The following is a 55,678-nucleotide window of genomic DNA, read 5'->3' as shown; positions in this document are numbered from 1 at the left end:
ACCTGTTCTCCAGCTTCAACACCACCAACGGGTTCCTGGCGGCAGTGGCCATCTTCTCCACCGCGGCCTGGGGCCTGGGCTACTTCGGCCAGCCGCACATCATCGTGCGCTTCATGGCCCTGCGCTCCCCGTCCGAGGCCAAGACCGCCCGCCGCATCGGCATCGGCTGGATGGTGCTCACCGCGATCGGCGCCATCGTCACCGCACTGGTCGGCATCGCCTACTTCGCAGACAGCCCGGAGAAGGAAATCACCGACCCGGAGACCGTCTTCCTGCTGCTGAGCCAGATCTTCTTCCACCCCTTCGTCGCCGGCCTGGTGCTGGCGGCGGTGCTCGCTGCCATCATGTCCACCATGTCCTCGCAGCTGATCGTGTGCTCCTCGGCCCTGGTCGAGGACCTGTACAACATTGCGGGCAAGAAGCTGAGCCCCCAGCGCGAGGTCATGCTCGGCCGCTCCGGCGTGCTCGTCGTGGCAATCGTCGCCGCGGCGCTGGCCCTGAACCGGGACTCCAGCATCCTGGATCTGGTGTCCTTCGCCTGGGCAGGCTTCGGCGCCGCCTTCGGCCCGATCGTGCTGCTGAGCCTCTACTGGCGCAAGCTCACCTCCACCGGCGCGCTTGCGGGCATGCTCACCGGTGCCGTCACGGTCTTCGTCTGGGGCAACATCGATGTGCTCTCCTCGGCAATGTACGAAATCGTTCCGGGCTTCGTGCTGAACCTCGTCGTCGCCGTGCTGGTTTCGCGTGCCACCTACAAGCACAACGCGACCATCGAGGAAGAGTTCACCGCAATGGAAAATGAAATTGAGGAAAACGCTCCCTACGTCGTTTCCTAGCCATCGCCAAACTGCGACACGGACCCCCTTCACCTGTTTCGGTGCGGGGGGTTCCTTGTGTTTGACTGGGAACGACAGATCATCAATCGCATGTACAAAGAGAGGGAGCCTCAACCCGTGAAGGCACTTTTTGATTTCAACTTCAACAGCTTTGTCACCCCGAAGCTCGTCAAGATCGTCTACATCCTGATCACCATCGGCCTGGGCATCATGTACCTGGGCTTCGTGATCGCCGCCTTCGCCACCGAGCAGCTTGCCGCGGGCTTCTTCGTGATGATCATCGTGGGCCCGCTGGTGGTCCTGATCTACCTGGCCCTGGCACGCATGGGCCTGGAATCGCTGATCGCCACGATCCGCACCGCCGAAAACACCGGTGAACTGGTCCGCCTCTCCGGCGGCAACGCACCGGGGGCCGCACCGCAGGCCGGCGGCGCCTACCCGGGCGGCCCGGCCGCTCCCCCGGCAAACCCGTACGGGAACGGCCCGCAGGCCTAGATTCGGGCAAACCACCTCGCCCAGGGGCGGTGGATCGGGAGGGCGCTCAGGCGCCGGCCGATCCACCGCCCTTGTCTTGCCCCGTGCACCAACGCCCATCCCGGCCACGGCCGCCCGGGACACACTGCAAAACGACGGTCCTTCGGCGGTAGGATCTTGGCATGCCTGAAGCTTCCGCAACCTCCCCTGCCGCGCCCGAAACCACGCCCAAGCCCGAGGTGGTGGACGACTTTGTCACCCGGAGCCACCGCACCGCCTCCGGCCTGCGCTACACCAGCACCACCGGCCGCATGGTGCTGCGCCGGGAAGAGGACGCCGAGGGGAAGACCAACGGATTCAACGCCAAGGCCGAGATCTTCCTGGTCTCCTACACCGCCGACACCGAGGAGGCCCCCGCCGCCGGGCAGGTCGCCAAGTCACGCGCCAAGAAGCCTGCCGGCCCCGTCGCGGCCAACCGCCGCCCGGTGGTGTTCGCCTTCAACGGCGGCCCCGGCTCCGCCAGCCTGTGGCTGCACATGGGGTTGCTCGGTCCGCGCATTGTCGATTCCGGGGACGTGGGAAACATGGCCGCGGCGCCCTACGGCGTCATCGACAACCCCGAGTCGCTGCTCGAACACGCTGACGTCGTGATGATCGACCCGGTGAACACCGGGTTCTCCCGCGTGGTGGCAGGCGGCACCACCGACGAGTTCCACGCCTTCGAGGCCGACCGCGACCTGGTCGCCGAGGTCATCCGGCTCTGGATCACCCGCAACCAGCGCTGGCTCTCCCCCAAGTACCTCGTCGGCGAGTCCTACGGGACCATGCGCGCGGTGGCGGTGGCCAGGCGCCTGCAGGAGGCACACGGGCTGGCCGTGAACGGGCTGGGCCTGATTTCCACGGTGCTGAACCTCTCCACCCTGGATTTCGCCCCGGGCAACGACACCCCCTACGCGCTGCACCTGCCCACCTATGCGGCGATCGCGCACTACCACGGGCGCCACGGCAACCGCCCGCTTGAGGAGGTCGTGCGCGACGCCGAGGACTACGCCTCGGGCGACTACGTGGTGGCGCTGCACCTGGGCAACCGGCTCTCCAAGCGCAAGTTCGACTCCGTGGTCAAGCACCTGGCCGAGCTCACCACGCTCTCCGAGTCCTTCATCCGGCGCACCAACCTGCGCTGGGAGTACATGGAATTCGCCACCGAGCTGCTGCGCGAAAACGGCCTGATGGTCGGGCGCATCGACGGGCGCTTCACCGGCGTCCCGCCGCGCCTGCAGGAATCGCACACCTGGGACGACCCGTCGCTGCGCGCCATCACCCCGGCCTACGCCGCGGCCATCAACCACTATGTGCGCGCGGAGCTGGGCTACGAATCCGACCTGCCCTACGAGGTGCTCACCGGCCGGGTGCACCCCTGGAGCTACGGCGGGTTCGAGGGCAGGCCGATCGACGTGACCCGGGACCTGGAGCGCCTGCTCATCGACATCCCCGACCTGCGCGTGCACGTCGACTACGGCTACCACGACGGGGCCACCCCGCACTTCGCCGCCGAGTACGTGTGGGCGCACCTGGAGGTCCCGGCCGCGGCCCGGACCCGCTTCACGCACCACTACCACGCGGCCGGGCACATGATGTACCTGGACCCGGCCGTGCGTTCCACCCAGCTCGCAGCCCTGGCCGAGTTCGTCGCCAAGGCCTAGCCGAGCGGCCCGCGGCCCCGCAAGGGGGCCTCGGGCCGCGCCGACCTTCTAGGACAGGACTGCCTGCTGCTGCACGATCTGCGGCACGTGGCGCACCGCGCCCTTGTCCGCCGACTGCGCGAAGGCCGCGTAGGCCCGCAGCGCCGGGGAGACCACGCGGTCGCGGTCCCGCGGCTGGTAGCCGATGGTGGATTCCAGCACCGCGCGGCGCCGGGCCAGCTCGTCCTCGGTGACCTCCAGGGTGATGGAGCGGGCCGGGATGTCGATGGAGATGGTGTCGCCGTTCTCCACCAGCGCGATCGCGCCGCCCGCGGCGGCCTCGGGCGAAACGTGCCCGATCGAGAGTCCCGAGGTGCCGCCGGAGAAGCGCCCGTCGGTGATCAGCGCGCACTTGGCGCCGAGGCCCAGGCCCTTGAGGAACGAGGTGGGGTAGAGCATTTCCTGCATGCCCGGTCCCCCGCGCGGACCCTCGTAGCGGATCACCACGACATCGCCGGCGACCACGGTCTTGCTCAGGATCGCGGTGACGGCATCGTCCTGGGATTCGAAGACCACCGCGGGGCCGGTGAACTTGAAGATCGACTCGTCCACGCCGGCGGTCTTCACCACGCACCCGTCCAGCGAGATGTTCCCGCGCAGCACGGCCAGGCCGCCCTCGACGGAGTGGGCGTGCTCCATCGAGTGGATGCAGCCGTTCTTGGCGTCCAGGTCAAGGGTGTCCCAGCGCTCGGACTGGGAGAAGGCCTCGGCGGAGCGCACGCAGCCGGGGGCCGCGTGGAAGAGCTCGGTGGCGGTCTCGGTGGCCTTGCCTCCGCGGATGTCCCAGTCGTCGAGCCAGGAGCGCAGGTCGGTGCTGTGCACGGAGCGGACGTTGTGGTTCAGCCGCCCGCCGCGGTCCAGCTCGCCCAGGATGGCGGGGATGCCGCCGGCGCGGTGGACGTCCTCCACCAGGTATTCGCCGTTGGGAGCGACCTTGGTCAGGCAGGGGGTGCGGCGGGAGATCTCGTCGATGTCATCGAGGGTGAAGTCCAGCTCCGCCTCCTGCGCAGCGGCCAGCAGGTGCAGGATCGTGTTGGAGGACCCGCCCATGGCGATGTCCATGGTCATGGCGTTCTCGAACGCCTCGCGGCCGGCGATGGCGCGCGGCAGCACCGACTCGTCGCCGTCGAAGTAGTAGGCCTTCGTGATCTCCACGATGGCGCGGCCGGCGTCCTCGTACAGGTCCTTGCGGGCGGTGTGCGTGGCCAGCGTGGTGCCGTTGCCCGGCAGCGCCAGGCCCAGGGCCTCGGTGAGGCAGTTCATCGAGTTGGCGGTGAACATCCCCGAGCAGGAACCACAGGTGGGGCACGCGGCCTCCTCGATGCTCAGCAGGTCCTCGTCGGAGACCGAGTCGTTCACGGCGTCCGCGATGGCGGAAATCAGGTTCAGGCGCTTGCGCACGGTGCCGTCGACCAGCACCGCGGTGCCGCCCTCCATGGGCCCGCCGGAAACAAACACGACGGGGATGTTCAGGCGCATCGCGGCCATCATCATGCCGGGGGTGATCTTGTCGCAGTTGGAGATGCAGATCAGCGCGTCGGCGCAGTGCGCGTTGACCATGTATTCGACGGAGTCGGCGATGAGGTCGCGCGAGGGCAGCGAGTAGAGCATGCCGCCGTGGCCCATGGCGATCCCGTCGTCCACGGCGATGGTGTTGAACTCGCGCGGGATTCCGCCGGCCTCGATGATCGCGTCGGAGACGATGCGCCCCACCGGCTGCAGGTGGGTGTGGCCGGGGACGAATTCGGTGAAGCTGTTGGCGACGGCAATGATCGGCTTGCCGAAGTCGGAGCCCTTGACTCCGGCGGCGCGGAGCAGGGCGCGGGCGCCGACCATGTTGCGGCCGTGGGTGACTGTTCGTGAACGTAATTCAGGCATTGGACCAGTCAACCAGCAACCCGGGCGGGGCGGAAGACGGTGCCAATACTAGTAGTGGCAGTGATAGATTTATGACAATGAGCGATGAACGCAGACGGGAATTGGGGCAGTTCCTGCGCGATCGGCGCGGCAACCTGGTCCGCGCGGAACTCGGGCTGCCGCCGATCGGACGCAACCGCACGCTGGGACTGCGCCGGGAGGAGATCGCGGCCTTCGCCGCGGTGAGCATCACCTGGTACACCTGGCTTGAGCAGGGCAGGGACATCAACGCCTCCCGGCAGGTGCTTGAATCCATCGCCCGCGTGCTCGGCCTGACCACGGCGGAGAAGTCCTACCTGCTGGCCATGGGCGGCTACACCCCCGTGCCGGCGACCGAGGTCACCCGCATCGAACAGGCGCCGGACCACCTGCAGCGCCTGCTCGACACCTTCGACTTCCCGGCCTTCGCCGTCGCCCCCGACTGGGGCATTGCGGGCTGGAACCGCGCCTACGCGGGCCTCTACGCGCGGATCGCGGACGTCGACCCGGCCGAGCGGAACCTGCTTTGGCTGATCTTCACCGACCCCCACCTGCGCCAGATGCTGCCCGACTGGGAAGAGACCTCGCGGCACTTCGTGGCCGAGTTCCGCGCCGAGGCCGGCGCCCGGCTGGGCTCCGCCGCCCACACGACGCTCCTGCAGCGGCTGGGCGAGGCCAGCGGGCAATTCGCCAAGCTCTGGGCGGACCGCGGCGTGGAGCGGTTCGCCTCCCGGCAGCGCGTCTTCCTGCACCCGCTCGCCGGCGAACTGGTCTTTGAGCAGCACCGGCTGGTGCCCTCGGATGCCCCGGAGCTTCACCTGGTGATGTACGCGCCGGTGGCCGACACCCCGACCCGGGAACGGATGCGCAAGCTGATGGCCGGGGCACCGGGCGCATAGCTTCCCGCCCCGCCCGGGCGCAGCACCCCGGTGGCCACGAGGCGTGCGTGGCGGGACAATGGGCCGCACCGCGCGGGGTGGCTAAGCTGGGACCATGGCATGGCAGCGCACGCAAACCCATTTCCTCGCACTTCCCCCCGCGACCGTGTGGGAGGTGTTGCGCGATCCGGCCCGGGCTCCCGAGTGGCACGGTTCCATCGCACGCCTGCGCCCCCACGCGGTGCCCGCACGCGCAGGGACCTTGCTGGACCTGCTGCCCGCCGGGAACATCATGGGCAGGATCCACGGTGCCACCGCGCCTCCCGCCGTGGTCACGGACGTCGAGGAAGGCACCGCCATCGGCTGGCGCCAGCCCCAGCCCGGCGGCCACCTGGAGGTTCGCTGGTCGCTGCGCGAGGTGGAGGGCGGAACCGAGCTCACCCAACGGGTGTCTGTCGCCGGATCGGCATCCGCGGTTTTCGCGCGCTTCGGCGGCCGGCCGATCGCCGAGAACTTCGCCGAAAATTGCGTCCGGCTCTATGCGCTGGCGGGCGGCGGCGTCACCCGGCAGTTGCGCGTCGTGATAACCGGGGGCCACGGGTTCCTGGGTTCCCGGGCAGCGGCGGACCTGGTGTGCCGCGGGCACGAGGTCGTGGTCCTCACCCGGGGCATTCGCGCCGGCAGCCCGTTCACCCAGGTCCTGTGGGACGGGAAGAACCAGGGCCCCTGGTCCACGACCCTGTACCGCGCCGGGCGCGAGACCGCGGTGCTGAAACCTGGCCGGGGAATTGGTGGACCTGCCTCCCACCGCGGCCAACATCGCCCGCCTGCGCAGCTCCCGCGTCGATTCCACGCGCGCGCTGGTGGATGCCTCCCGTGCCGCGCCCGCCCCGCTGGCGGCATTTCTGCAGGCCAGCACCACCGCGATTTTCGCCGATGCCGGGGAACGCCGGATCACCGAGGATTCCGCGCTGCCAACCGGCGCCGCGGCACTGCCCCAGATGACGGGCGTGGCCAGGCCATGGGAGGAGGCAGCCGCGGGCGCCAACACCGAACGGCTGAACATCCTGCGCACCTCACTGGTCTTCGAACAGGAAAGCCCCCTGGTTGACCGGCTGTCACTGCTGGCCGGCGTCGGTCTGGGCGGCCCTGTGGCCGGCGGGGAACAGTGGGTCAGCTGGATCCACCTCGCAGACTGGCTGCGCATCGTCCGCGCGGCCCTGGGCCTGGAGGGGGAATTGTCCCTCCCCGGCGGCGTGATCCACCTGGCGGCACCGCACCCGGTGCGCAACCGGGAGATGATGGCGGCATTGCGGGAGAAGATCGCACCGGGTCCCCTGCGCAGATTTTCCTTGCCGACACCCAGGCCCGTGCTGGCCGCCGGTGCCGTGGTGCTGCACACCGACCCGGCGCTGGGCACCTCCGGCCGGCACGTGACCTCCAAGGTGCTGGCGGAGGCCGGGTTCGAGTTCGAGTTCCCCGACTTCGAGGACGCATTGGGGCGGATCCTTGGCTAGCGGGCGCGTGTTGCGCCATGCAGTGATGGACTCCCCCGTCGGCCAGCTGCGAATCGTGGCCTCAGGGCACGGGATCGCCGGGATCTACATGGAAAACCACGCCCACCCGCTGGCCCCCGAGGTCCTGGGCGAGCCTCTGGCCGCGGTGGAGGCCGACCCGTTCATTGCCCAATGCGCCGCCGAGCTTGCCGAGTACTTTGCCGGGACCAGGACGTCATTTGGTGTGCCGTGCGACGCGCAGGGAACCGCGTTCCAGCAGCGGGTGTGGGCCCAACTGGCCCGGATCCCCTTTGGTGAATCCCGCAGCTACGGCCAGCTGGCCCTGGAGCTGGGAGACGAAAAGCTGACCCGGGCCGTGGGCACGGCCAACGGGCGCAACCCGATTGCGATCGTGGTTCCGTGCCACCGGGTCATTGGCGCGGACGGCGCTTTGACCGGCTACGCCGGAGGGCTGGGCGCCAAGGAATTCCTGCTGCGCCACGAGGGCATCCTGCCAGAGGCCGAGGCAACCCTCTTCTAAGGAGGGACCCGCAGGCCCGGCTCAGGCGAGGATCAGCGTGTCCAGGGACTGGCGCAGGATTTCCTGGGCCTCGGCATCCAGCCGGGGTCCGGTGATCAGCGCATCGACCTGGGAGAGCGGGACGATCTGGCACAGCCCCGTCACTCCCCACTTGGTGTGGTCGGCCACGATGACCTGCCGTGCCGCAGCCTTGATGAAGGCCTGGTTGGTCTGCGCCTCGAGCATGTTCGGCGTGGTGAACCCGTCCTCGACAGTCATGCCGTGAACGCCCAGAAAGAGCAGGTCCACGTGCAGTTGGCCCAGGGCAGAGAGGGCCAGCGGTCCCACCAGGGCATCGGAAACTGTCCGGGTCCCGCCGGTCAGGATGATGTTTTGGGTCGGGTTCGCCGCGGCGTGGAAGACCTCGGCGATCCGCGGCGAATTGGTCACCACGGTCAGGTCCTTGATGCCGGTGCATTGGGCGGCCAGCGCAAAGGTGGTGGTGCCGGAGTTCAGCGCAATGGACATGCCGGGCTTGATGAGGCCGGCCGCGGCGCGGGCAATGGCCTGTTTTTCCCCTGACTCCAGCGACAACTTGTGCGTGAATCCCGGCTCGTTGCTCGTCGGGGCGGCATCCAGCGTGGCACCTCCGTGCACCTTGACCAGCGCGCCGCGGGCGGCCAGGGCATTGAGGTCGCGGCGCACCGTCATTTCCGAGACGCCCAGCTCCGATGCCAGGGAGGTGACGCGAACCTGCTCGCGTTCGCGCAGGGCATCAAGGATGCGCTGCTGCCGGGCACCGGCCAGCATCTCTGTCATGGCGATCCGTTCGTTCGGGCGTCTGTTCGCCCTCCATGGTAGCGAAAAACGAACACATTTCGGGGAGATTTGTTCGAAGTTGCGCGAAATATGTCCCGCCGACCGTCCGCGGGCTTCCCTGGCGACCGACGGTTGAGTTGAAGGCTGACCAGCACGGATCGCCAACGGCGGAACGATCGGGCCTTTCGCGCGACGCCACTCTCCGATAGAATGTGATCGAATTTGTTTGAATTTGACTCTTTTCGCACATCACCCAGGAGACGCCGTGGAACAGAAGACTAGTCCTGCGAGCCCCGTACGCGCCGAGCTTGCCGACGGGCGTGAGCTCCTCTACTTCTTCGACGGCGGTCACGCTCCCGCCGGCTTCCTGGCCCCCCTGGACACCCGTGAGCTGCCGGACCGCCCGGCGACATCGCAGCTGCGCTACGACGCCCTGAGCGGTGAATGGATTTCCTTTGCCGCACACCGCCAAACCCGCACTCACCTGCCCGCGGCGAGCCAATGCCCGCTGTGTCCCACGCGCCCGGAAATGGCCAGTGAAATCCCGGCCGGCTCCTACGACGTCGTGGTCTTTGAAAACCGATTCCCGTCCTTCGGGCCCGAACAGCATGCAGTGGACGCCCCGGTCGAGCTCGGCGCGGCGCGCCCCTCCCACGGCCGCTGCGAGGTCATCTCCTTCGGGCCCGGGCACACCGATTCGCTGGCCTCCCTCGGAGCCCAGCGCATCCGCACCGTGATCGAGGCATGGGCCCACCGCACGCGGGAGCTGGGCCGGCTCGAGGGTGTCGCACAGGTCTTCCCCTTTGAAAACCGCGGTGCCGACATCGGCGTGACCCTGCACCATCCGCACGGGCAGCTCTACGCCTACCCCTACGTCACCCCGCGCACCGAAAACCACCTGGCGCGGGCTGCCGCACACCGAACACGCACGGGGCGCAACCTCATGGCCGACGTCCTGGACTTCGAGGTCGCCGACGGCCGTCGCGTCCTTGAACGCGGCACCCATTTCACCACCTTCGTCCCCTATGCCTCCCGCATGCCGGTCGAGATCCATCTGGTGCCGCACCGCCAGGTGGCCGACCTCGGGGAGCTCACCGGGGCCGAACGCGACGAACTCGCATCGATGTACCACCGGCTGCTCTCCAGCGTGGATGCTCTCTACCCCACACCCACGCCCTACATCGCCGGCTGGTTCCAGGCACCGAGGCACCACGAGCAGCGGGCCGAGGCGTGGCTGCACCTGCAGTTGACCTCCCCGCGGCGGGCCGAAAACAAGCTCAAGTACCTGGCCGGGTCCGAGGCCGCCATGGGGGCCTTCATCGGGGACGTCACGCCCGAAGCCACCGCCGAGTCCCTGCGCGAGGCCGCCGCCCGCCTCGAATCCCACGCCCCAGCCCTGTGAAGGACCGCGCAATGACCACCTTGGCCGACGCATTCACCGCCCTTTACGGAAACGCCCCCGAGGCCTGCTTCGCCGCGCCGGGACGGGTGAACCTCATTGGCGAGCACACCGACTACAACGAGGGGTTCGTGTTGCCCTTCGCCATCGACAAGGTGGCAGGCATCGGGCTGAGGATCCGTCCCAGGGAGTCCGGGCGGCTGCTGCGCATCGCCTCGACCCGCGGCGGACAGGTGGTCGAGGCCCAGGCCAACGGGTTGGTTCCCTCGATGGTGGCCCCCTGGGCCCGCTACGTCGCCGGGGTCTTCTGGGCGATGGAACAGCGCGGCTTCGCGCTGCCCGGCGCCGACATCCTGCTGGATTCGACGGTGCCGGTCGGTGCCGGCCTCTCGTCCTCGGCCGCCATCGAATGCGCAGTGGCGTTGGGCCTGAACGAACACCTGGGGTTGGGCCTGTCGCGCGAGGAACTCGTGCTGATCTGCCAGTTGGCGGAAAACGAGTTCGTCGGGGCGCCCACCGGCATCCTTGACCAGTCGGCGTCGCTGCTGAGCACCCCCGACCATGCCCTGTTCCTGGACTGCCGCACCCGGGATGCCCGCCAGGTCGATCTGCCGCTGGCGGCCAGCGGCCTCCAGGTCTTGGTCATTGACACCAGGGTCAGCCATTCACACGATTCGGGCGGCTACCGGGAACTGGTGCTCGCCTGCACGCGGGGTGCCCGGGAACTGGGCGTCGCCGCCCTGCGCGATGTCGGGACCGAGCGCCTGGACGAGGCCCGGGAAACGCTGGCACCGGAGATCTATCGCAGGGTCAAGCACATCGTCACCGAGAACCAGCGGGTGCTGGACACCGTCGAACTGCTCGAGAGCCGTGGACCTGCCGCCATCGGCGGGCTCCTGCTGGCCAGCCACGCCTCGATGCGCGACGACTTCGGAATCTCCTGCGTCGAATTGGACCTGGCCGTTGACACGTCCATGGCCGCGGGCGCCATCGGCGCACGCATGACCGGCGGCGGATTCGGCGGATCCGCGATCGCGCTGATCGAGGCATCGCATGCGGAGGGCGTTTCGGCAGCGGTGCGGCGCGCCTTTGCCGAGGCCGGATACATCACCCCGGAAATCTTCTCCGTGGTCCCCGGCCCCGGGGCACGGCGCCTGTGATGCCGCACCCCGCATCAGGCTCCGGGTGCCCGCTCTAGCAAGGCAGCGAGGAGGGCAGCAGGACCGGGGTCCTGGCCACCGCCCCGGCTCCGTCGGACCCGTGGTAGGCGCGGCAGACCCCGACGCCGCGGTTGGCCAGGTTGGCCTTGATCTGCCGGAGCGAGTCCGGCGCAAAGCCCTGCCACTGCATGTGCATCAGGACGGTGTCCCCCGGCCTGGCCGCCGATGCGCGGGCCACCGTGATGGACTTGGACTTCGTGCTCCAGTCCAGGGTGTCGCGCGACCAAGTCCAGATCGCCATGCCGACCCGGTCGTAGGCGCACCGCACACTCGCATCAATGGCGCCATAGGGCGGGCGTCCGAAGTTGGTGTGCACCCCGGATCCGCCAAGTTCGGCGGCGGCGGCCGAGCAGCTCAGCGGACGCAAGTCGGGATGGCTCACCGAATGGTTGATGACCCATTGCCCCTTGGCGCGGGCCAGTGAAGCCAGATCCACGCCATAACGTGACCGGAAGGATGAGAGGCAATTGCCCGTGGGGGCGAGCACCAGGCCCATGTTGTGGTCCGCGGCGTACTTGATCGTGGAGGTGAAGGAGCTGAGCGTGCGCGGACAGTCGTCAAAGGTCAATACCACCCGCGAGGTGCGGTTTGGGCCCGTGGACTGCGGCGCCGAGGGTGCCGATGTACCGGTACTGGTGGTGACGTAGGCGTTGCTGACCCATCCGGTGAGTCCCGCATAGCTGACTTTGTACCAGCCATTGGCTGCGCGGGCCAACACCTTCACGGTGGTGCCCTGTGGAATGGTCGCCAGGATCCAGTAGGCGGTGCTTGGGCCCGTGCGCAGGTTGAGGTTGGCGGTTGTTCTCACCGTGGCAGGCAGCGTGCTCGGTGTCGATGAACTCACGATGCTCACGTAGCTGTTGCTGACCCAGCCGATGTATCCGGCGTAGCTGACCTTGTACCAACCGGTGGACGCCTGGGCCAATACGTTGACCGTGGTCCCCTGCGGGATGGTCACCAGGATCCGATACGCCGTGCTCGGCCCCGTCCGCAGGTTCAGGTTCGCGGTGGTCTTGACCTTGGACGGCAACGCGGTAGCCACCATCACCGAAGTCGAAGCTGCGCCCTGTACCTGAATCACGCCCGGGGATCCGGGCGCATGAGGCGCTCCGGTTTCCGCTATCGACCCCGCTGAAATGACCAGTCCTGCTGCCAAGAAAATTCCGCAGGCGCCCCAAGCAAGATTGCTTTGTCCCCAATGCCACAGCATCTCTATTCACCCTCAATTTGCTTCCCCAAGAAGACTCTTGCGGCAAGTATGCGGCCAGCGGGCCGCCCGCGCAATCGATGTGCCAATTCGTTCCCAAATCGTGCAGAACGCCGCGTCTGCACCGACGAACGGTTACGGCTTGGCCATGCGTGCAGGCAATGGTTTCCCAGCCATTTCACGGCTTTTGGGCCTAGCGTGAAGTGGGATGGTCCGCGGGCATTCGACCCGGAGCATGCATTTGTCGCAGGGATGAGGGATTCACATGGATCGCGTTGCAATCGTCTATTACCAGCGTGATGCACTGGCCAGGCAGCGGGCCGCCGAACTGGCGGAAAAACTGCACACCCACGAGCTGCACAGCGAAATTCTCGAGGTCGCCAGCTCCTCTGCCCACGAGCTGGTGTACTTTGACGCAACGGTCCTGGTCGGTCCGCTGCGCTTTTCCCGCATGCATGGGCTGGCGTTGGCCAATGCCGTCTTCGGATTCCGGCCCGTTGCACTGCTTCTGACCGGAACCGGCGACACCGACCGCATTCTTCGCCAGCTGCCCAGGCGCATGCGCGGCGAGGTCCCGGTCTTTACCGTCGGGGATGATGGCCGTCCGCACACCGGGATCGATCCCCTGGTGACGTGGCTCCGGGCCATGATTGGCTACTCCGGATACCGGGCGGTCGGCTGAGCCGCCCGACTCGGACAACGCAAAAAGTCCCAGACGCAATGTCTGGGACCTTTTGTATTTCGTGGAGGTAAGGGGATTCGAACCCCTGACCTTCTGCATGCCATGCAGACGCGCTACCAACTGCGCCATACCCCCGAAAAGGATTGGTTTCAGGCTTTCCCGAAGGGCTGCCGAACCGAGATAATAATCTACAGCACGATGGCACCCCAACGCCAATCGATCGCGGGCCGCTGGCATTTCTCACGGCCGAAATCCCATCCGGGAACGTACCCGAAGGGCTAAAACGCGCGGAAAAATCACCCGCCCGCCATCGTAACATGACGTCAATCACAGCCCGCCGCGCAGTGCCTGGAGCCGCGGATATGCCGACATCTCGGTGAGGCGAGGGCGGCGGGGCGATGCCTGCCGCGTCGTCCTGTGCCTCCGGAACGAGGACGATTTCCGGGTGCCCCACCCCGAGTGCCGGGGAATGGATTTCGCCGAGTCTTTACAGGTCAGGCCCCGCACCAAATACCGACGCATGACAGGTTAGTAAGAAATGGCCCAGAATCTCGCTACTCTAGCAACATGGCAATACGTGGATCATACGCAAAGGGCATCGCTAAGCGCGCCGAGATTCTAGACGTCGCACTGGAGGTGTTCGCCGTCGAGGGTTACCGGGGAACATCGCTGCGCAAGGTCGCAAGCCTTTGCGACCTGTCCCTGGCCGGGGTGATGCACTACTTCGAATCCAAGGAAGACCTTCTCGTACAGATCCTGCGCGAGCGCGACGCCCGCAACGAGATCGACGGCACCATCGAGGAGCAGGAGGGGCGCCTGGCCGATGTCCTGGGGCAGGGGCACAGCGAGCCCGGCCTGATTGCACTCTTTGTCACCATGGCCGCCGCCGCCGCGGACCCGGAGCATCCCGCCGCTGCATACTTCCAGGAGCGAAATGCCCGGCTGATGCAGATTTCCGAGGAGTCCTACTACCGCGACAAGCCGCGGCCCTCGGAAGAAGAGCTCGAGTACTTCCGTGCGATGACCCGGATGGTCCTGGCGACGGCGGACGGGCTGCAGCAGCAGTGGCTGGTGGATCGATCCCTCGATGTCGTTGGCACCATGAAGCTGCTGATGGAACAGACCCACGAAGCGATGGATCGCAAGCTGGCGTCCATCCGGGCCACGCCGGGCAACGCATAGCCCGGCAACTACTGCGAGGCTACTTCCCTGCCGCCGCAAGTCGCTTGGCACGCCAGCCCGTGGCCAGGGCCAGCAGCAGGCCGACCAAGGCGAGGCCGGCGCCCAGGAACGAGGGTGCCCGATACCCCAAGCCGGCGGTGATCACGGCGGCACCCAGCCCGGCACCCAGGGCGTTTGCCACGTTCAGTGCAGAGTGGTTCAGCGACGCGGCCAGGGATTGGGCGTGCGGCGCGGAGTCCATGAGCAGCGCCTGGAGGGCGGGCACCAGAAGCGACCCGGTGCCACCGAGGATGAAGACCAGGATGAGAGCGGGGACCGCGTGGGTGGAGACCAGGCCGAACAAGGTCATGAAGACGACCATGGCGGTGGTCGCAACGTAAATGGCACCGAGGACCGACCAGTCGGCCAGGCGCCCGCCGATCAATGAACCGACGACCATGCCGATTCCGTAAAGTCCCAACACCAGCGGCACGGCCGAGATTGGCAGCCCCGTGACGTCGGTCAGGATTGGGCTGATGTAGGAATACACGGCGAAGAACCCGCCAAAGCCGACAATGCCGGTCAGCATGGCCATCCAGACCTGTCCGCTGCGCAGGGCCGAAAGTTCCCTGCGGATGCTTGCGCCGGCGTGAGCAGGGGAAAACGGCACAAACACGCGGATGGCGACCCAGGTCAACGCACCCACTATCCCGACCACCGCGAACATCCAGCGCCAGCCAAGGCTCTGGCCCAGGAAGGTCACCAGTGGTACGCCAATGACGTTGGCGACTGCGAGGCCCAGCATCACCCACGCGATGGCACGGCCGCGCATCGATGCCGGCACCAGGGTGCCCGCCAGGATGGCCGCGATGCCGAAGTACGCTCCGTGCGGGAGACCCGCCAGGAACCGGGAGACGAGCATCCATTCATAGTTCGCGGCGAAGAGCGAACTGAGGTTGGCAAGCGTGAAGAACGCCATGAGCCACAGCACCATGGTCTTGCGGGCGACCTTGGCACCCAACGCGGTCAGGATCGGGGCGCCGACGACCACGCCAAGCGCGTAGGCGGAGATCAGCAGGCCCATCCGGGCATTGCTGACGCCCAGGTCCGCGGCACCTTCCTGGAGCAGTCCCATGATGGAGAATTCCGTGGTGCCAATCCCGAACCCGCCCATGGCAAGTGCCACCACCGCCAGGAACAGTGCCCTTCCGGATAGTTGGGTGCTGTGGGCCTGCTTGCTGTTGCCCAGGACAGTTGCGTCGGAATTCACGGGTACCTTTTCAATGGTTCAGCGGTGGGTAGGCGGCAGGGTGAAGTGCATCTGGCCTCGTCGCCGCCACCTCAAGCCTACGTGGCCACCGGTGTTGGCAGGAACGATCGTGAGCACGCCCACGGCCCCGACCGTCACATCGAATCCGGCACTGGCCATGCCGAGCAGGCCGGCTTCCTGAATGCCGGACCCGGCACGCCCTCGCATGGCGCTACAGCGCCGTCAATTCGTTGTCGGAGTCCTGCAGCGTGGAGACGGGGATGTTCTTGCCGATCATGCTGCGCAGGTGGTCGTTGACGTCCCAGATGTTCACGTTCATGGCTGCGGTGATCACGCCATGGCGCAGCCAGAAGATGATGAACTCCCCCGCGGACATGTCGCCGCGCACGACCACTTCGTCGTCTGCGGCCCGGTCACCCACGTATTCCATGCCCAAATCAAATTGGTCGGTAAAGAAGTATGGCAACCAGTCGTAGGATTCGTCGCGTCCCAGGATGGTGGCCGCGGCGAGCTTGCCCTGTCGGATGGCGTTGTCCCAGTGTTCGACGCGCATGGCCCGGCCCAAGGTGGTGTTGTATGCCTCTGCGATGTCGCCGATGGCCAGGATATTCGGGTCGCTGCTGCGCAGGTGTTCATCGACAACGACGCCGGTGCCGATTTCAAGTCCGGCGGCTTCGGCCAGTTCGTTGTTGGGCACCGCACCGATGGCCAACAAGACGAAATCCGCGGGGACGTCCCCGGTTGGCGTCTGCACCACCAAACCCTTCCGGGGGTCCGAGCCGATCCCGCTGACTGCGGTCCCGAAGCGGCACTTGACTCCGTTGGCAACGTGCAGCTGCGCTACGTGGGCACCGAATTCGGTGCCCATGGCAGTCGCGAGTGGGACCCCGTCGGGGGTGATAACGGTGACTTCCACTCCGGCCGCGCGCGCCGAGGCGGCGACCTCCATGCCAATCCACCCTGCGCCGATGATGACCAGATTCTTGCCGGAAACCAATTGCTCCTTGAGCTTCCTGGAGTCCTCCAGCGACCTCAACGTGTAGACGCCGGGCAGGTCCCATCCGTCCATGTTGGCGTTGCGACCGCCCAGCCGCGAACGGCAACCGGTGGCGATGACGAGATTTTCGTAGCCCACGGTTGCCGAGCCGCGCAGCGTGACCTGCCGGGCGGCGACGTCGATGGATTCGGCCGTTGTGCCCAAGCGCAGCTCGACACCGGCGTCGGCATACCAGCCGGCGGGGAAGGGTTCGAGTTCCTGCGCGGGCTTGTTGCCCTGGAGGAACTCCTTGGACAACGGGGGCCGCTCATAGGGGACTTCGTTCTCGGAGGCGATGAGCGTAATGGGCTTGGCATAGCCGCCCTCACGCAGTGCGTGGACGCAGTGGGCCGCGGCAAGTCCGCCGCCAATCACCACGGTCCCCAATTCTTCTTGGGCTGCCGGTTCCTTCGTCGCCGATTCGCTCATGGTGTTCGTTTCCCGTCAGAATGGTGCCACCGAACAATCCGGCCAGGTCCGGAGAGTCCTTGTAGCGGTTAATATTCCTAGTTTTAGAATCTCACCTTGCACCGCCAGAGTCGAGGGAAGATGGGCAGCCGCCCACCGGCACGCGCCGGCCGATTCCAAACCCTTCCGGGTTGCACACTGGCAATCCATGGCGGAATCACAGCCGCGGTTCATGTGCCGCTCAGGACAGTGTGCGACCCTAGGTAGCGATGTCTGTATATTCTGCCCGGTCTCACGCTGCGAAAAATCCGCCGCGCCGGCGAGCGCGCGCCCACCGCTTCCTGCGTTTCCTGGTGCTTATCGGGTCTCTGGCCGGTGCCCTTCTGATGGCATTCCACTCAAGGGTTCCCGATGTCCTGGGTCTTGGCTTGCTCCTGGACAATGCCGCGCCGTGGCTGGGTTTGGTGGTTCCGGCGCTGCTCCTGCTGGCCTTGGCGTCGCGGAGCCGAACCTCCTTGGTGGTGCTGCTGGTCCCGACGTTGACGTGGCTTTTCATCTTCGGCCCGGCCATTGTCCCGTTGTCTTGGTCGGCGCCCCAACGCAGTGCCCACACGATGGTGCTCAGCAGCCAGAACATCAAGGCGGGTACCGGGGCCGCCGCGCAATCGGCGCTTGAGCTGGCCGCCGGCGGAAGCGACGTCATTGCCCTGCAGGAACTCGACGCCGGCAGCGCCCAGCGCGTCACCGCCGCCCTGGAGGAGCGTTATCCCCATCATTTCGTGGTGGGCACGGTGGGGGTTTGGAGCAAGTATCCACTCATGAATTCCCAGCCGCTCGAGCTCGGACTCGGCTGGAAGCGTGCACTGTCCACGGACGTCGACACAGACTCCGGACGTGTCCGGCTTTATGTCATCCATGCTGCCTCGGCCCGTCCGAACGACCACGTCGATCGTGACGAAATGCTGGCCCAGTTGGCAGCCGCGGTGCGAACCGATCCCCATGAAAACATGGTTGCCGTGGGTGACTTCAATGCAACCAGCACCGACCGCGCCTTCAAGAAGATCTCAACGATCCTTGAAGAACCCAACCAGGATGGCGGCTTACTTGGCTTCACCTGGCCGCGGTCGCCTTTTACCATGATGCGCCTTGACCATGTTTTGGTGCGCGGCCTGGAGGTCACCTCGAACACCAATGTCGAAGCCGGGATCAGCGACCATTTTGCCGTTCGGGCAGAGTTGAACCTTCCCGGGAAATAGGCAGGATGTTGACGGGCCCGCTCAGTCGGCCAGGCCCGTAACACGCATGGTGATGTTGATTCGTCCCGTTTCGAGCCCGCAATCGGCGGGTGCCGTTCCGGGAAGGACCTTGGTGACCCCGTGGAAGGCAAGACGAGCAGGTCCCCCGAACACGAACAGGTCCCCCGAGGCCAGCAGGATGTCCTCGTAGGGCTTGTTGCGGTTCTGCGTATTGCCGAACCGGAATTGGCAGGTGTCCCCGATGGAGATCGAGACCACCGGGGCGACCGACCGTTCGTCGCGGTCTTGGTGCATGCCCATCCTGGATTCCGCCCCGTAGTAGTTCACCAGGGCCGTGTCCGGGGTGTAGCTTTCGGCGGCTGCCGCGTCCTGGGTGGCGGCGAAGAGTGCCTTGCGGCCAAGCCGCACCATCCACTCGGGGAAGTCCAGGACGCGGTTGCCGTTGACATCGATGGCCGCGCGCGAATAGGCGTAGGGACGCCAGTGCCACCCCAGGCAGACGGTCTGGACCGACATTTCGTGGCCGCCAATCTTCGCCGCACGTGGTGGCACCGGGCCCCGTCCCCATTCTCGGAACCGCGCAACCAACCAGCGTTGTTCCTCCGGGTCCAGCCAGTCGGGAACCCAATGGGCACCGGGCGCAAGTTCCCGTCTGGGCCGGCCCAGAAAGCTCTCGGAGAAGAGGGTGCCCATGTCATCGCCTCCCGTTGCCATGGCGGCGGTGCGGGAACTTCCCGCCGCATGGTTACCGCTGCTGCCGCGTTCCCGAACCTGCTCCGGGAATCAGCTCTATGCCATCTTATGCGGGTATTCCGCAGACCTGTTTTGGAACTCCAGGATGGCCGGGTTCTGGATGACGCCGTCACGTATCTCGATGGCCCGGGCAATCGTTTCGTTTTTTTCCCAGGCCGTCGGTCCGTCCATGACCGAATTCAGGAACGGCAACAGGCCTTCGCTTATTTCCCAGCTTGCGGAATTCCACAAATAAGAGGGGCTGTGATCAACCGCGTAGTAGTTGATGTTCCGGCCAACGGTGAACATCGGCTGGGCGAAGGTCGTGGGCTTGGCCCATTCAAAACCCATTCCCTCGTCACACGAAACATCGATGATCAGGCTGCCCGGATAAAACGCCGCAAGGTCCTCGGTCTGCAGATACATCAACGGGGCGTTCGGGTCCTGCAGCGTGCAGTTCACCACGATGTCGCTTTCGGCCAGGAACGGCGCCAGCGGCAATCGTCCCTCGTCAGTGATGACCTCGCTCAGATTCGGTCCGCCGTCGTGGTCGAACTGCACCATCTGGACCGAGTGGATGGGTGAAGCGACCGCGGCGACGGAGCGACCCGTGAGGACACGCACGTCGTGGATCCCGTGGGCGCGCAAGGCCGTGACCGCTCCACGGGCGGTGGCTCCAAACCCAATGACGGTTGCCGATAGCCTGCGCCCATAGTCACCCGTCATGCCGCAGAGCTGTAGGGCGTGGATGACGGACGAGTAGCCTGCCAGCTCATTGTTCTTGTGGAACACATGAAGCCCGAAGCTGCCGTCCGTGCCCCAGTGGTTCATGGCCTCGAAGGCAATCACGTTCAGTTTCTTGTCAATGGCCAGCTGCGTCAGCGCAGTGTCCTGGACACAGTGCGGCCAGCCCCACAGCGTCTGCCCCTCATGCATTTCCATCAGATCCGAGACCTGGGGCTTGGGCAAAAGTACGATGTCACTACCGGCGATTACTTCCTGGCGGGTGGCAAATTTTGAGACGAAGGGCGCAAGCTCTTCATCGTCAATTCCGCAGGCACGCCCATAGCCGGATTCGACCGTGATACGGCTGCGGAAGCGCTCGTCAATACGTTCAAAGTGCGAAGGATGGATCGGCAAACGCCGCTCGTCAACCTTGTTGGAAGTGGCAATGACACCAAGTGTAAGTTCGTTCGTAAAGCCCATGCGTCTTGTTCTCTTCCTAGGTGGAGCAGGCCAAAATGGCCCGCCCCATAGGGCTCACGGTACACGGGATGGCTTCTCCGCAGTCCGAAAAGTCCTTGCACCGGGCCCCTGCGCCTCCGCATCGTTGGGCGTCGTCTCCATCGATGAGGGGGAAATTCCCGCGGCCGACATGGCCGTGAGTGGACTGCCGGGTTCCTGCCGTCGGCGCCCCGCCACGTCCCTATGTGACTCGGCAAGGCGCGTGGCCATGTCCGGCGACATGAAGCCCGTCGGCGCCAGTCGAGGTCGAAGATGATGGGCTCCGCCTGCCCGCACGTCGCACGAGTATCCTTCGGCAGATCGGTAGTTCATTGGTGACAGATCCACACGTGTCAGCGTCGAGGGGGCATCCGAACCGCGAGTCGGCTCGGATAGGCTCCATGGCATGGGACGACACGAAAAAACAACGATCGGCACCGCTTGGATCGTCGCCGGGGCAGGAATTGGCTGGCTGTTCAGCGGCGCGCTGAGCGGCTTGACGCTCGCCCACCAGGTCCGCCTCCCGACCCAATTCACCCGCATGTTGTTTCCCGAGACAATTTCAATGCGAACCTGGCAATCGGCCCAGCCGTGGCCGATCCTGCTTTCCCTCTTTTCAGTCCTGGCAGTGATGGCGTTTACGCTCCTGCTGCTGCGGGGAGCTGGCTTGCGTGCCGGTCGGCAACCTCTCGGATTCCTTGCCACGTGGATGGCCATCGTCCTTGCCGGCTTCGCCACGGCGACCGTGTCCTCCCTTGGCTACGTCGTTGCCTCTTGGCCTCCGGCGCGCCTTGCCTGGTTGCTGGACGGTATCCAGCCCGCTTTGCTGGCGGCCGGTTACTGGGGAATCGTCTGGGGCTGGCTGCCGGCTTTGGCGGGAGCCCTCGCCATGAAATCCGCCAAGCCGCTAGCCGACCCGAAGACCGTGCGGCGACCCGCCGATGCCATGCCGCTGCTGATCGCAGGGCTCCTCGCGGTGATACTGGTCGTCACGATCCCCGCCGCCTACACCTACACCGAAGAAACCCAGGCCCCGCAGGCTGCGCCGCCGCCGCAGGCCACTCCCTCGCCGACACCATACGGCTGGCCGAACCGGTCGGACGCCTTTCAGCCGGCCAAGGACAACTGGTGCCGGGGCGAAGACGTGTCGATCTCTTGGCACGAACCCGAGGGTGCGACGGGGCACCGAGGCATGGGTTTTGACCTGACGAATACCGGGACCGGGCCTTGCGTCGTGGAGTCCTACCCCGACATCGCCTTCAACAACGCCGACGGATGGGCCATAGAGGTGTTGGTGGTCCATGGCGGATCCTTCATGACCGACGACCCCGGGGTCTCGGCCATCACCCTACCGCCCGGCAAGAGCGCACGGGCATATCTGGGCTGGAACGCGATGGCGGCGGCCGGGGATATCCGCACCGGAACCATGCTGGTTGCACCCTATGCAGGATCGTTGCGCCACAGTTCGCCGGTGGACCTGGACATCATTGACGGCGGTGCCGTATCGGTCACCGCATGGGAGCCCGTCCCGGAACCAGCCGGTCCAAACAAGAGCACCCGCCCGAAACCGTAAGGTTCCTGCGGGTGCCATTTGTGGAGCATAGCGGAATCGAACCGCTGACCTCTTCGATGCGAACGAAGCGCTCTACCAACTGAGCTAATGCCCCGTTTTGCGGCTTGGAGCCGCAATGTTGTTAGCCTAAACCCGTGGTGGGCCACACGCAAAATCGGCGCACCACCGAGTATCTAGTCTTCGTCGCCGTCGGCGGCCCCGGCTTCGATGGATTCCCGCGCCGCCGTGTATTGGCGCTGGATGTAAGCCTCAAGTTCGCTGCGCTCCACGCGCCAGACGCCGCGTCCGCCGATCTTGATTGCCGGCAAGTCCCCGCTGCGCACCAGGGACCGCACCTGCGGCAGGTTTACGTTCAACTCGTCGGCGACATCTTCTAGGCGCATGAACCTCATGCATTGAAGGCTACCCGTTTCCCGATCCGGCGAAACTCTCCGAAGCACTTTTGTGGATAACTGCTACGCGTCACGAGGGCGGCGACGCGGGGAGGAGCGGCGAAAACAAGAGTGGTCCGCGATGACTCCAGATGCTTGGAATCTTTGCGGACCACTCTTAATGTTCGACCTGCGGCCTTGTGGGCCGGCCCGTAGCGCGGCCTGGATCCGGTCCCGCTACGGGGGTCTGCTCGCCGTAGCTTGTGACCTTGGATGAGCTTCTAACAACTACTAAAGCAACAACCGGGCATACCGTGCAACACAGTTGGGAATCACTGATCATTTTGACTAACATGGAGCGGTAGCTACCGAACAACTTGGTCAGTCTGACCGAACCTAGGCGAAGGAGCCAGAATGACGCCGGAATCGTACCAACTGGATGATACGGATAGGCGCATTCTCTTGGCCCTGGACGAGGATCCCCGGGTTCCCACCATGATGCTGGCGCAACGCTTGGGCCTGGCCCGCGGCACCGTCCAGACCCGCATGGAGCGGCTCGCGAACTCCGGCGCCTTGCGCCCGAACTCCAGCCGCGTGAAGCCTGCATCGGTTGGCCGCGGGGTCTCGGCCGTTGTCAGCGCGGAGCTCGACCAGTCACATTTGGAAGAAGCCATCGCGGCGTTGAGTCTCATTCCGGAGGTCCTCGAATGTGTCGCCCCGGCCGGAGACACCGACCTGCTGATTCGCGCCGTCGCCAAGGACCCGGATGACCTGTACCGGGTCAGCGAGGAGATCCGCCTCTGCCCGGGCATCACCCGGACCTCCACGTCGATGATCCTGCGCGACGTGATCCCGTACCGCACCACGGCCCTGCTCAATCACCTGGGCTAAGAGTCCCGCACCCGTGCCCCATGTCCCGGTGCCTGCCCGCCAGATGCCCTAGTCTGTTCTGGGCGGCGACTTGCCACCGGACCACTTCCATTTGAGGAGCACCATGGGCACCACAGGACTTACCAATATCGACGTTGCGGGCATCACCACCGAGGCAAGCCCGTTCCCCAGCGCCACCCGCGCCGGCGACTTCGTCTTCGTTTCGGGCATGGTCTCCAAGGACGAAAACAAGGTCCTGGTCGGCGAGGGCGACATCTACGCGCAAACTGTCCAGACCCTCAAGAACCTGCAGACCGTCCTGGCCGGCTTCGATCTGGGGCTCGATGCCGTGGCCACCACCACCGTTTACATCAACGACGCTTCCATGGCCGGCGAATACAACCGCGCCTGGGTCGACACCTTCGGTGGCCACCGCCCCTCGCGTGCAACCATCGTCGCACCACTGCTGGCGCCAGAGCTTCTGGTTGAGGTCCAGGCCACCGCCTGGGCCGGAAACTAGCCGATCCGGCGGTGCCCCGCCACGGGGCAACCCGGCATTAGCGCTCCACGGCCAAGCGGCCGATGACCAGGCGCATGATCTCGTTGCTGCCCTCCAGGATCTGGTGCACCCGCAGGTCGCGCACGATCTTCTCGATCCCGTATTCGGAGAGGTAGCCGTAGCCGCCGTGCAGCTGTAATGCCGTGTTGGCGGCGTTGAACCCGGCATCCGTGGCCACGCGCTTGGCCATGGCGCACAGGCGCACGGCGTCCGCCGTCCCCCGTTCCAGGGCGTCGGCGGCACGCCAGATCATGGTCCGCGCCGTTTCCAGTTCGGTCTCCATGTCGGCGATCTCGAAGAGCAGGGCCTGCTGGCCGATGAGCGGCTTTCCGAAGGCCTCGCGTTCCTTCAGGTAGGCAATGGACTTCTCCAGCGCCGCCTGGCCGCCACCGACCGAGCAGGCGCCGATGTTCACGCGGCCGCCGTTCAGGCCCTTCATGGCGATCCCGAACCCTGTCCCCTCCTCCCCCAGGCGGTTGCCCGCGGGAATCCTGACGTTGTCCATGACCACCTGGCGGGTGGGCTGGGCGTTCCAGCCCATCTTCGCCTCCAGCGCCCCGAAGGACAGTCCCGGGGTCCCGTCCGGCACAAGGAAGGCGGTGATGCCGGCGCTGCCGGTGTCAGCGGTCCGGGCCATCACGAGGTAGACGCCCGAGGACCCGGCGCCGGAAATGAATTGCTTGGTCCCGTTGAGCACGTAGGAGTCCCCGTCCAGCACCGCCCGGGTGCTCAGCGCAGCGGCGTCGGATCCGACTCCGGGCTCGGTGAGGCAATAGCTGCCCAGCATCTCCATGGTGCACAGCTGCGGAACCCAGGCCGCGCGCTGCTCGTCGTTGCCGAACTTGTCGATCATCCACACCACCATGTTGTGGATGGAGATGTAGGCGGCGATGGTCGGGTCGGCCTTGGCCAGCTCCTCGAAGATCAGGGCAGCATCCAGCCGGCTCATCCCCGAGCCCCCGAAGTCCTCCCGCACGTAGATCCCGCCCATGCCCAGGGCCCCTGCCTCGGCCAGGACGTCGACGGGGAAATGGTGGTCCCGGTCCCAGGCCGCCGCATGGGGCGCGATTTGTTCGGTGGCGAAGTCGGCCACCATCTCGATGATGGCCAACTGGTCCTCGGTGGGTTCAAACATGCTCGGCTCCTGGGTCTGTGCGGTGGGCGGATGTCGGGTTCACGGAGTGGGGGCCGGACCGGGGGCTCGGCTACTTGCCGACCTTCCCGGTCAGCGAGGCCAGGGGGCGCAGGAAGACCGGCTGGGCCAGGAACCAAACGCCCACGATCACCACGATGGACACCGCGAAGATGATGAGCCCGGCGGGACCGGCCGAATCGTTGGCCGCGTACATGTGGTTCAGGTTGCGCAGCACGCCGGTGGCCAGCACCAGGGCCACGTGCACCACGGTGAAGGCGACAAAGTAGATCATGACCGGGAAGTGCAGCGCCCGGGCGAGTTCCATGGGGTAGGCCTTGTTGAGCGCAACAGCCTTCTTGGGCCAGGCCCCGGACATCCGCAGGCCGGTGATGATCGCCAGCGGGGCCGCGATGAAGACGGTCACGAAGTAGGTCAGCACCTGCAGGGCGTTGTAGTTGACCCAGCCGTGCTCGGTCGGCCAGTTCAGCGAGAGGTACTGGAGCCCTGCGGACAGGGCGTTGGGGATGATGTCCCAGCTGGTGGGCACGATGCGCGCCCACTGGCCGGTGGCAAAGAGCACGATGACGAAGATGATGCCGTTGAGCACCCACAGGGCATCGAGGGTGAGGTGGAACCAGAGGTCCAGGCTGATGCGGTTGGGGGCGCCCTTGGTGCGGATCAGGCCCTTGTTGTTGCGCACCCAGTGTGCTGCCGGGCGGGTGACTGTGCGCACCTGCCAGCCGGTGCGCACGATCAGCACCAGGAAGAACACGTTCAGGAAGTGCTGCCAGCCCAGCCAGGCGGGGAATCCGACGGGTGTGCCGGCTGGCAGCTCGGAGTGCCCGGGGTAGGTCGCCATCCAGGTCTTGACGCCCTCAAGGGTGACCAGCCAGCGGGCGACGAAGACCGCGATGAGCAGCAGGACGATCAGCGATCCCGCGATGATGCCGGCGCGCACCCACTTGTTGGCGGATTGTTTCTTGGGGGTGGACCGTGCGGTCATCTCTGGTACCTCGTGCTAGTGGTTGGTTGGTGCATGGGGGGTGTGGCTCAGGAGCGGGACTTGAGCAGTTCGACCACCTGCGGAACCACCGTGAACACATCCCCCACGATACCCAAGTCGGCGATCTCGAAGATCGGTGCGTCTTCGTCACGGTTGATTGCCACGATGGTCTTGGCCGTTTGCATGCCGGCGCGGTGCTGGATGGCACCGGAGATGCCCAGGGCGAGGTAGAGCTGTGGGGAGACGCTCACGCCGGTTTGCCCGACCTGCGCCCCCTGGGCAATGTATCCGGCGTCGACCGCGGCGCGGGAGGCTCCGACGGCCCCGCCGAGGGCGTCGGCCAGCTGTTCGACCAGCTCAAAGTTCTCGGCGGAGCCCAGTCCGCGGCCGCCGGAGACCACGGTGGCGGCCCCGCGCAGTTCGGGCCGGGACGAGTTTTCCGGAACGTCGGCATGGGAGGTGATGCTCGCCGTGCGGGCGGTTCCCGGCTCGAGCTTCACCGCAATGAGCTCGGGGGTGGCGGGCGCGGCCTGCTCGTCGATGGCGCCCGAGCGCAGGGTGATGATCGGCAGGGAGTCGGGCACCGCAGCGTGCACGGTGTAGCTGCCGCCAAAGACCGAGTGCTCGGTGACGATCCCGGAGTCGGACAAGGTGGCGTCCACGACGTCCACCAGCACTCCCCCTCCGGTGCGCACGGCCAGGCGCGCCGCCGCTTCCCGGCCATCGACGGATGCAGCGGCAAGCACTGCCGCCGGTGCATGGGCCGCCACGGCGTCGGCAAGCGCGTCGACCAGCGGGGTGAGCAGGGTGGTGTCAGCGTCGGCCATTTCCACGGCGTGGATCTTCGCGGCGCCGAGCTCGCCGAGCCTGGCCACGGTTTCCGGCGGCAGCGCGGTCGCGGAAACGGTGACGGCGACGGGGGTGCCGAGCCGGGCGGCGACTGCCAGCAGGCCGCGCGCCGAGGCGGTGGCGTGTCCGGCGTGGGTCAGTTCAATGAGGGCAAGGATGCTGGGCATGGTGGGAACCTTTGCTAGATCAGGCGCCGGGCGGCGAGGAAGTCGACGAGTTCGGCGGCGGCATTCCCGTCATCGACGATCTTGCGGCCGGCGTTGCGCGGGGGTCGCTGCGCAAGGTCCAGCACGGTGCTGCGCACCTCGGCAGCGATGCCGAGCTCGGAGGCGGAGATCGTTGCCACCGGCTTGCGCTTGGCGCCCATGATGCCCTTGAAGTTGGGGAAGCGCGCCTCCTCGAAGCGTTCGGTGACGGTGAGGATCGCGGGATAGGACGCGACGACCTCCTGGGTGCCGAGCTCGGAGACCCGCACCCCGGTGACGGCGTCGCTTCCGATGTCGGCGGACACCAGTGAACCGAGCAACGGCAGGTCCAGGTGTTCGGCGATCATCGCCGGGATCATTCCGGCGCGGCCGTCGGTGGACTCGTTGCCGGCGATGACCAGGTCTGCCCCGGTCCCGCGCAGCGCACCTGCCAGCGCCGCGCCGGTGAGGACCGTGTCGGCCCCGGCCAGGGAGTCGTCCAGGATGTGGATGCCGGAATCGGCGCCCATGGACAGTGCCTTGCGGATGGACTTGGAGGCCTCTGTCGGTCCCATGGTGGCGACCACGACCTCGGTGGATTTGTCCCTGTCCTTGACCGTGAGGGCAAGTTCCAGGGCGCGTTCGGTGATTTCGTCAATTACCGGGTCGGCGGCCTCGCGGTCGACCTTCCCGGTGTCGGGAGACAGCCTGCGTTCCTCCGCGGTGTCCGGAACCTGCTTGATCAAAACCACGATCTTCATCCGAGTTCTCCTTGTGATGCTGGGCTTTGCACTCATTCGCGAGACTACTAGGAAGCATCGAAATTTACTAGGTCTTCCTACTAAATTTTGCCCATGAAACACCCGTGTGGGATCCCGCTTCTGCCATCGTGCAAGGCTGTGCCGACCCCAAGGGCTCCGGGAATGCCGAAGCCTCCCTGCCCGTGAACCGGGCAGGGAGGCTTCGGCCCGCAACCCGTCCTATGGCAGGGGTACATCCAGCGAGCCCTGGGCGATTTGTTCGAGCAGCCACGGGGAGAATGCGAAGGGCGTTGCCCTGGCTGCCGCCAACAGGTCAGCGGGGGCAACCCACGCGTATTCGGCAACCTCCTCCGGATTGGGCTCGAGGTCCCCGACTATCCGGGCCGCGAAAACGGGGCAGACCTCGTTTTCCACAATGCCCGAGGCGTCAACTGCCCGGTAGGCAAAGTCAGGGAGCAGCGGTCGGATCCCGCCGATGGCGGTGCCCAGTTCCTGACCGGCACGGCGGACCATTGCATCCTCGAAGGATTCGTCCGCACCGGGGTGCCCGCAAAACGAATTGGTCCACACACCCGGCCAGGTCTTCTTGCCCAGGGCGCGCCGGGTCATCAGGATCCTGCCCTCCGGGTCATAGAGGTAGCAGGAAAACGCCAGGTGCAACGGGGTGTTCGCGGTGTGCACGCTCGCCTTGGGCTCGGTGCCGATGCGGGTGCCGTCGGCCGCCAACAGCACCACAAGTTCCTCGCTCATGACTCTCTTTCATCAAAGAATGGGTTCGGGGCGGGAGACTTCCCTGCCGCCACCCCCAATTCTCCCATGCCGTTGGGGGGGCGGGTGAGGGGATTCCTTGGGGGCTTAATGAAGGCGGCTGCCCGCCCGCGACGTGAAGTCGCGATCCGGCGGGCAGCCGTCTTGCCTGGTCCCGGGGGTCACGGGTCACCTCAGGCGCTTGAGCGTTTCCCCCCTGAAGAATCCGGGGCTGCGCACGCGCATCCAGAACATGATTGCCACGCCCAGCAGCAGCACGCCCACCCCCAGGATGAACACCATGCCCAAGCCGCCGATGTTGGAGCCCGAACCGTAGTCCGGGTCCATCGAGTCGCGCGCGGTGCTCACGAACATCACCAACAGGATCAGCCCGCCCAGCAGGGGGGCCAGGAACCTGAAGAAGAAGTTGCGCACCGAGTCGAAGGCCTCGCGGCGGAAGTACCAGACGCAGGCAAGCGCCGTGACGCCGTAGTAGAAGCAGATCATCAGGCCCAGGGCGGTGATGGTGTCCCACAACGCGTTTTCGCTGAGCAGTCGGGTGATGACGTAGAAGCCCGCGGCGGCCGCGCCGGCGGTGATCGTCGCCACCGACGGGGACATAAAGCGCGGGGAGATCCTGCCGAAGGTCTCCGGCAGTGCCTTGTAGTAGCCCATGGCCAGCAAGGTGCGGGCCGGGGACACCAGGGTCGATTGCAGCGAGGCGGCCGAGGAGGAAAGGATGGCCAGGGACATCAGGATCGCAAACGGGCCCATGACGGGTCCGGCCAGGACGGCGAAGATCGATTCCTGGTTCTCCGGGTTGCCGGCGCCGAGCCCGGTCTCGCCGACCCCCGCATAGGCGATCACCGCAAGGGAAATGACCATGTAGATGCCCATGATGACAAGCACCGTGATCGTCGCGGCGCGGCCCGGCACCTTGGCCGGATTCTTGGTCTCCTCGTTCATGGTCAGGGTGACGTCCCAGCCCCAGAAGATGAAGATCGACAGGGAGATGCCGGCGGCGAAGGCGCCGAAGGATTCCACCGCGAGGGGGTTGAACCAGTCCAGCGAGATGGGTGTCGGGTCGAAGGCCGTGCCGTTTTTCACGTGGCCGAAGGCCGCGATTGCGAACCAGGCCAACACGATGAGCTGGAAGGCGACGAGCCAGTACTGGAAGGCCTTGGTGGTCTGCATGCCGCGATAGGAAATCCAGCACGCGGCGGCGATGAACACCAGGGTCGTGGGGATGTTGACCCATAGGTTCGTCGTCAGCTCGGCGATGGCGTCGTTGCCGGTGAGCTGGGCGAGCAGAATGTAGAAGAAGTCGACCGCGACCGCCGCCAGGTTGGAGAGCACGATGATGGTGGCGGCGACCAGGCCCCAGCCACCCATCCAGCCGATCCAGGGCCCGAACGCGCGGGTCGCCCAGGTGAACGAGGTGCCGGAGTCGGGCATGGCGCTGTTGAGCTCGCGGTACCCCAGGGCCACCAGGAGCATGGGCAGGAACCCGGCGATGAAGATCGCCGGGAGCTGGGTGCCCACCTCTGCGACCGTTGGCCCCAGCGCCGCGGTCAACGTGTAGGCGGGGGCAATGGACGAAATCCCGATGACGACGGCGCCGAGCACCCCGACGGTGCCCTTTGACAGTCCCTTGGCGCCCAGGCCCGATGCGGCATCCTGCGCGGGGCGGGTTTCGGTCGTTGTTTCACGACTCATGATTGGTTTCCTTCATCCAGGCGGTGCGGCAAACGACCCCGAAGGGGAACGCGCCGCACCATCATGCGGTGATTGGTGCTAGGACCGTGCCGGCCCCGTTTTGTAGTTCTTGGGAACCACCACCAGCGGAACCGGCAGGGTCCGCAACATGCGTTGGGCAGTGGAGCCCAGGAAGAGCCGGCGCTTGCGCGCCAGCCGGCTCGAACCGACGACGGCAATTTCCCCGTCTTCCCATCCCAATTCGGCAATGGCATCGTCGATGCCGGTGCCGGAGGCAATGGAGATCTCGGCTGCGACGCCCAGTTCCGCCACGACCTCGGCGACGCTTGCCCGGGCCCGGGAGATGGACTCGTCCAGGTCCGCGCCGCGTTCGTTATTGTCGTCCTGGGCCACAAGGGACACGACCCGAAGCTGCAGGTCCTGGTGGTGCGCGGCGGCAGCGGCCGCCTGCACCACCCCCTTGGCCCCGGGGCGGGTGCCCACCAGGGCGGTGACCCGGCGCAGCTGGCCGTTGGCCCTCTCCAACGAGTCAACGGCCTCGGGGGAACCCATGGCCACGGGGATCGGCGAGGCGTGCAGCAGCGCGCTGGCCACCGATCCCGGGGCAAAGAACCCTGCCATGTGGCGCTTGCGGCCGCCCAGCACGATGGCCCGTGCGCCGGTCTCCGTGGCCATGGAAATCAGGCCCTGGGCTGGGGAGCCTACCGCCCGGGCAATCACGCGGGCGCTGATGCCCGGAGGGACCAGGGCGAGCGCTTCCTTCGCCCACAGGTCGACCTTCTCGGCCAGGATGGAGCAATACCCGTGGTCGCCGCCCGGGTACACCGCGGAGAACGGCGTGCTTTCGGGCAGGACGATGGCAAGGTCAAGGTGGGCAGCGGGGCCGCCCAGCGCGGCGGCCAGGGCAATCGCCTCGGCGCCTCGGGCATCCGCGGTGTATCCAACAAGGAGGCGCATGGTGCTTAGGCGTCCAATGCCGCGAGGGTGCCGAACTTGGAGACGACACCGTCGTAGTCCTTGTCGCACTCCGTGCCGTCCACCGCGGCGACGATGCGCGCGGCAGTTCGCCGCCCCATGCGCACCGCGCCGTCGACGTGCTGGTACCCCTCGCCGGCCAAATCCGAGGAGGAGAAGTAGATCGGGCCGACGTTCTTGTTCTGGTCCGGTCCGAAGCGGAACAGGCCGCCCAGGTCGTAGCTGGTGGCGTACGCCCCGCGGGTCCATTCCTCGGCAGCGAAGTCGGAAAGGTAGAACACTTCCGGATCCAGCGCCTTGTCCCCCAGGAACCCGGCGATGCCCTGGAGAATGGCTTCCCTGCGCGCGGCCTCGTCCAGGGCAAACATGGCGTCGGCCTGGGTGTCGGAGATGAACCCGACCAGGGTGCCGGTGGATTCCCCGTGGTAGGTGTTGTCGTAGACCTCCTGCACGATCGAGGACGGACCGAAGCAGGTGCCCGAGAGCCCCTCCTCGCGCCAAAACGGAGTCTCATATACGGCATGGACCTTGATGACCAGGCCCATGGACTGGTGCTGGTGGGTCACGTGCTGGCGGCGCGGCAGCGGCGGGTTGTAGGAAATGCGCGAGTACAGGTTCGGCGGAACGGCAACGATGACCTTCTTGGCGTTGACGCTCACGTCCGCGCCGTGGGCGGTCACGCCCGAATCGGACCAGTCGAGCTTGAGCACCGGGTTGTTCAGGAAGACGTCTTCGCCCAGCCGTTCGGCCACGGCGATCGAGACGCCCTGCATGGTGCCGACGATGCGGCGGTCGAGGATGAAGTCCTCGTCGACGAGGTTGGAGAAGGATCCGGCGGAGGCGGACATCAGCAACGCCTGCAGCGCGGAGAATGTGTGGGCGGGCTTGGTGAGCATGCCGCCGGCGATGAACAGCCCGACGTTGTTGCAGGCAACCTCGTCGCCGGAAATGTTGCGCAGCCAGTGGTGGAAGGAGATCTTGTCGAGTTCTTCGGCCTGCGGGTGTTCCCACGGGGCGTCCGGGTCGACCTCGGTGGTGAGGCGATCCATTTCGGCAATGAGCCTGTTCATCTCGGCCACGGTGGACTCGGCCACCGGAAAGTCTTCCCCGGAATAGACGGTGCGGGTGCCGTCTTCGGCCAGGTAGACGGAGGCGCCTTCCTTGTGGCGTTCGAAGGTCTCGATGCCCAGTTCCTCGATCAGCGAGTACAGGCCGGTCTGGTCCGGGGAGATCCACTGGCCGCCGATCTCGATGGTGGCACCGTCCATGTTCTGGCTCCAGGTGCGGCCGCCGACGCGGTCGCGTGCCTCAAGCACTGCGACGGTCTTGCCGGCCTTACGCAGTTCGTAGGCTGCGGTCAGGCCTGAGGGACCCGCTCCGATGATGACGACGTCGCGATCCAGGGTTGTCATGGTTTCCACTTCTTTCGGTTTTTAAATGAATGGCATTCATTTACTAGACTGGTTCCATGGTAGGCCATAAAGTGCAGTATTGTGAAGTAGGCCACGTCAGGAGCGGACTTTGAACCAGGAAGCAGCAGCACAGGCCGGGGCGCCCCGTCGCCGCGCCGGCCGTCCGCGGTCGGTGGTGCTCGACCGGGACCTCATTGCCCGGGCCGCCCTGAAGCTCGTTGTGGCGGGGGGCTATTCCACCCTGACCATGTCCTCGGTGGCAAAGTCGCTGGGCGTCTCCCCGTCAGCCTTGTACAACCACGTGGAATCCAAGCAGGAACTCATGCAGTGGATCCAGGAAATCGTGATGGACGGGGTCGATTCCTCGGTCTTTGAAACACTGCCATTGGACGAGGCCCTGGCGGAATGGGCGGTGACCTACCGGGACATCTTCGCCGGACACGCGCCGCTGATTCCACTGATCGCGGTCCTGCCGGTCTCCGGCTCCCCGCGTACGCAGGAAATGTATGAAAAGGTCGCCGCGGGATTCACCCGCGCCGGCTGGAAGCAGGCCGAGATCGTCCCGGCCATCGTGGCGCTCGAATCGTTTATTTTCGGATCGGCACTCGACGCCACCGCGCCCCTGGACATCTTCGATGCGGGCGAAAATGCCGGAAAAATGCCAAGCTTCGAAAGCGCCCTGGAGGCGCAACGGGCGACGGGCCGAAACAGCGCCGACACCGCCTTCATGACCGGACTCAGGGCCATCATCGCCGGGCTCATGGACCAGGCGGAGATCACCTAGAACCGCGGCCCGGGCCCGACAGTTTCTCGCTCTTGACTTAATAAATGAGTGCACTCATAATTGAGTATGATCGTATTGTCCGATTTCGGGTAACACAAGGTGTGAGGAAACATGGCGGCCAGCTCGATCAACGGCAATCCCCGGGGCACTCCCCCGCACAACTGCCCGAGGCTCGACGGCAAGGCCCGCTGGCCGTCGCCTCCCAGATGAGCCAAGGATCGCTCCTGGAGAGAATGACGTTAGGGCCCCTACCTCCGTTATCGACGCAGCGGCAAGACATTTGCGAACTTGCTCGGTGCGAATGCTTCTCGGCTCCGGGCACGGCGCCGTGGTTCAAAAGCACATGATCCTCACCCACGAGGTCCTCACGTTCCCCGAACGCCGAACAACATCAACACCATCCAAAGACCCAACCCAGACAGGAGCCCATGCGCCATGAAAGCGTTCGTGTTCAGCCAGTACAAGCAACCTCTCCAGCAAGTAGATGTCCCAGAACCCGCCGTGGGTGACCACGATGTTCTGGTGCGGGTAGCCGCCGCCGGCGTGAACCAGCTCGATGCGAAGATCATAGAGGGCGAGTTCAAGGCGATCCTGCCCTACTCGTTGCCTCATGGGATCGGGCACGACATGGCGGGTAGCGTCATCGGCATCGGCGCGAATGTCACCGGATTCAAGATTGGCGACGAAGTCTACGCCCGGGTGGCCAAGGACCAGGTGGGGACGTTCGCCGAACGGGTGGCAGTCGCCGAGGCGGATCTGGCGTTGCGACCCACCTCCATTACCGTGGCAGAAGCAGCGTCCCTCCCGCTGGTGGCGTTGACCGCCTGGCAGGCCCTGGTAGTCAAGGGGAAGCTAAAGGCTGGCCAGAAGGTGCTGATTCACGCAGGCGCCGGAGGTGTCGGGTCATTGACGATCCAGCTGGCCAAGCACCTCGGCGCCCATGTTGCCACCACGGCCTCGGCCGCCAATGCAGACTTCGTTCGCTCCCTGGGTGCCGACGAAGTGATTGATTACCGCAGCCAGGACTTCGAGAAGGAGCTTTCCGGCTACGATCTGGTCCTTGATTCCCTGGGTGGCGAGAACCTGGAAAAGTCGCTGCGGATCCTGAGGCCCGGAGGAAAGGCGATCGGGATTTCCGGTCCACCGGATCCGGCGTTTGCGAAGGAGGCGGGACTAAACCCCCTGCTGCGACTGGTCACCACGGGACTGAGCAGCAAGATCCGCCGACAGGCCAGGAAGCTCGGCGTATCCTATGAATTCTTGTTCATGCACCCCAGCGGTGAACAGCTGCGCAAGATTTCCGCGCTCATCGATGACGGCGCCCTGCGCCCAATCGTGGGTGCGACCTTCCCCTTCACCCAGACGCCGCAGGCGGTTCAGTCGCTGTCCAAGGGCGGAATGCGCGGAAAAGTCGTCGTCGTCAACGACTGAGTGCCACCGGCCCGGATCCGGTACCGGCAACCATCTCCACCTCCATCAGCATCTTCAACAAGGAGAACCACCATGACCACCAGCAACGAGGTGGAACCGGTCATCGAGTCCTATGCCATGGCGCCGACCAAGAGCATCACCGTTGGCCGGGAAACATTCGCCTACCGGGAGCTGGGCCCCAAGGGCGGGATCCCGGTCGTCTTCTTCGTGCATTTGGCCGCCAACTTGGATAACTGGGATCCACGCATCGTTGATCCCATTGCTCGGAGTCGGCATGTAATCACTTTCGACCAGCTCGGCGTCGGCGCGTCCTCCGGGCGAGTGCGCAAAACACTCGAGGAAGCCGCCGACGACGCCTATGAATTCATCACCGCCCTCGGGTTCGAGACGATCGATGTCTTTTCCTTCTCGATGGGTGGATTCATCGCCCAGGACCTGATCGTCAAGCACCCCGATCTGGTGCGCAGGCTGGTGCTGACCGGCACCGGACCACGCGGCGGCAAGGACATCGACAAGGTCGCGGGGGTGACCTACCGCGACATCCTGCGCGCTGCACTCGCGCGTTCGGACCCGAAGGAGTTCCTTTTCTTCAACCGCGACGCTGCAGGGAAACGGGCAGGGAAGGCGTTCATTGGTCGTCTCAAGGAACGCACAGGCAACCGCGATGCCGCCATCTCCACCAAGGCACTCCAAACCCAGTTGAAGGCCATCCAAAAGTACGGGCGTTCAGAGCCATCGGATCTCTCGGTGATCACCCGGCCCACGCTGATCGCCAACGGCGACAACGACCGGATGGTCCCCACGGTTCTGTCCGAGGAACTAAACCGTCGCATCGCCGGAAGCGAGCTGATCATTTATCCGAACTCCGGGCACGGCGGCATCTTCCAGTTTCACCAGGATTTCGCTCCCATCGCCGCGAAATTCTTGGCCGCCTAAATGGCGGTGCTTCCCCTCGAAACGGATGGGCCGCACCGCAAACTTCTTCTGCAGTGCGGCCCATCCGGCGATGCGTAGACGCTATTGAATCGCCGGACCGGGCCGGGAGTCCGGGACGGCACCGTCCGGGTAGATGATCAGGCAGGTGCTCGAGGCGGTGGCCAGTACCCGGCCTTCCGCGTCCCGAATCTCGGCATCGGCGAAGGCGACCGCCTGACCGCGTCGGGTGACCCAGCCATGCGCGGTGACGGCGCCTGTTTCGGCAGTGATCGGACGCAGGAAAGAGACCTTGATTTCCAGGCTGGTGTATCCCACTCCGGCCGGAAGGGTGCTGTGCACGGCACATCCGCACACGGAGTCCAGCACCGTGGCGAAGAAACCGCCGTGAACCGATCCGATCGGGTTGTAGTGCGATTCGTCCGGCTGCGCTGTCATCACGACGTCCCCGTCGGTGACGTCCACGAACTCCAAACCGATGTGGCTGCTGATCGGCGGTGCCGCGATGCGCCCTTCGGCCATGGCGCGCAGCTGCTCGAGCCCGGTCCGCTCGAACAGCCTTGTCTTATCCGCTTCGGGGACCTGGTAATGGATCGTCCGCGAACGGTTCGCCGGTGGCGTGGGCCTTGCTGACATCGTTGGATCTCCACATGCTCGATACGGGTAATGGTTGCTCGGGCTCGGCGACTCGGCTACCGCCTAGCGCGGAAGTATGGCAGAAACCTGCGTCCTGATGGCATCGATGACCTCAACGGTGCTCCGTTGCGCATTAATGCTCGCGGCCATCGCGAGGAACATGACCGCGGAGACAACGCCTGCAAGTGTGGTCGCTTCGCTTTCACCGATGCGCTCATGCCGACCAAGGACCGCTGCGAGTGCCTCCTGGGTTTGGGCGACAATTTCCAGGGCCTCGGCATGGCGCGGTTCGGCGGGGTCACCGAAGACCATCTCACGCAGGTAGGTGCGCCCGTTCTCGACCTGCACGCGGTTGCATTCAACTACTGGCGTCAATATTGCCAGCACCGCCTCAAGCACATCTGGCGTTTTCGCGGCCGCTGCCTGCCCGCGCTCCAGCGCGAGGGCATAGTGCGCGTTCTGGACTAGCAGCAGCAATTCGCCCTTGGATTTCGCGTACAGGAACAACGTTCCGGTGCCGATGTCTGCACTCTCGGCAATCTGCTGGGTAGTGACGTCCTCGATCCCGTGCTTGGCGAACAATTCACTGGCTGCGGCGGTGATGCGCTCGAGCTTTTCCAGCTTGTTGCGTTCGCGCCGACCGAGCTGTTGGGACGGCGATGACATGTGGTGATCCTCTCGAAATAAATTATGACCGCACTCAGTTATGAGTATAGTCGTTAGTGATCGGGATCGGCATCCCGATCAGGCAATCATTATCCCACGATGAATCGGTTCTATCGGATGGCAACCAGGCACGACCGCCGCTTCCGGCCCTCCCAGTAAAGGAAACACTTACCCCATTACAACTTCATCCTTGTGGCAGCCCTTCTCCCTGGGCCGCATCCAGTTACATCACCGCCTTGCCCTGGCCCCCATGACCCGAAATCGCGCAAATGCCGACGGCACCCCGGGTGATCTGGCTGCCGAGTACTACGGACAGCGCGCCTCCCTGGGACTGCTGATCACCGAGGGAACCCAGCCGTCGGAGGACGGACAAGGGTATTTCAACACTCCGGGCATCCACACCCCCGCGCAGGTTGAAGGGTGGCGCAAGGTCACCGATGAGGTGCACGGACGCGGCGGGCACATCTTCATCCAGCTGATGCACGTGGGCCGGATATCGCATCCGGACAACACCGCGCACCGTCGGAAGGCTGTGGCTCCGTCGGCGATTGCCCCGGACGATGAGATCTTCACCCCCACCGGCCGCCAGCAGGTCCCGGTCCCGCGCGAGCTGGGCAGCGGGGAGATCGGCGGGGTCATCGAGGAGTTCCGCCACGCGGCGGCCTCGGCGATCGCAGCCGGGGCAGACGGCGTGGAGATCCATGGCGCCAATGGCTATCTCCTGCACCAATTCCTCTCCCCGAACGCCAACCAGCGCACCGACGCCTACGGCGGGTCGGTGGAAAACCGCGCTCGCTTTGTCATCGAGGTGGCCGCCGCCGTGGCCAAGGAGATCGGAGCCGACCGCACGGGCATCCGCATCTCCCCCGCCTTCCCGCTGGGCGGGCTCAACGAGGGTGGCACCGAGGCGGTGCGTGCCCAGTACCGGTACCTCGTCGGTGAACTTGCGAAGCTGAACCTGGCGTACCTGCAAGTGCATCATCTCGGCGACGACGAATTGCTGCGCTCGTTCCGCGAGCTGTGGCCAAGCGCCCTGCTGGTCCTCCGCTACGGGCGCGAGCGGGAACAGATCGCCTCCGACATCGACGCAGGGCTCTCCGATGTGGCCCCGCTGGGCCGGCTCGCCCTGGCCAACCCCGACATCGTTGAGCGCCTGCGCTCCGACGCAACGCTGAACGAGATCGTGCCAACGACCATTTATGGCGGTGGCGCCGCCGGGTACACCGACTATCCAGCACTCAGCCAATCCTGACCCCACCACCCCTGGGAAAGCGCGACTGCGCAATCCTGACGCAACAAGAGAAGGAACCTCCCCATGACCTCATTGAACGGAGCCGTGGTCCTCGTCACCGGGGCGAACGGCGGTATCGGCACCCACTTCGTACGCGAAGCCCTCGCCCGTGGAGCGGCGAAGGTCCACGCCACCGCCCGCACCCCACGGCAATGGGACGACGATCGGATTGTGCCGCTCACCCTGGATGTCACCGATCCTTCATCGATCCGGGCCGCACTGGCGGCCGCCGGGGACGTGACGGTACTGATCAACAACGCCGGCGCTTCGATCTCCACCCCGGGCATCCTTGCCCACACCGACGAGGAGATTCGCCGGAACGTTGAGACCAACTTCCTGGGCCCGCTCTTTCTCGCCCGCGCCTTCGCCCCGGTCTTGTCAGCCAAGGACAACGCGGCGATCATCGACATCCACTCGGCCTTGGCCTGGTGGGCAGTGGCGGGAATCTACTCCGCGACGAAGGCTGCCCTGTGGTCGGCCACGAACTCCCTGCGCCTGGAGCTTGCTCCGGCGGGAGTCCAGGTCCTGGGCGTGCACGTCGGATACGTGGACACCGCAATGGCCGCACACGCCACCGATCCGAAGGTGGACCCGGCAGACCTGGTGGCTACGGTCTTTGATGCACTCGAAGGCGGCGAGCACGAGGTCCTCGCGGACCAGACGTCGGTTCAGCTCAAGGCGGCCCTCAGTGCCCCCTTGGAATCGGTCTACCCACAGCTGGCCGTCAAGAATTAGCAGGAACCAGCTGTAGGTGCCCCAGGCGACGGCCGGATTGCGGGGAAGCAGGATCCCTCGTCATCCGGCCGTCGATTCCTGGCAGGTGAAGGGCACCTAGGCATCACGTTCCCGCACCGGAATGGATTTCCAGCCGGCTGCAGCACCGTCGAATCACTCCGGTGGCTGCAAGGAGCCAACGCAATGGCCCACGCGTCGGGCCGCGGAATTCGACTAACCTGTTGACATGAGCGAAACCCCCGGCAGCACCAAGAACCCCGTCCTTCAATTCTTCGCGCGGCTCTCGGCCAAGAACTGGATCGCCATCCTCGGCGCGGCCCTGGCGGTCATCTTCATCCTGCAAAACCGCCAGCGGGTCCGCATAGAATTCTTGTTCCTCGACCTTAACGCCCCGCTGCGGATCTCCCTTGGCGCGGTGCTGCTCATTGGCTGGGTCGTGGGACGCTTCTCGTTCCGCAAGCGCTGAGCCTGCGTGCCCCGCAGAGCGCAAAACCGCCCCGCCGGAAGCACCCAAGAGTGGGGTGCGGCCCGACGGGCGGCAGGGGAAAAGTTGGAGTGGCCCTAGAGCGAGGTGCCCATGACCTGCATGAGCATTTCCGGATCGCCGTAGTTGTAGACGACCCAGCTCATTCCGCCGATGAAGGCGAGGGAAGCGACGCCCCATGCGGCCGAGAGCTTGGCCATGAAGCGGATTTCCGAACGGCTGACGGGCAGGCGGTCGGCCGAGTAGTCGCCGGCGACCTTGCTGAAGCGCTCAGCCGGGGTGATCGCCGCCATGGCGTTCAGGCTCACCAGGAAGTTGGAGGCGGTGTCGATGCTGCCGTCGATCAGGCGGGCGCGGGTCAGGTTGTTCTTGCGGTCCTGGGTCATTTCAGCAATGTTGGACCCATGGCGGGCCAACAGGATGTCTTCGCCAAGTGGCATTGTTCGACGCGCCAACCGCATTGCCTACCCCTTTATAATCTTCCAGCGGGGAAGCCGACACCCGCAATCATCTCAATCGTTACAACATTGAGATTACGTGCGAATTATCGACGAAAGCGCTAATAAGCACTTTCGGTTGGCAAGCTCACAGGGGTCTGTGGCCTGGGCCGCCCTATTCCCGTGGCGCCGCGCACATCCGCCGCTCAGCGCGTGGCGAAGTGCACGATCACGCCGATCATCCAGACCGACGAGGCCATGGCCGCGCAGCCGAATTCGACGAGGACGCCCAGACCCATGGCCTTGAGTGCGGAACCCGAGGAGCGCAGCGCCGCCCGGAAATCCTTGCGACGCCCATATTCACCCAGCACCAACCCCACGGCAAAGCCGATGAAGAGCCCGAGCACGGGGATCAGGAACATGCCCACGACCGCCAGCGCGATGGCAAGGGCAATGGAGCCGCGCGGGATCTTCTGCTGCTTGAGGTTCCTGCCGGTCAGCACCGTCGAGGCGCCCCAGCCGGCAAGCGCAAGGGCCATCCCGATGGCGGCGCACCACCAGGCGGCAGGGCCGCCCAGGATCCAGCCCCAGGCCAGCAGCGTGCCGATGGCAAGCAGGCTTCCAGGGAGCACGGGGACGATGGTTCCCACGACGGCAACGGCCAACAACAGGCCGGCGACGACGGTGGTGATGATTTGGATATCCACGAGTGCAAGTCTGACATCCGTTTGGCCCCGTCGGGCGGGGCGCGCCGGTCAAGCGTGCGCGGCCGGCTCAGTCGTCGACAATGGCCCAGCTGCCGGCGGGTTTGTATTCGCTGTCGAAGATGTCTTCCCCGGCGCCGGGTTCCATGGGGTAGTTCTTGAGGTTTCCGGCCCAGTAGCGCAACGCCCGTCCGAGCTCGGCCTCGGGGTCCAGCTTCATCGCCTCGGTGTTCATGTCGACTTCGAAAATGAATCTCATGTCCCACATCCCTTGCTCAGTGCGACGCCATCCCGTGGCGCCACGCCCTGTAGTTTTCCCATCCTAGGCTCGCGGCGATCCGATGTGCCACGGCGAACCGCGCGGCCGGGAAACAACGCGCGGGAAAACCCGTTGCGAAAGATTGTTGAACAATCTGCGTTCATAGTGCATTCTTAAGGGACAACAACACGAGACGGGGGTCACAAATGCCTTACATCGACCTGAATTCCGACGTCGGGGAATCCTTCGGCAACTGGGTGATGGGCGACGACGCCGCAATCTTCACCTCCGTATCCTCGGCAAACGTTGCCTGTGGATTCCACGCGGGGGACCCCAGCGTCATAGCCCAGACCTGCCGCGACGCCGTCGCCGCGAACGTCACCATCGGTGCGCACGTGGGCTACCGGGACCTGGCCGGCTTTGGCCGCCGCTTCCTGGACTGCTCCCCCACCGAACTGGCCGACGACGTGCTCTACCAGCTCGGTGCCCTCGAGGCCCTGGCCCGCGCTGCAGGCTCGGGCATCAAATACGTCAAGCCGCACGGCGCCCTCTACAACACCATCGTGCACCACGAGGCCCACGCCCAGGCAGTCGTCGACGCCATCCGCGCCTTCGGCTCGGACCTGCCCGTGCTGCTGCTGCCCGGTTCCGTCGCCCTGGCCAAGGCGCAGGCCGCGGGCCTGCGCCCGGTTGCCGAGGCCTTTGCCGACAGGAACTACAACCCCGACGGGACCCTGGTTTCGCGCCGCGAGGCGAACGCCGTGCTGCACGACCCCGCACAGGTCACCGCGAACATGATCCGCCTGGCCACCGAAGGCACCATCGTTGCGGTCGACGGCTCCGTGATCCCGATGGACGCCGAGAGCATCTGCGTGCACGGCGACACCGCCGGTGCGGTTGCCATGGCCGCGGCAGTGCGTGCAGGGCTGGAATCCGCCGGCGTGTCGATCAAGAGCTTCGCATGAGCGTGACAGCGACGCGCTTTGCCGGAACCCGGTCGGTGCTTGTCGAGCTCTCCGACCTCGACTCCGTGCTGGCCCTCGACGCCCTGCTGGAGGCTTCTCCGCTGCCCGGACAACTTGACGTGCTTGCAGCGGCCTCCACCGTCTTCATCAAGGCCGATTCCTGGGCCAGCGCCCGGAGGATCGCCGCCGCCATTCCCGCCCTCGAGCTGGGCACGGCGCCGGAAAACGCCGGTTCCCTGGTCACCGTCGACGTGCACTACGACGGCGAGGACCTGGCAGAGGTCGCCAAGCTCACCGGCCTGAGCATCGAGTCGGTCATCAATGCCCACACCTCGCAGACCTGGCGCGCGGCCTTTGGCGGCTTCGCCCCTGGCTTCGCCTACCTGCTCGGCGAGAACCGTACCCTGAACGTGCCGCGGCGCGACACCCCGCGCAAGGTCGTGCCCTCGGGCGCCGTGGCCCTGGCCGGGGACTATTCGGCCGTCTACCCCCGCCAATCCCCCGGCGGCTGGCAGCTGATCGGGCACACCGACGCGGTGCTCTGGGACCTGGATCGGGAGAACCCCGCGCTGATCCGCCCGCAGGACCGCGTGCAATTCACCGCCTCGCACACCGCGCTGAAGCTTTCCTCCCGCACCGCCGCCGCCCCCGCGCACGCGGCACCCAAGGCCGCTGCCGGGCACCTGGAAATCCTGGATCCCGGGTTGCAATCCCTCATCCAGGACCTGGGCCGCCCGGGCCTGGGCAACCTCGGGGTCTCCGCCGCCGGGGCCGCCGACAGCTCCTCCGCCCGTGCCGCCAACCGCCTGGTGGGCAACGCCGCGGAGGCGGCGGTCATCGAAAACCTCCTGGGCTCGCTGGTCCTGCGCGCCCGTGGCGACGCGGTCCTGTCCGTCACCGGCGCGCACGCGCGGCTGTTGATCACCCCCGTGGAGGAGGACAACTTCCACGACGAGGAGCGCGCGCCTCAGATGAACGCGCCCTTTGCCCTGCTCGACGGGGAAACGCTCACGCTTCTCCCCTCGGGCGCCGGGCTGCGCAGCTACCTGGGCGTGCGCGGCGGCATCGACGTCGACCCCGTGCTCGGCTCGCGCTCCACCGACTCCATGTCGGGCATCGGCCCCGCCCCGCTCGCACCCGGGACCCTGCTGCCGGTCGGCACCGTCACCGGATCCCACGTGGTCGGAAACCCCGAGCCCTCCACGCTGCCGGTTCCCGACGCACACGGCATCTACACGCTGCGCATCAGCTCCGGCCCCCGCGAGGACTGGTTCGGCGAGGCCGGGCTGCGGCAGCTGACCGGCCAAACCTGGAGCGTCTCGGCCGAGTCCAACCGCGTCGGCGTCCGCCTGGCCCTGCCCGAGGGCTCCTCGCCGCTGACACGCATCCGCACCGGGGAACTGTCTTCCGAAGGGGTTGCGATCGGCGCGCTGCAGGTTCCCCCCTCCGGCCTGCCCGTGCTCTTCCTGGCCGACCACCCGGTCACCGGCGGCTACCCGGTCATTGCCGGGGTCATCGCCGAGGACCTGCCGGCCGCGGCCCAGCTGCCCCCGGGCTCGCAGCTTCGCTTTGAACTGGTCGACCCGCTCACCCAAAACCCACATGCTCCCCGGGCCGCCGGCGCCCCAAGCCACGAAGGAAACACCCCATGAAGAAAGTCCTGATCGCCAACCGCGGGGAAATCGCCGTCCGCATCGCCCGCGCCTGCGCGGATGCCTCGCTGGTGTCCGTGGCCGTGTACTCCGACCCGGACGCGGATGCGCTGCACGTGCGCCGCGCCGACGAGGCATGGGCCCTGCACGGATCCAGCGGTTCCGAGACCTACCTGGACATGGCCAAGATCCTTGACATCGCCGCCCGCTCCGGCGCCGATGCGGTGCACCCCGGCTATGGCTTCCTTTCCGAGAACGCCAACTTCGCCCAGGCCGTCATGGACGCCGGGCTCACCTGGATCGGCCCTTCCCCCGAGTCCATCCGCGCGCTGGGCAACAAGGTCACCGCCCGCGAAATCGCGGTGCGGGCCAACGCCCCGCTGGTGCCGGGCACCGACGGCCCAGTTGCCTCGGGTGCCGAGGTGCGCGCCTTCGCCCAGGAATTCGGCCTGCCGGTGGCCATCAAGGCGGCCTTCGGCGGCGGCGGGCGCGGCATCAAGATCGTGCGCAACTTCGAGGAAATCGACGACGCCTTCGAATCGGCCGTACGCGAGGCCACCGTGGCCTTCGGCCGCGGCGAGTGCTTCGTCGAGCGCTTCCTGGACAAGCCCCGCCACGTCGAGGCCCAGGTCCTCGCCGACACCCACGGCAACGTCGTGGTGGTGGGCACCCGCGACTGCTCGCTGCAGCGCCGCCACCAGAAGCTGGTCGAGGAGGCCCCTGCCCCGTTCCTGACCGATGCGCAACGCGCCTCCATCCATGCCTCGGCCAAGGCCATCTGCCGCGAGGCCGGCTACCATGGCGCCGGAACCGTCGAATACCTCGTCGCCCCCGACGGACTGATTTCCTTCCTCGAGGTCAACACCCGGTTGCAGGTCGAGCACCCCATCACCGAGGAAACCACCGGCGTGGACCTGGTCGCCGAACAGTTCCGGATCGCCGCCGGGGAGCCCATCAGCCTCACCGAGGATCCTGCCCCGATTGGCCACTCCTTCGAGTTCCGGCTCAACGCCGAGGACCCTGCCCGCGGTTTCCTGCCCGGCCCCGGCCGCATCACCGCCTTCGAGGCCCCGACCGGTGCCGGCATCCGCGTGGACTCGGGGGTGCGCACCAACTCGGTGATCCCCTCGCACTACGACTCGCTGATGGCCAAGCTGATCGTCACCGGCGCCACCCGCGCCCAGGCGCTGCGCCGCGCCAAGGTGGCCCTGGACGAAATGGTCATCGCCGGGGTGCCTTCCGTGCTGCCGTTCCACCGCGCGGTGGTGCGCAACGCCGACTTCACCAACAATGAGCGCTACGGGGTGTACACCACCTGGATCGAATCCGAGTTCGCCGAGGCACTGGCCTCCAGCCCGGAGATCGCCGCGGCCGAGCCAAACGCCGAGCGTGAGACCCTGACCATCGAGGTCGACGGCAAGGCCATGGACATCGGCCTGCCGGCATCCCTGGTCGAGGCCATCCGACACGGCCGAAACGGCGTGGCCATGGATGTCGCTGCCGAAAACGTCGCGGCAGCCTCGGACGCCGCTTCGCTGTTGGCGCCGATGAACGGAAACCTGGTCAAGTGGGTGCTCGACGACGGTGCCGCCGTGGCCGAGGGCGACACCGTGGCGGTGCTGGAGGCCATGAAGATGGAATCGAACATCACCGCCCACCGTGCCGGGACGTTCACCCGCGGCTCCCAGGAGCCGGGAACCGCCATTGGCCGCGGCGAAGCACTCGGGGCCATCGCTTAATGCTTGGGGCTGTCGGGACTGCCTTGGATTAGATTGAAAGGATGCCAGTGAACGCCATGATGTCCGCACTTCCCCTGGCCGAGGGGTCAACCCACGCACACACCGGCGCGTGGGTTGCCGCAGTGCTCCGCTCACGCATTGCCGAGGGGCAGTTGCTCCCCGGCGCGAAGCTCTCCGAGCAGGCCCTCTCCGATGCGCTGGGGGTTTCGCGCAACACCCTGCGCGAGGCCTTCGCGGTCCTTGACCACGAGCTGGTTATCACCCGGATCCCCAACCGCGGCGTCTTCGTCACCTCCCCCGGGCCCGAGGGCGTGCGGGAGATTTACGGGGTGCGGCGCATGATCGAGCCCGCGGCCGTCCTGTGGGGCCCCGATCTGGACGTCGAGGCCCTGGCCGCGGTCATCGTGGACGCGCGCAAGGCCCTGGCGGCCGGCGACATTGCCCGGATGGCCGATGCCAACCAGTGCTTCCATGAGCAACTGGTCCGCGCCACCGGCAGCCAGCACCTGCAGGAACTCATGACCAAGGTCCTGGCGCAGATGCGCCTGGTCTTCCACGCCATGGGCGATGCGCCGGATTTCCACTCGCACTATGTGGAACTGAATGCCGGCCTAGTCCGGCTCCTGGCCGAGGGCAAGCGCGAGGAGGCTGCGGAGTCCCTGCGCGGCTACCTTGACCGGGCCGAGGCCGAATTGCTGGCCCACCTGGCCGACGACGAGTAAAGCCAAGCCACTCCGCCGGCCGGGCGGAGCTACATGTTCGTGGTGACCTTGGCGTCCTTGCGCAGCACCGCGACGTAGTCCTTCACGGCGGCGCCTTCCTTTTGGAGCTTGAGCTGCTGTTCGAGCTCGGGCTTGATCTTCTTGAAGGTGGGAGCCTCCGGCGCCTTGGCTTCGGCGGTTCCCTGGCCCTTGTACTGCTCAAGCACGACTTGGTAGGCGTCCTTGAGTTCCTTGTCTGTGGGCTTGAAGTCCCCGACTTCCCGGGAGATCAGCCGCCCCACCTCAAGCTGGGTCTTCAGTTGGATGCGCACCGCATCCTCGTTCAGGCCCTGCTTGTCCATGGAGGCCAGGAATTCCTTGGAATTCATGCCATTGGTCTTGGCCACGTCGGCCAGTGCCTGGTCGAGGTCCTTGGCCGTGGCGAAGATCTTTTTCTTCTTCGCCTGCTGAATCAGCAGCTCGGTGTTCACCAGGCCTTCGGCCGTCTGCGCGCGCAGCTGCGCCTGGTCCAGTTCCTGGCCGGAAAGTTGCGCCTGCTGCACCATCTGGGGGAACTGGCCCTCATAGATCCGGATGAAATCGGCCTTGGTGATCTTCTCGCCGTTGACCTCGGCAATGATCTCCGGGATCCCGGAGACATCCGGCGTCGGGTCCGCGGCTTCCGAAGGTGCCCCTTCGGCGGCAGGGGCGCTGGCTTCGGCCGGGGCCCCGGGTTCGTCCGCTGCACTACAGCCGGTCATGAGCGCCAGCGAGGCGATCAGGGACATGGAAACGATCCACTTCTTCTGCAACATAAACTCCCAGCGATTGAAACAACCCTTGGAACCCTAACAGGCGAAACCGGGCGGCCGCTGGACATCCCCTTGGGGTGCGTGCGGCGATATGGCCGGCACACGCACCCCAAGGCGATGGCTGGGCTGACCTGTGGCCGGAGCTGCCCGCCGAGGCTAGCTGGTCTTGTGCCCGCGAACCTTCACGGCCGGATCCGATTCGACCCGCTCGAGCAACGGCGGCAGGTACTTGCGTGAGTTCACCACGATGAAGGCCAACGACGCCAGACACAAGGCCAGCATCCCTGCCATGATCCAGGCGGTCTGGATCCACTGCGCGGCGACGGCCACCACCGTGGGGGCCAGGAATCCCACGTAGGCCAGGGTGTAGAAGAACCCCGTGAGCTTGCCCAGTTCGTGTGCCGCGGCCAGGCGCTGGATTTCCAGGAGCCCTCCGACCATGAGCAATCCATTGGCCGAGCCCAGGATTGCGGAGGCGACCAGGCCCAGCGCGGGGCTGGCCGCGAGGATCGCAACGAGCACGGTCGCCAGCCCCAGAAACGCGGTGATCGTTCCGGTCAGCAGCGAGCGCGCATTGCGGACGGTGTCCAGCCTGCGGGCCAGCGGCTGGATCAGCACGCTGCAGCCCAGGGTGACGGCGACGGCCGCGGTGGCGTACGCGAGCCGCCCCTCCCCCAAGCCGGGGATGACCGCCGGGACGACGGCAAAGCCGGTGGTGCCCGCGGCAAAAACCCACAGGGCTGCCGGGGCTACCACCCTCCGGAAGCGCTTGCCTGCCTCCGGACGCGGAGGCGGTGAGGCAACGGGCATACCCTGGGCAGGGGCCCCGGGGCGGGTCTCGGGCAGTCTGGACACCACGACGAGCAGCGGGATGCACAAGAGAATATGCAGCGCGTAGGGCAGGATCGCCGGGGCGGGGGCATGTCCGGCCAGCAACCCGCCGGCGACCGGCCCAAGCCAGAAGCCGGCGCTGGTGAGCAGCGAGGCGCGTCGGGCACCCGATCCCGCAGCGGAGTGCAGGTCCCACGGCGCCTGGGAGAGTTCCTTGACCCAGCTGGTGGCCGCCGCCATGGCCAGCCCCGTGGCAATGCCTGCCATGAACCTTCCGGCGAACAGCGGCGCGGTGCCGATGACCGACCCCATCATGGCCACGTTGGCGGTCATGGACAGGGCGACGGCAAAGAGCGTGACGGGCTTGCGGCCGATCCTGTCCGAGTGCCGGCCGCCCCAGAGCAGCGCCGGAACCAGTCCCACGACATAGATGCCGAGCATCGAGGTGACCATGACCTCGGAGAAGCCGTGTTCCTGACGGTAGAACACCAGCAGGGAAACGAATTGGTTGGCGCCCCAGCCCACCATCATCAGGCTCAGGGCAGCGGGGAACCAATGCTTCCGCTGGTCGGTTGTGACGCTCACGTTCCTGTCCTTCTGATCATTCATTGGCTGCGTCTCGCGCGGGCCTCCGGCACTCGATCGCGAGCGCTTCAACGACCAGTCTGCCACGGCTCCGGAGGCGGTGACCGATCCGTGACTTGCCACTCAACGCGGCAACCGCCCCGGCGTGCACGCGGGGAGGCAGGGGCCCGGGAGACTATTCTTGATCGACCACCGACAGGAGCCAAGACCATGAAGTTGCCCGTTGCCGAATTGCACATCCACCTCGAAGGGACGCTGGAGCCCGAGGCCATCCTGCGCCTGGCCGCGCAGAACGGCGTCACGCTGCCGTGGCCATCCCTGGAACAGCTGAGGGAGCAGTACGACTTCAGCAATCTCCAGTCGTTCCTCGACCTGTTCTACACCAACCTTGCGGTGCTGCGGACCCGGGCCGATTTCCACGAGATCACGCTCGCCTACCTGCGCCGGGCCGAGGCCGCCGGAGTGCGGCATGTCGAGTTGTTCTTCGACCCGCAGGCACACCTGGAACGCGGGATCGGTCTGGGCGAGGTCGTCGGTGGCATCCGCGAGGCACTGCACGAGGGCGAGAAACGCTTCGGCATCACGCACAAGCTCATCGCCTGCTTCTGGCGCCACGCGCCGGCCGCCTCGGCCATGGAGATCCTGCGCACGCTTATCGCCGAGGGACACGATGTCGACGGCATCGGGCTGGATTCCTCGGAACTGGGCTATCCGCCCGCCCTGTTCCGGGAGGTCTTTGACTATGCGCGCGACCACGGACTGCATGTGGTGGCCCACGCCGGGGAGGAGGGACCGCCGGAATACATCGTCCAGGCCCTTGACCTGCTCAAGGTTGAACGCATCGACCACGGTATCCGCTGTCTGGAGGACCCTACCCTGGTCGAACGGCTGGTGGCGGAGCAGATGCCGCTGACCGTCTGCCCGCTCTCAAATGTGCGGCTGCGCACCGTGGACACCATGGCCGACCATCCGCTGCGGCAGATGCTGGAGGCGGGCCTGAAGGTATCGATCCACTCGGATGACCCCGCCTACTTCGGCGGGTACCTGGACGCGAATTTCGCCGCCGTCATCGGGCAGTTCGAGCTGAGCCGAGAGGAGCAGGCGGTGCTGGCGCGGAACTCGATCGAGTCGTCCTTCCTGGAGGAGCCGGCCAAGTCGCGCTTGTGCGCCGAGGTGGACCTCTGGCTGTCGGCCGAGGGACGGGACCTGTAGGCAACCGTTAGAGGAGCCAAGGAAGCGCCCGTTTTGGGGGGAACGGGCACTTCCTTGGCGGAGGATCACGCCGGGGTTCGGGGGGCGAACCAGGACGCGATTCTCACGGGCGTCGACGATGGGATGGTACTCCCGGCAACGGCCCTTTTGGGCGCCAGGGAAGTCCCTGCATGGGGGAGGAGGATATTCCCAGGCGGATCGAGGTCCACGAACCGGTCCCGCGGGACCAGGCTCGTGGAGGGGATGGGGGTTCCTAGGGAACCAGGTAGTTGCTGTCGCGGGCGTCGGTGATGAGCATGTGCCCCGGCGCGTGGCCGATGGCCAGCGCGGGCCTGGACTCCATGACCGCCGCCTGCGGCGTGACCCCGCAGGCCCAGAACACCGGGATGTGCCCGGCCGGGATTTCCACGGCGTCCCCGAAGTCCGGTGCGGAGAGGTCGGTGATGCCCAGCTCCCCGGGGTTGCCGATGTGCACCGGTGCCCCGTGCACCGCCGGGTAGCGCGAGGTGATGCGCACGGCGTCGGCGACCTGCGAGGCGGGGATGGGGCGCATCGACACCACCATGGGCCCTGACATGGAGCCGGCCGAGGCGCTGCGGATGTTCGTCTTGAACATCGGCACATTCACGCCCTGGTCGATGTGGGCGATTTTGATGCCGCCCTCCATCAGGGCGGTCTCGAAGGTGAACGAGCAGCCGACGATGAACGTCACCAGGTCATCGCGCCAGTACTCGGACAGGTCCGTGGGTTCGGCGACCTTCACGCCGTTTTCGTAGACCATGTACTTCGGCACGTCGGTGCGGATGTCCCCGCCCTTCAGCAGGTCCCCGCTGGTCTCCCCCGCGTCCAGCACGCCCAGGATCGGGCAGGACTTGGGGTTGCGCTGGGCGAAGAGCAACACGTCAAAGGCCTGGTCCCTGGGCACGATGATCAGGTTGGCCTGGGCGTAGCCGAGGGAGAAGCCGGCGGTCGGAACCGCCAATCCGTTGCGGAACAGTTCACGTGCCTGGGCCGGTGACAGCGTTGCGCGCTCCCCTGCCCCGGTCGATGGCGAATTGGCGGGTGTCATGGCTGCTGGCGTCCTTTCGAAGGGCGGATTGAAGGGCAAGGTGTTGCCGGGGAGGGTGGGGTACGCGGGTCAGGCCCAGAGCTTGGACAGGCCGGCCAGGGAGTTCCAGCCGAGGAAGAGCGTCAGCAGCCAGGTCACGACACCGATGATCAGCAGCCACTTGGGGTACACGTAGCCCTGCAGCAGGTCGCGGCGGCGCCAGGCGGCATAGAGCAGGACCGCGAAGCCGACGGGCAGGATCAGACCGTTGAAGGCGCCGGCGAAGATCAGCAGCGTCTGCGGCGCCTGGCCCAGGAACATGTAGATGACCGCGCATACGCCGATGAACGCGACGGTGAGCAGGTTGCGGGTGCGTTCCGGGGTGGTGGACTTCGTGATGAAGGAAACCGAGGTGTAAGCGGCACCGATGACGCTGGTCAGGGCGGCGGCCCAGAGGATCACGCCGAAGGACCGCATGCCGATGTCGCCGGCGGCGATGCCAAAGGCCTCGGCCGCCTTGTTGTTCGTGGTCAGCACGGCTCCGCCGGCGACGACGCCGAGGATGGCCAGGAAGAGGAGAACGCGCATGATGCCGGTGACGATAATGCTCAAGATGGAGGTCTTGGTGATGTCGCCGACGTTCTCGATGCCGGCGGCGCCGGAGTCGAGCATGCGGTGGGCACCGGCATACGTGATGTAGCCGCCGACGGTGCCGCCGATCAGCGTGGTGATGATCAGGAAGTTGATGTTCTCCGGAAGCACCGCATTCTTCAGGGCCTCGCCCACCGGAGGTGCGGCGACGATGGCCACGTAGAGCATCAGCAGGATCATGATCGCGCCGAGCAGGACCACGATCTTGTCCAGGGCCATGCCCGCGCGCTTGGAGAGGAAGATCAGGATCGCCACGACGGCGGAAATGATGCCGCCGACCTTGGGGTCGAGCCCCATCATGGCGTTGAAGCCCAGACCGGTACCGGCGATGTTGCCGATGTTGAAGACCATGCCGCCGATGAAGACCAGCCCCGCCAGGACCCAGCCGATGCCTGGGAGCACCTTGTTGCCGAGTTCCTGGGCACGCAGGCCCGAAACGCCGATGATGCGCCACACGTTCAGCTGGACGGCGATGTCCACCAGGATGGAGACGACGATCGCAAAGGCGAACGAGGCGCCGATCTGGACCGTGAATTCGGTGGTCTGGGTGATGAAGCCGGGCCCGATGGCGCTGGTTGCCATGAGGAACATGGCGCCCAGCATTGCGGTGCGCCTGGCTGAAGTGCTGAGCTTCGGTTTCGTGCTAGGAGTGGCCATGATTCCATCCATCGGGTTGCGGGTGACTGCTGTCACAAGTGGGAGCGATGAGAAGTACACTACAGGTTGTTGAACAATCTTGACAAGAGGTTGTTCAACAATTTATTTCGGGCGCCTCCTCCCCCGACGCCGAAGGAAACCCGCGGATTGCCCCCGGACCCGGGCACGACAAGGCCCTCCCCGGCGCCGTGGTTCGCCAGCGCCGGGAAGGGCCCAAACAGTCGCGGCTCAGGCGCCGTGTTCGTACGTGAGACAGTCCGCATTGTCTGCGCCGGGCCCCACGCGCACCGAGTCCGCGGCACACATCAGGTGGTCATTGTGGGTGCATTCCATGCGCTGGCAGGCACCCACCGAGGCCAGGATCTTGGGCAGGCCGCCGTGCACGCCGGTGTCGATGAACGTCGCGCATTGCGCGTGGTCGGCATTTCCGCCAATGGTGATGCCGGAGGCCCCGCAATGGGTGTGGTCATTGAATGAGCAATTGGATACGGAACATTCGGTAACGGGCACGGTGACTGTCATGATGCACTCCTCGAACCGGCGGTCTCGCGGATTTCGAACCGCTCTGGGTACCACGGTAACCCCAAACCCCACCCGGAAATTAGTGCTGTTTATGGGCCCTAATCGGGAGGCTTGCTACCCACGGGTACACGATTGCGGGGGCGCAATTCCGTGCGCTGAACATGCCCGAATCCCGGTCGCGCACCCCGCCCGCGGTGACGTGCCTCACGCGCGCGATGTCCGCGCGGCTGTAGCCTGACAGGGTGAAGTTTCTCAATGATCTGCAGCCCGCACACGACCTGACCTACAACGACATCTTCATGGTTCCCTCGCGCTCGGCGGTGGTGTCCCGGTCCGGGGTGGACCTCACCACGCCGGATTCCGTGGGCACCTCCATCCCGCTGGTCATCTCCAACATGACAGCTGTGGCCGGCAAGCGCATGGCCGAAACGGTGGCCCGCCGCGGCGGGATCACGATCCTGCCCCAGGACATCTCCCTGGCCGCCCTGCAGGACATGGTCGAGAAGGTCAAGCGCGCCCACCCGGTCTTCGAGACCCCCATTGTCGTGGACGTCAACGACTCGGTCTCCACCGCCCTGGCGCTGCTGGGCAAGCGCTCGCACGGTGCGGCGGTGGTGCTCGAGGGACACCGCCCGGTGGGCATCGTCGCGGAAAAGGACTGCCTGGAAGTCGACCGCTTCACCCCGATCCACCAGGTCATGACCTCCGAAATCGTCACCGTGGACAAGGACACGCACCTTGACTCGGTGTTCGAGACGCTCAGCACCCGGCACCTGGGCATGGTCCCTGTGCTCGACGGCGAACACCTCGCCGGGGTGCTGACCCGCAAGGGCGTGCTGCGCTCGGGACTCTACACCCCGGCGGTTGACCCCGCCGGCAAACTGATGGTCGGGGCCGCCGTGGGCATCAACGGCGACGTCGGAACCAAGACCCGCGAACTGCTCGAGGCGGGCGTGGACGTGATCGTGCTGGACACCGCCCACGGCCACCAGGAGCGGATGATCGAGGCGCTGCCGCTGGCGGTCGCGGCCCGCGACGATTTTGCCCAGCGCACCGGACGGCGGATCCAGATCGCCGCGGGAAACGTGGTCTCGGCCGCCGGCACCCTCGATCTGGCCGCAGCCGGGGCCGACATCCTCAAAGTCGGGGTGGGGCCGGGGGCCATGTGCACCACCCGGATGATGACCGGGGTGGGACGCCCGCAATTCTCCGCCGTCCTGGAATGCGCGGCCGCGGCGCGCGAGGCCGGCGTCGAGGTGTGGGCCGACGGCGGGGTCAAGTACCCGCGCGACGTGGCCCTGGCACTGGCCGCCGGCGCCGCCAGCGTGATGGTTGGATCCTGGTTCGCCGGGACCTACGAATCGGCCGGGGACCTGGCATCCGACGGCGAGGGCCGGCTCTACAAGGAAAGCTTCGGCATGGCCTCGGCCCGCGCGGTGCAGCAGCGCACCCGGCACCAGTCGGCCTTCGAACGCGCCCGCGCCGCACTCTTCGAGGAGGGGATCTCGCACTCCCGCATGTACCTGGATCCGCATCGGCCGGGCGTGGAGGACCTGATCGATTCGATCGTCTCCGGGGTCCGCTCGGCCTTCAGCTACGCCGGGGCCGACTCGATTGCCGAATTCCGCGATCGCGCCATCGTCGGGGTGCAGTCCGCCGCCGGCTACGAGGAGGGGCGTCCGCGCGAGGTCTCCTGGTAAATCCGGGCTACAGCCAGGGCACCGCGCCCTGGCTGTGCTCGAAGACCAGCGACGTCTGGGTGGTGGCCACCGCGGGGTTTGCCGAGAGGTTGTCGAGCACGAACTGGCGCACGTCCTTGGAGTCGCGCACCGCGACGTGGATCAGGAAGTCGTCGGCGCCGCCCAGGAAGAAGAGCTGGGTGACCCCGGGCTTGGCGCGCATTTCCTCGGCAAAGCTCGACATGAGGTGGCGGGCGCCCGGGCGGATCTTCACGAAGATCAGGGCCTCGAGTGCATGGCCCAGGACCTCGGGGTCGATTTCCAGGGTGAAGCGGCGGATGACCCCGGCCGAGCGCAGGGCGTTGAGCCGCGCCAGGCAGGTCGAGGGGGCGATGCCCAGTTCCTCGGCCAGCGAGTTGTTGGTGCGGCGGGCGTTCTCCGTGAGCATGCGCAGCAACCCGCGGTCGATGTCATCGAGCTCCACGGGGCCGCCCTGGCGAGGAGTCCTGGTCGTGATGGCCACGTCGATACCCGTCTTTCGCAATAATTCATTGGTTTCCTGAATCCTACCGATGAATATTTGCCCCGCTTCCCGACGCGCTGCAGGAAGGGCAGAGTCGAAGCCCGGAGCCCCGTCGGAATTGCCAGCGGCACGGCGGTCCCGCTGCCCGGGGCCGGTTTTCAGGAGTCCTTGCGGCGGTGGCGGATCCACGCCAGGGTCGCGACGAGAAGCAGCAGTGCCCCGGCGGCAATCCATTGCCAGCCCAGGGCCAGCCAGGCATAGATCACGGCCATGCCCACGGTGGAATAGATGGTCGCCCAGATCAGGCACCCGGCCACCACCGCCGGAAGGTAGCGCAGCAGCGGCATCCGGGCGACGCCGGCGCTGGCGTTGACGGCCGTCTGGATGCCCACGGTCATGAACGAGAGCGGAACGGCAAACACGCCCCAGCGCTGGATGAAGCGCTCGGCGCGTTGGTAGATCGGGCCCCTGAGTAGGTGCTGGAAGCGGGTGTGTTCCACCCCGGCGGCAATGCCCCGCCCGATCCAGTAGGTGATGTTTGCCCGTGCCATGGCCAGCAGGAAAAGGAACGCAAAGGCCCATCCAAACGAAGCGTCGCGTAACCAATCCATGGGAAACAGCCTAGCCGCGCGGGCCCGGCCGCCAGGGCATTGGTGAGCCAGCAGACAGGACCCGGCACCGTCACAGATTTTCGGCTAGGGCACGGAGCGGATGTTCCGCACGAGCATCGCCCCGAAGATGCCGATGATCGCGGCAACGACGAACAGTGCCGTGTAGCCGCCGAGCACCTTCACCGCGAAGAAGGCCAGCGCCGGGGCGATGACCTGCGGCAGCGAGTTGGCCACGTTGATCACGCCCATGTCCTTGCCGCGGGACTTGGCCGAGGGCAGCACCTGGGTCAACAGCGCGAAGTCCACTGCCAGGTAGGCGCCGAAGCCCAGCCCCAGCACACCGGCGCCAATGATCGCGCCGGTGAAGTTTTGCGACACCGCGATGATCAATGCGGAGCAGGCGACGACGATGGAGGAGACGATCACGAAGATCTTCCGCTTCCCGGACCTGTCGCTGATCGGCCCCAGGATGACGGCGCTGATGATGACCATGACCGCGTAGATGCCGGTCAGCACCAACACCCCGCCGGCGGGGTCGGGGTGCTTGACCACGTCGGTAAGGAAGAAGAGCAGATACACGATCGTCATCTGGTTGCCGGTGTTCATCATGAACCGGGTCAGCCAGGCCCACCCGAAGTCGCGGTGGGTCAGCGGGTTGATCCAGAACCCCTTCGCGAACTCCAGCAGGTTGAAGGCGGGGCGGAACTCGCGCGGCAAC

General features: G+C 66.1%; 55 protein-coding genes, 2 tRNA genes and 1 pseudogene (2 of these 58 only partly in view). 27 read left to right on the top strand and 31 right to left on the bottom strand.

Going from position 1 to position 55,678, the window contains the following annotated elements:
- The 3 genes from putP to KRR55_RS03060 form a co-directional block, all read left to right on the top strand.
- Positions 1 to 836, top strand: partial view of a sodium/proline symporter PutP gene (gene putP / locus KRR55_RS03070; protein WP_217387549.1) — the 3' portion only. 682 nt of this gene lie to the left of the window's left edge; only the last 836 of its 1,518 coding nucleotides appear in the window; its start codon lies beyond the left edge, outside the window; the stop codon is at positions 834 to 836.
- 117 nt (positions 837 to 953) lie between these two features.
- Positions 954 to 1,331 (top strand): DUF4282 domain-containing protein, encoded by a 378-nt coding sequence (locus tag KRR55_RS03065; protein ID WP_217387548.1) that lies wholly within the window; start codon positions 954 to 956, stop codon positions 1,329 to 1,331.
- A 161-nt stretch (positions 1,332 to 1,492) separates the two neighbouring features.
- Positions 1,493 to 3,013, top strand: a complete 1,521-nt coding sequence (locus KRR55_RS03060) for a S10 family peptidase (RefSeq protein WP_217387547.1) — start codon at positions 1,493 to 1,495, stop codon at positions 3,011 to 3,013.
- A 48-nt stretch (positions 3,014 to 3,061) separates the two neighbouring features.
- Here KRR55_RS03060 and ilvD read toward each other — a convergent pair whose 3' ends face one another.
- Positions 3,062 to 4,930: a dihydroxy-acid dehydratase gene (gene ilvD / locus KRR55_RS03055; RefSeq protein ID WP_217387546.1), complete on the bottom strand. Its 1,869-nt coding sequence runs from the start codon at positions 4,928 to 4,930 to the stop codon at positions 3,062 to 3,064.
- A gap of 77 nt (positions 4,931 to 5,007) precedes the next feature.
- On the opposite strand from ilvD, the gene KRR55_RS03050 reads away from it, so the two are divergent.
- The 4 genes and pseudogenes from KRR55_RS03050 (at position 5,008) to KRR55_RS03035 (ending at position 7,863) form a co-directional block, all read left to right on the top strand.
- The gene (locus KRR55_RS03050) at positions 5,008 to 5,847 is read left to right on the top strand and encodes a helix-turn-helix transcriptional regulator (protein ID WP_217387545.1); all 840 of its coding nucleotides are present in this window, start codon (positions 5,008 to 5,010) and stop codon (positions 5,845 to 5,847) included.
- A gap of 94 nt (positions 5,848 to 5,941) precedes the next feature.
- Positions 5,942 to 6,337: pseudogene (locus KRR55_RS20720) on the top strand (SRPBCC family protein); the annotation flags it as partial.
- A gap of 280 nt (positions 6,338 to 6,617) precedes the next feature.
- Positions 6,618 to 7,343: a DUF1731 domain-containing protein gene (locus tag KRR55_RS03040; protein WP_336245021.1), complete on the top strand. Its 726-nt coding sequence runs from the start codon at positions 6,618 to 6,620 to the stop codon at positions 7,341 to 7,343.
- A gap of 7 nt (positions 7,344 to 7,350) precedes the next feature.
- Positions 7,351 to 7,863, top strand: a complete 513-nt coding sequence (locus KRR55_RS03035) for a methylated-DNA--[protein]-cysteine S-methyltransferase (RefSeq protein ID WP_336245020.1) — start codon at positions 7,351 to 7,353, stop codon at positions 7,861 to 7,863.
- 21 nt (positions 7,864 to 7,884) lie between these two features.
- Here the strand turns inward: KRR55_RS03035 and KRR55_RS03030 are convergent, their stop codons facing one another.
- A complete protein-coding gene (locus tag KRR55_RS03030; RefSeq protein WP_217387542.1) occupies positions 7,885 to 8,661 on the bottom strand; it encodes a DeoR/GlpR family DNA-binding transcription regulator in 777 nt (258 codons plus the stop codon).
- 265 nt (positions 8,662 to 8,926) lie between these two features.
- Here KRR55_RS03030 and galT point away from each other — a divergent pair, with 265 nt between their 5' ends.
- Together galT and galK are read left to right on the top strand one after the other, a co-directional pair.
- Positions 8,927 to 10,063: a galactose-1-phosphate uridylyltransferase gene (galT, locus tag KRR55_RS03025; protein WP_217387541.1), complete on the top strand. Its 1,137-nt coding sequence runs from the start codon at positions 8,927 to 8,929 to the stop codon at positions 10,061 to 10,063.
- Between the two features lie 11 nt (positions 10,064 to 10,074).
- Entirely contained in the window at positions 10,075 to 11,220 is a 1,146-nt protein-coding gene (gene galK, locus KRR55_RS03020) for a galactokinase (RefSeq protein ID WP_217387540.1), read from the top strand.
- A 34-nt stretch (positions 11,221 to 11,254) separates the two neighbouring features.
- Here the strand turns inward: galK and KRR55_RS03015 are convergent, their stop codons facing one another.
- Positions 11,255 to 12,325, bottom strand: a complete 1,071-nt coding sequence (locus KRR55_RS03015) for an SH3 domain-containing protein (protein ID WP_217387539.1) — start codon at positions 12,323 to 12,325, stop codon at positions 11,255 to 11,257.
- 427 nt (positions 12,326 to 12,752) lie between these two features.
- Between KRR55_RS03015 and KRR55_RS03010 the strand changes: the two genes are divergently transcribed.
- Positions 12,753 to 13,169 (top strand): hypothetical protein, encoded by a 417-nt coding sequence (locus KRR55_RS03010; RefSeq protein ID WP_217387538.1) that lies wholly within the window; start codon positions 12,753 to 12,755, stop codon positions 13,167 to 13,169.
- A gap of 62 nt (positions 13,170 to 13,231) precedes the next feature.
- Here the strand turns inward: KRR55_RS03010 and KRR55_RS03005 are convergent.
- A tRNA-Ala gene (locus tag KRR55_RS03005) sits at positions 13,232 to 13,304 on the bottom strand.
- A gap of 432 nt (positions 13,305 to 13,736) precedes the next feature.
- Between KRR55_RS03005 and KRR55_RS03000 the strand changes: the two genes are divergently transcribed.
- Positions 13,737 to 14,351, top strand: a complete 615-nt coding sequence (locus KRR55_RS03000; RefSeq protein WP_217387537.1) for a TetR/AcrR family transcriptional regulator — start codon at positions 13,737 to 13,739, stop codon at positions 14,349 to 14,351.
- Between the two features lie 19 nt (positions 14,352 to 14,370).
- On the opposite strand, the gene KRR55_RS02995 is transcribed toward KRR55_RS03000, so the two are convergent.
- The gene (locus tag KRR55_RS02995; RefSeq protein WP_472857759.1) at positions 14,371 to 15,600 is read right to left on the bottom strand and encodes an MFS transporter; all 1,230 of its coding nucleotides are present in this window, start codon (positions 15,598 to 15,600) and stop codon (positions 14,371 to 14,373) included.
- Between the two features lie 211 nt (positions 15,601 to 15,811).
- On the bottom strand, positions 15,812 to 17,065 hold the full coding sequence (locus tag KRR55_RS02990; RefSeq protein ID WP_217387536.1) for an NAD(P)/FAD-dependent oxidoreductase: 1,254 nt from the start codon (positions 17,063 to 17,065) through the stop codon (positions 15,812 to 15,814).
- 497 nt (positions 17,066 to 17,562) lie between these two features.
- On the opposite strand from KRR55_RS02990, the gene KRR55_RS02985 reads away from it, so the two are divergent.
- Complete coding sequence (locus KRR55_RS02985; RefSeq protein WP_336245026.1) at positions 17,563 to 18,300, top strand: endonuclease/exonuclease/phosphatase family protein; 738 nt, start codon at positions 17,563 to 17,565, stop codon at positions 18,298 to 18,300.
- 21 nt (positions 18,301 to 18,321) lie between these two features.
- On the opposite strand, the gene KRR55_RS02980 is transcribed toward KRR55_RS02985, so the two are convergent.
- Positions 18,322 to 18,993, bottom strand: a complete 672-nt coding sequence (locus tag KRR55_RS02980) for an alpha-ketoglutarate-dependent dioxygenase AlkB family protein (protein ID WP_217387534.1) — start codon at positions 18,991 to 18,993, stop codon at positions 18,322 to 18,324.
- A 96-nt stretch (positions 18,994 to 19,089) separates the two neighbouring features.
- Positions 19,090 to 20,238, bottom strand: a complete 1,149-nt coding sequence (locus KRR55_RS02975; protein WP_217387533.1) for a N(5)-(carboxyethyl)ornithine synthase — start codon at positions 20,236 to 20,238, stop codon at positions 19,090 to 19,092.
- Between the two features lie 424 nt (positions 20,239 to 20,662).
- On the opposite strand from KRR55_RS02975, the gene KRR55_RS02970 reads away from it, so the two are divergent.
- The gene (locus tag KRR55_RS02970) at positions 20,663 to 21,829 is read left to right on the top strand and encodes a DUF4232 domain-containing protein (protein ID WP_217387532.1); all 1,167 of its coding nucleotides are present in this window, start codon (positions 20,663 to 20,665) and stop codon (positions 21,827 to 21,829) included.
- Between the two features lie 21 nt (positions 21,830 to 21,850).
- On the opposite strand, the gene KRR55_RS02965 is transcribed toward KRR55_RS02970, so the two are convergent.
- A tRNA-Ala gene (locus KRR55_RS02965) sits at positions 21,851 to 21,923 on the bottom strand.
- Positions 21,924 to 22,002: 79 nt separating this feature from the next.
- Entirely contained in the window at positions 22,003 to 22,221 is a 219-nt protein-coding gene (locus KRR55_RS02960; RefSeq protein ID WP_418888821.1) for a helix-turn-helix domain-containing protein, read from the bottom strand.
- Positions 22,222 to 22,614: 393 nt separating this feature from the next.
- On the opposite strand from KRR55_RS02960, the gene KRR55_RS02955 reads away from it, so the two are divergent.
- A complete protein-coding gene (locus tag KRR55_RS02955; RefSeq protein ID WP_217387531.1) occupies positions 22,615 to 23,091 on the top strand; it encodes an Lrp/AsnC family transcriptional regulator in 477 nt (158 codons plus the stop codon).
- Between the two features lie 103 nt (positions 23,092 to 23,194).
- Positions 23,195 to 23,590 carry a RidA family protein gene (locus tag KRR55_RS02950; RefSeq protein ID WP_217387530.1) on the top strand — a complete coding sequence of 132 codons (396 nt, stop codon included), beginning with the start codon at positions 23,195 to 23,197 and terminating at the stop codon, positions 23,588 to 23,590.
- A gap of 37 nt (positions 23,591 to 23,627) precedes the next feature.
- Here the strand turns inward: KRR55_RS02950 and KRR55_RS02945 are convergent, their stop codons facing one another.
- From KRR55_RS02945 to KRR55_RS02910, 8 genes are all read right to left on the bottom strand, one after another.
- Entirely contained in the window at positions 23,628 to 24,764 is a 1,137-nt protein-coding gene (locus tag KRR55_RS02945) for an acyl-CoA dehydrogenase family protein (protein WP_217387529.1), read from the bottom strand.
- A gap of 70 nt (positions 24,765 to 24,834) precedes the next feature.
- Positions 24,835 to 25,767 (bottom strand): cytochrome b/b6 domain-containing protein, encoded by a 933-nt coding sequence (locus KRR55_RS02940; RefSeq protein ID WP_217387528.1) that lies wholly within the window; start codon positions 25,765 to 25,767, stop codon positions 24,835 to 24,837.
- A gap of 47 nt (positions 25,768 to 25,814) precedes the next feature.
- Positions 25,815 to 26,783: an electron transfer flavoprotein subunit alpha/FixB family protein gene (locus tag KRR55_RS02935; RefSeq protein WP_217387527.1), complete on the bottom strand. Its 969-nt coding sequence runs from the start codon at positions 26,781 to 26,783 to the stop codon at positions 25,815 to 25,817.
- 14 nt (positions 26,784 to 26,797) lie between these two features.
- Complete coding sequence (locus tag KRR55_RS02930) at positions 26,798 to 27,562, bottom strand: electron transfer flavoprotein subunit beta/FixA family protein (RefSeq protein WP_217387526.1); 765 nt, start codon at positions 27,560 to 27,562, stop codon at positions 26,798 to 26,800.
- Between the two features lie 219 nt (positions 27,563 to 27,781).
- The gene (gene idi / locus KRR55_RS02925) at positions 27,782 to 28,312 is read right to left on the bottom strand and encodes an isopentenyl-diphosphate Delta-isomerase (protein ID WP_217387525.1); all 531 of its coding nucleotides are present in this window, start codon (positions 28,310 to 28,312) and stop codon (positions 27,782 to 27,784) included.
- Positions 28,313 to 28,498: 186 nt separating this feature from the next.
- The gene (locus KRR55_RS02920; RefSeq protein WP_217387524.1) at positions 28,499 to 30,025 is read right to left on the bottom strand and encodes an APC family permease; all 1,527 of its coding nucleotides are present in this window, start codon (positions 30,023 to 30,025) and stop codon (positions 28,499 to 28,501) included.
- A gap of 78 nt (positions 30,026 to 30,103) precedes the next feature.
- On the bottom strand, positions 30,104 to 30,982 hold the full coding sequence (locus KRR55_RS02915) for a universal stress protein (RefSeq protein ID WP_217387523.1): 879 nt from the start codon (positions 30,980 to 30,982) through the stop codon (positions 30,104 to 30,106).
- A gap of 5 nt (positions 30,983 to 30,987) precedes the next feature.
- Positions 30,988 to 32,412, bottom strand: coding sequence for a flavin monoamine oxidase family protein (locus KRR55_RS02910; RefSeq protein ID WP_217387522.1), 1,425 nt, complete (start codon positions 32,410 to 32,412; stop codon positions 30,988 to 30,990).
- Positions 32,413 to 32,521: 109 nt separating this feature from the next.
- Between KRR55_RS02910 and KRR55_RS02905 the strand changes: the two genes are divergently transcribed.
- From KRR55_RS02905 to KRR55_RS02895, 3 genes are all read left to right on the top strand, one after another.
- Entirely contained in the window at positions 32,522 to 33,196 is a 675-nt protein-coding gene (locus tag KRR55_RS02905; RefSeq protein ID WP_217387521.1) for a TetR/AcrR family transcriptional regulator, read from the top strand.
- Between the two features lie 435 nt (positions 33,197 to 33,631).
- Positions 33,632 to 34,627 (top strand): NADP-dependent oxidoreductase, encoded by a 996-nt coding sequence (locus tag KRR55_RS02900; protein WP_217387520.1) that lies wholly within the window; start codon positions 33,632 to 33,634, stop codon positions 34,625 to 34,627.
- Positions 34,628 to 34,699: 72 nt separating this feature from the next.
- Entirely contained in the window at positions 34,700 to 35,563 is an 864-nt protein-coding gene (locus tag KRR55_RS02895; RefSeq protein ID WP_217387519.1) for an alpha/beta fold hydrolase, read from the top strand.
- An 81-nt stretch (positions 35,564 to 35,644) separates the two neighbouring features.
- Here the strand turns inward: KRR55_RS02895 and KRR55_RS02890 are convergent, their stop codons facing one another.
- The gene (locus tag KRR55_RS02890; protein WP_254455758.1) at positions 35,645 to 36,196 is read right to left on the bottom strand and encodes a PaaI family thioesterase; all 552 of its coding nucleotides are present in this window, start codon (positions 36,194 to 36,196) and stop codon (positions 35,645 to 35,647) included.
- A gap of 63 nt (positions 36,197 to 36,259) precedes the next feature.
- Positions 36,260 to 36,862, bottom strand: a complete 603-nt coding sequence (locus tag KRR55_RS02885) for a TetR/AcrR family transcriptional regulator (RefSeq protein WP_217387518.1) — start codon at positions 36,860 to 36,862, stop codon at positions 36,260 to 36,262.
- A 175-nt stretch (positions 36,863 to 37,037) separates the two neighbouring features.
- Between KRR55_RS02885 and KRR55_RS02880 the strand changes: the two genes are divergently transcribed.
- The 3 genes from KRR55_RS02880 (at position 37,038) to KRR55_RS02870 (ending at position 39,354) form a co-directional block, all read left to right on the top strand.
- A complete protein-coding gene (locus tag KRR55_RS02880) occupies positions 37,038 to 38,114 on the top strand; it encodes an alkene reductase (protein WP_217387692.1) in 1,077 nt (358 codons plus the stop codon).
- Between the two features lie 63 nt (positions 38,115 to 38,177).
- Entirely contained in the window at positions 38,178 to 38,888 is a 711-nt protein-coding gene (locus tag KRR55_RS02875; RefSeq protein ID WP_217387517.1) for an SDR family oxidoreductase, read from the top strand.
- 226 nt (positions 38,889 to 39,114) lie between these two features.
- Positions 39,115 to 39,354 (top strand): LapA family protein, encoded by a 240-nt coding sequence (locus KRR55_RS02870; protein ID WP_217387516.1) that lies wholly within the window; start codon positions 39,115 to 39,117, stop codon positions 39,352 to 39,354.
- 95 nt (positions 39,355 to 39,449) lie between these two features.
- On the opposite strand, the gene KRR55_RS02865 is transcribed toward KRR55_RS02870, so the two are convergent.
- The 3 genes from KRR55_RS02865 to KRR55_RS02855 form a co-directional block, all read right to left on the bottom strand.
- Positions 39,450 to 39,812, bottom strand: coding sequence for a hypothetical protein (locus KRR55_RS02865; RefSeq protein WP_217387515.1), 363 nt, complete (start codon positions 39,810 to 39,812; stop codon positions 39,450 to 39,452).
- A 203-nt stretch (positions 39,813 to 40,015) separates the two neighbouring features.
- Positions 40,016 to 40,516, bottom strand: coding sequence for a DUF456 domain-containing protein (locus tag KRR55_RS02860; RefSeq protein WP_217387514.1), 501 nt, complete (start codon positions 40,514 to 40,516; stop codon positions 40,016 to 40,018).
- 67 nt (positions 40,517 to 40,583) lie between these two features.
- Positions 40,584 to 40,772: a hypothetical protein gene (locus KRR55_RS02855; protein ID WP_217387513.1), complete on the bottom strand. Its 189-nt coding sequence runs from the start codon at positions 40,770 to 40,772 to the stop codon at positions 40,584 to 40,586.
- A 206-nt stretch (positions 40,773 to 40,978) separates the two neighbouring features.
- Here KRR55_RS02855 and KRR55_RS02850 point away from each other — a divergent pair, with 206 nt between their 5' ends.
- Genes KRR55_RS02850 through KRR55_RS02835 form a run of 4 tightly spaced genes read left to right on the top strand, consistent with a single transcriptional unit; the run spans position 40,979 to position 45,850 of the window.
- Entirely contained in the window at positions 40,979 to 41,737 is a 759-nt protein-coding gene (locus tag KRR55_RS02850; RefSeq protein ID WP_217387512.1) for a LamB/YcsF family protein, read from the top strand.
- The gene (locus tag KRR55_RS02845; protein WP_217387511.1) at positions 41,734 to 43,389 is read left to right on the top strand and encodes a 5-oxoprolinase subunit B/C family protein; all 1,656 of its coding nucleotides are present in this window, start codon (positions 41,734 to 41,736) and stop codon (positions 43,387 to 43,389) included. The genes KRR55_RS02850 and KRR55_RS02845 overlap by 4 nt, the downstream gene beginning before the upstream one ends.
- A complete protein-coding gene (locus KRR55_RS02840) occupies positions 43,386 to 45,128 on the top strand; it encodes an acetyl/propionyl/methylcrotonyl-CoA carboxylase subunit alpha (protein ID WP_217387510.1) in 1,743 nt (580 codons plus the stop codon). The genes KRR55_RS02845 and KRR55_RS02840 overlap by 4 nt, the downstream gene beginning before the upstream one ends.
- A 41-nt stretch (positions 45,129 to 45,169) precedes the next feature.
- Positions 45,170 to 45,850: a GntR family transcriptional regulator gene (locus KRR55_RS02835; protein WP_217387509.1), complete on the top strand. Its 681-nt coding sequence runs from the start codon at positions 45,170 to 45,172 to the stop codon at positions 45,848 to 45,850.
- 29 nt (positions 45,851 to 45,879) lie between these two features.
- Here KRR55_RS02835 and KRR55_RS02830 read toward each other — a convergent pair whose 3' ends face one another.
- Entirely contained in the window at positions 45,880 to 46,644 is a 765-nt protein-coding gene (locus KRR55_RS02830) for a SurA N-terminal domain-containing protein (RefSeq protein ID WP_217387508.1), read from the bottom strand.
- 153 nt (positions 46,645 to 46,797) lie between these two features.
- Positions 46,798 to 48,144 (bottom strand): MFS transporter, encoded by a 1,347-nt coding sequence (locus KRR55_RS02825; protein WP_336245025.1) that lies wholly within the window; start codon positions 48,142 to 48,144, stop codon positions 46,798 to 46,800.
- A gap of 123 nt (positions 48,145 to 48,267) precedes the next feature.
- Between KRR55_RS02825 and KRR55_RS02820 the strand changes: the two genes are divergently transcribed.
- Positions 48,268 to 49,269 (top strand): adenosine deaminase, encoded by a 1,002-nt coding sequence (locus KRR55_RS02820; protein ID WP_217387506.1) that lies wholly within the window; start codon positions 48,268 to 48,270, stop codon positions 49,267 to 49,269.
- A gap of 253 nt (positions 49,270 to 49,522) precedes the next feature.
- Here the strand turns inward: KRR55_RS02820 and KRR55_RS02815 are convergent, their stop codons facing one another.
- The 3 genes from KRR55_RS02815 to KRR55_RS02805 form a co-directional block, all read right to left on the bottom strand.
- Positions 49,523 to 50,338 carry a putative hydro-lyase gene (locus tag KRR55_RS02815; protein WP_217387505.1) on the bottom strand — a complete coding sequence of 272 codons (816 nt, stop codon included), beginning with the start codon at positions 50,336 to 50,338 and terminating at the stop codon, positions 49,523 to 49,525.
- Positions 50,339 to 50,407: 69 nt separating this feature from the next.
- Positions 50,408 to 51,625, bottom strand: coding sequence for an NRAMP family divalent metal transporter (locus tag KRR55_RS02810; RefSeq protein WP_254455756.1), 1,218 nt, complete (start codon positions 51,623 to 51,625; stop codon positions 50,408 to 50,410).
- Between the two features lie 228 nt (positions 51,626 to 51,853).
- A complete protein-coding gene (locus tag KRR55_RS02805) occupies positions 51,854 to 52,147 on the bottom strand; it encodes a DUF1540 domain-containing protein (protein WP_217387504.1) in 294 nt (97 codons plus the stop codon).
- A 242-nt stretch (positions 52,148 to 52,389) separates the two neighbouring features.
- On the opposite strand from KRR55_RS02805, the gene KRR55_RS02800 reads away from it, so the two are divergent.
- On the top strand, positions 52,390 to 53,847 hold the full coding sequence (locus tag KRR55_RS02800) for a GuaB1 family IMP dehydrogenase-related protein (RefSeq protein WP_217387503.1): 1,458 nt from the start codon (positions 52,390 to 52,392) through the stop codon (positions 53,845 to 53,847).
- 7 nt (positions 53,848 to 53,854) lie between these two features.
- Here the strand turns inward: KRR55_RS02800 and KRR55_RS02795 are convergent, their stop codons facing one another.
- From KRR55_RS02795 to KRR55_RS02785, 3 genes are all read right to left on the bottom strand, one after another.
- Complete coding sequence (locus KRR55_RS02795) at positions 53,855 to 54,349, bottom strand: Lrp/AsnC family transcriptional regulator (protein ID WP_217387502.1); 495 nt, start codon at positions 54,347 to 54,349, stop codon at positions 53,855 to 53,857.
- Positions 54,350 to 54,507: 158 nt separating this feature from the next.
- On the bottom strand, positions 54,508 to 54,960 hold the full coding sequence (locus tag KRR55_RS02790) for a DedA family protein (RefSeq protein WP_217387501.1): 453 nt from the start codon (positions 54,958 to 54,960) through the stop codon (positions 54,508 to 54,510).
- Between the two features lie 84 nt (positions 54,961 to 55,044).
- Positions 55,045 to 55,678: the end of an MFS transporter gene (locus KRR55_RS02785; protein ID WP_217387500.1), read on the bottom strand. Its footprint extends 653 nt past the window's final position; only the last 634 of its 1,287 coding nucleotides appear in the window; its start codon lies beyond the right edge, outside the window — the gene reads right to left on this strand; it ends in the stop codon at positions 55,045 to 55,047.

The sequence above is a fragment of the Paeniglutamicibacter quisquiliarum genome (assembly GCF_019084045.1).
Classification (GTDB): domain Bacteria; phylum Actinomycetota; class Actinomycetes; order Actinomycetales; family Micrococcaceae; genus Paeniglutamicibacter; species Paeniglutamicibacter quisquiliarum.
This window is presented reverse-complemented; position numbering and strand designations above follow the sequence as displayed.

Bases quoted from the DNA above. Each gene is read 5' to 3' on its own strand.
- KRR55_RS02990 (WP_217387536.1), bottom strand. From the start codon at position 17,065: ATGAGCGAATCGGCGACGAAGGAACCGGCAGCCCAAGAAGAATTGGGG.
- KRR55_RS02890 (WP_254455758.1), bottom strand. From the start codon at position 36,196: ATGTCAGCAAGGCCCACGCCACCGGCGAACCGTTCGCGGACGATCCAT.
- KRR55_RS02830 (WP_217387508.1), bottom strand. From the start codon at position 46,644: ATGTTGCAGAAGAAGTGGATCGTTTCCATGTCCCTGATCGCCTCGCTG.
- KRR55_RS03060 (WP_217387547.1), top strand. From the start codon at position 1,493: ATGCCTGAAGCTTCCGCAACCTCCCCTGCCGCGCCCGAAACCACGCCC.
- KRR55_RS02790 (WP_217387501.1), bottom strand. From the start codon at position 54,960: ATGGATTGGTTACGCGACGCTTCGTTTGGATGGGCCTTTGCGTTCCTT.
- KRR55_RS02960 (WP_418888821.1), bottom strand. From the start codon at position 22,221: ATGAGGTTCATGCGCCTAGAAGATGTCGCCGACGAGTTGAACGTAAAC.
- KRR55_RS02915 (WP_217387523.1), bottom strand. From the start codon at position 30,982: ATGCGCCTCCTTGTTGGATACACCGCGGATGCCCGAGGCGCCGAGGCG.
- KRR55_RS02875 (WP_217387517.1), top strand. From the start codon at position 38,178: ATGACCTCATTGAACGGAGCCGTGGTCCTCGTCACCGGGGCGAACGGC.
- KRR55_RS02945 (WP_217387529.1), bottom strand. From the start codon at position 24,764: ATGTTTGAACCCACCGAGGACCAGTTGGCCATCATCGAGATGGTGGCC.
- KRR55_RS02870 (WP_217387516.1), top strand. From the start codon at position 39,115: ATGAGCGAAACCCCCGGCAGCACCAAGAACCCCGTCCTTCAATTCTTC.
- KRR55_RS02955 (WP_217387531.1), top strand. From the start codon at position 22,615: ATGACGCCGGAATCGTACCAACTGGATGATACGGATAGGCGCATTCTC.
- KRR55_RS03010 (WP_217387538.1), top strand. From the start codon at position 12,753: ATGGATCGCGTTGCAATCGTCTATTACCAGCGTGATGCACTGGCCAGG.
- KRR55_RS02815 (WP_217387505.1), bottom strand. From the start codon at position 50,338: ATGACACCCGCCAATTCGCCATCGACCGGGGCAGGGGAGCGCGCAACG.
- KRR55_RS02810 (WP_254455756.1), bottom strand. From the start codon at position 51,625: ATGGCCACTCCTAGCACGAAACCGAAGCTCAGCACTTCAGCCAGGCGC.
- galK (WP_217387540.1), top strand. From the start codon at position 10,075: ATGACCACCTTGGCCGACGCATTCACCGCCCTTTACGGAAACGCCCCC.
- KRR55_RS02935 (WP_217387527.1), bottom strand. From the start codon at position 26,783: ATGCCCAGCATCCTTGCCCTCATTGAACTGACCCACGCCGGACACGCC.
- KRR55_RS02850 (WP_217387512.1), top strand. From the start codon at position 40,979: ATGCCTTACATCGACCTGAATTCCGACGTCGGGGAATCCTTCGGCAAC.
- KRR55_RS02805 (WP_217387504.1), bottom strand. From the start codon at position 52,147: ATGACAGTCACCGTGCCCGTTACCGAATGTTCCGTATCCAATTGCTCA.
- KRR55_RS02910 (WP_217387522.1), bottom strand. From the start codon at position 32,412: ATGACAACCCTGGATCGCGACGTCGTCATCATCGGAGCGGGTCCCTCA.
- KRR55_RS02885 (WP_217387518.1), bottom strand. From the start codon at position 36,862: ATGTCATCGCCGTCCCAACAGCTCGGTCGGCGCGAACGCAACAAGCTG.
- KRR55_RS03015 (WP_217387539.1), bottom strand. From the start codon at position 12,325: ATGGTGGCTACCGCGTTGCCGTCCAAGGTCAAGACCACCGCGAACCTG.
- KRR55_RS03030 (WP_217387542.1), bottom strand. From the start codon at position 8,661: ATGACAGAGATGCTGGCCGGTGCCCGGCAGCAGCGCATCCTTGATGCC.
- KRR55_RS02855 (WP_217387513.1), bottom strand. From the start codon at position 40,772: ATGAGATTCATTTTCGAAGTCGACATGAACACCGAGGCGATGAAGCTG.
- KRR55_RS02940 (WP_217387528.1), bottom strand. From the start codon at position 25,767: ATGACCGCACGGTCCACCCCCAAGAAACAATCCGCCAACAAGTGGGTG.
- KRR55_RS02845 (WP_217387511.1), top strand. From the start codon at position 41,734: ATGAGCGTGACAGCGACGCGCTTTGCCGGAACCCGGTCGGTGCTTGTC.
- KRR55_RS02895 (WP_217387519.1), top strand. From the start codon at position 34,700: ATGACCACCAGCAACGAGGTGGAACCGGTCATCGAGTCCTATGCCATG.
- idi (WP_217387525.1), bottom strand. From the start codon at position 28,312: ATGAGCGAGGAACTTGTGGTGCTGTTGGCGGCCGACGGCACCCGCATC.
- KRR55_RS03050 (WP_217387545.1), top strand. From the start codon at position 5,008: ATGAGCGATGAACGCAGACGGGAATTGGGGCAGTTCCTGCGCGATCGG.
- KRR55_RS02835 (WP_217387509.1), top strand. From the start codon at position 45,170: ATGCCAGTGAACGCCATGATGTCCGCACTTCCCCTGGCCGAGGGGTCA.
- KRR55_RS02975 (WP_217387533.1), bottom strand. From the start codon at position 20,238: ATGGGCTTTACGAACGAACTTACACTTGGTGTCATTGCCACTTCCAAC.
- KRR55_RS02930 (WP_217387526.1), bottom strand. From the start codon at position 27,562: ATGAAGATCGTGGTTTTGATCAAGCAGGTTCCGGACACCGCGGAGGAA.
- KRR55_RS02970 (WP_217387532.1), top strand. From the start codon at position 20,663: ATGGGACGACACGAAAAAACAACGATCGGCACCGCTTGGATCGTCGCC.
- KRR55_RS02900 (WP_217387520.1), top strand. From the start codon at position 33,632: ATGAAAGCGTTCGTGTTCAGCCAGTACAAGCAACCTCTCCAGCAAGTA.
- KRR55_RS03000 (WP_217387537.1), top strand. From the start codon at position 13,737: ATGGCAATACGTGGATCATACGCAAAGGGCATCGCTAAGCGCGCCGAG.
- KRR55_RS02950 (WP_217387530.1), top strand. From the start codon at position 23,195: ATGGGCACCACAGGACTTACCAATATCGACGTTGCGGGCATCACCACC.
- KRR55_RS02820 (WP_217387506.1), top strand. From the start codon at position 48,268: ATGAAGTTGCCCGTTGCCGAATTGCACATCCACCTCGAAGGGACGCTG.
- ilvD (WP_217387546.1), bottom strand. From the start codon at position 4,930: ATGCCTGAATTACGTTCACGAACAGTCACCCACGGCCGCAACATGGTC.
- KRR55_RS02920 (WP_217387524.1), bottom strand. From the start codon at position 30,025: ATGAGTCGTGAAACAACGACCGAAACCCGCCCCGCGCAGGATGCCGCA.
- KRR55_RS02865 (WP_217387515.1), bottom strand. From the start codon at position 39,812: ATGCCACTTGGCGAAGACATCCTGTTGGCCCGCCATGGGTCCAACATT.
- KRR55_RS02840 (WP_217387510.1), top strand. From the start codon at position 43,386: ATGAAGAAAGTCCTGATCGCCAACCGCGGGGAAATCGCCGTCCGCATC.
- KRR55_RS02980 (WP_217387534.1), bottom strand. From the start codon at position 18,993: ATGGGCACCCTCTTCTCCGAGAGCTTTCTGGGCCGGCCCAGACGGGAA.